This is a genomic window from Bacillus sp. LUNF1 (genome assembly GCF_011008975.1).
Classification (GTDB): domain Bacteria; phylum Bacillota; class Bacilli; order Bacillales; family Bacillaceae; genus Bacillus; species Bacillus velezensis.
Genome location: NZ_CP048876.1, coordinates 863,913 through 921,583 on the forward strand (window position 1 = coordinate 863,913; position 57,671 = coordinate 921,583).

At 47.3% G+C, this 57,671-nt stretch carries 56 protein-coding genes, 1 tRNA gene, 1 pseudogene and 1 riboswitch (2 of these 59 cut by a window edge); of the genes and pseudogenes, 48 read left to right on the top strand and 10 right to left on the bottom strand.

Annotated elements, in window-relative coordinates; translation table 11 throughout:
- The 3 genes from G4O42_RS19920 to thiC all read left to right on the top strand — a co-directional run.
- Window positions 1–767, top strand: partial view of a Na+/H+ antiporter NhaC family protein gene (locus G4O42_RS19920; RefSeq protein WP_074534200.1) — the 3' portion only. It extends 445 nt beyond the left edge of the window; the window shows 767 of its 1,212 coding nt (coding positions 446–1,212); its start codon lies off the left edge, out of view; its stop codon occupies window positions 765–767.
- Between the two features lie 84 nt (window positions 768–851).
- Window positions 852–1,550: a Type 1 glutamine amidotransferase-like domain-containing protein gene (locus G4O42_RS04455; protein WP_032874174.1), complete on the top strand. Its 699-nt coding sequence runs from the start codon at window positions 852–854 to the stop codon at window positions 1,548–1,550.
- 49 nt (window positions 1,551–1,599) lie between these two features.
- Window positions 1,600–1,710: riboswitch (TPP riboswitch) on the top strand.
- Between the two features lie 121 nt (window positions 1,711–1,831).
- Complete coding sequence (gene thiC, locus G4O42_RS04460) at window positions 1,832–3,604, top strand: phosphomethylpyrimidine synthase ThiC (RefSeq protein WP_032874176.1); 1,773 nt, start codon at window positions 1,832–1,834, stop codon at window positions 3,602–3,604.
- A gap of 40 nt (window positions 3,605–3,644) precedes the next feature.
- Here the strand turns inward: thiC and G4O42_RS04465 are convergent, their stop codons facing one another.
- Window positions 3,645–5,000, bottom strand: coding sequence for an FAD-binding oxidoreductase (locus G4O42_RS04465; RefSeq protein WP_032875153.1), 1,356 nt, complete (start codon window positions 4,998–5,000; stop codon window positions 3,645–3,647).
- A gap of 259 nt (window positions 5,001–5,259) precedes the next feature.
- Between G4O42_RS04465 and G4O42_RS04470 the strand changes: the two genes are divergently transcribed.
- From G4O42_RS04470 to G4O42_RS04495, 6 genes are all read left to right on the top strand, one after another.
- On the top strand, window positions 5,260–5,439 hold the full coding sequence (locus G4O42_RS04470; protein WP_032874179.1) for an FbpB family small basic protein: 180 nt from the start codon (window positions 5,260–5,262) through the stop codon (window positions 5,437–5,439).
- A 2-nt stretch (window positions 5,440–5,441) separates the two neighbouring features.
- Window positions 5,442–7,163: an ABC transporter substrate-binding protein gene (locus G4O42_RS04475; protein WP_032874182.1), complete on the top strand. Its 1,722-nt coding sequence runs from the start codon at window positions 5,442–5,444 to the stop codon at window positions 7,161–7,163.
- Between the two features lie 68 nt (window positions 7,164–7,231).
- Window positions 7,232–8,188, top strand: coding sequence for an ABC transporter permease (locus G4O42_RS04480; RefSeq protein WP_032874184.1), 957 nt, complete (start codon window positions 7,232–7,234; stop codon window positions 8,186–8,188).
- 12 nt (window positions 8,189–8,200) lie between these two features.
- Window positions 8,201–9,106 carry an oligopeptide ABC transporter permease gene (opp4C, locus tag G4O42_RS04485; protein WP_032874186.1) on the top strand — a complete coding sequence of 302 codons (906 nt, stop codon included), beginning with the start codon at window positions 8,201–8,203 and terminating at the stop codon, window positions 9,104–9,106.
- A complete protein-coding gene (locus tag G4O42_RS04490; RefSeq protein WP_032874189.1) occupies window positions 9,103–10,089 on the top strand; it encodes an ABC transporter ATP-binding protein in 987 nt (328 codons plus the stop codon). Before opp4C ends, G4O42_RS04490 begins: the two co-directional genes overlap by 4 nt.
- On the top strand, window positions 10,082–11,047 hold the full coding sequence (locus G4O42_RS04495) for an ABC transporter ATP-binding protein (protein WP_015417084.1): 966 nt from the start codon (window positions 10,082–10,084) through the stop codon (window positions 11,045–11,047). The genes G4O42_RS04490 and G4O42_RS04495 overlap by 8 nt, the downstream gene beginning before the upstream one ends.
- A 71-nt stretch (window positions 11,048–11,118) precedes the next feature.
- Here G4O42_RS04495 and katA read toward each other — a convergent pair whose 3' ends face one another.
- The gene (katA, locus tag G4O42_RS04500; RefSeq protein ID WP_032874191.1) at window positions 11,119–12,564 is read right to left on the bottom strand and encodes a catalase KatA; all 1,446 of its coding nucleotides are present in this window, start codon (window positions 12,562–12,564) and stop codon (window positions 11,119–11,121) included.
- Between the two features lie 255 nt (window positions 12,565–12,819).
- Here katA and G4O42_RS04505 point away from each other — a divergent pair, with 255 nt between their 5' ends.
- The 6 genes from G4O42_RS04505 (at window position 12,820) to rpsN (ending at window position 18,188) form a co-directional block, all read left to right on the top strand.
- Window positions 12,820–13,755, top strand: coding sequence for an amidohydrolase family protein (locus G4O42_RS04505; RefSeq protein ID WP_032874194.1), 936 nt, complete (start codon window positions 12,820–12,822; stop codon window positions 13,753–13,755).
- Window positions 13,756–13,977: 222 nt separating this feature from the next.
- Window positions 13,978–14,745, top strand: coding sequence for an ABC transporter ATP-binding protein (locus tag G4O42_RS04510; RefSeq protein WP_032874197.1), 768 nt, complete (start codon window positions 13,978–13,980; stop codon window positions 14,743–14,745).
- Window positions 14,746–14,760: 15 nt separating this feature from the next.
- On the top strand, window positions 14,761–15,750 hold the full coding sequence (locus G4O42_RS04515; RefSeq protein ID WP_032874199.1) for an aliphatic sulfonate ABC transporter substrate-binding protein: 990 nt from the start codon (window positions 14,761–14,763) through the stop codon (window positions 15,748–15,750).
- Entirely contained in the window at window positions 15,750–16,583 is an 834-nt protein-coding gene (locus tag G4O42_RS04520) for an ABC transporter permease (RefSeq protein WP_022552806.1), read from the top strand. Before G4O42_RS04515 ends, G4O42_RS04520 begins: the two co-directional genes overlap by 1 nt.
- 24 nt (window positions 16,584–16,607) lie before the next feature.
- The gene (ssuD, locus tag G4O42_RS04525) at window positions 16,608–17,744 is read left to right on the top strand and encodes an FMNH2-dependent alkanesulfonate monooxygenase (RefSeq protein WP_032874201.1); all 1,137 of its coding nucleotides are present in this window, start codon (window positions 16,608–16,610) and stop codon (window positions 17,742–17,744) included.
- Between the two features lie 174 nt (window positions 17,745–17,918).
- Complete coding sequence (rpsN, locus tag G4O42_RS04530) at window positions 17,919–18,188, top strand: 30S ribosomal protein S14 (RefSeq protein ID WP_014417259.1); 270 nt, start codon at window positions 17,919–17,921, stop codon at window positions 18,186–18,188.
- A 20-nt stretch (window positions 18,189–18,208) separates the two neighbouring features.
- On the opposite strand, the gene G4O42_RS04535 is transcribed toward rpsN, so the two are convergent.
- Window positions 18,209–18,676, bottom strand: a complete 468-nt coding sequence (locus G4O42_RS04535) for a hypothetical protein (protein WP_032874203.1) — start codon at window positions 18,674–18,676, stop codon at window positions 18,209–18,211.
- On the bottom strand, window positions 18,673–18,876 hold the full coding sequence (locus G4O42_RS04540) for a helix-turn-helix transcriptional regulator (RefSeq protein ID WP_003155407.1): 204 nt from the start codon (window positions 18,874–18,876) through the stop codon (window positions 18,673–18,675). The genes G4O42_RS04535 and G4O42_RS04540 overlap by 4 nt, the downstream gene beginning before the upstream one ends.
- Window positions 18,877–19,066: 190 nt before the next feature.
- Here G4O42_RS04540 and G4O42_RS04545 point away from each other — a divergent pair.
- A tRNA-Gly gene (locus G4O42_RS04545) sits at window positions 19,067–19,140 on the top strand.
- Between the two features lie 89 nt (window positions 19,141–19,229).
- Here G4O42_RS04545 and G4O42_RS04550 read toward each other — a convergent pair.
- Window positions 19,230–19,853, bottom strand: a complete 624-nt coding sequence (locus G4O42_RS04550) for a hypothetical protein (protein WP_032874205.1) — start codon at window positions 19,851–19,853, stop codon at window positions 19,230–19,232.
- Between the two features lie 84 nt (window positions 19,854–19,937).
- Here G4O42_RS04550 and queG point away from each other — a divergent pair, with 84 nt between their 5' ends.
- From queG to G4O42_RS04625, 15 genes and pseudogenes are all read left to right on the top strand, one after another.
- Window positions 19,938–21,098 carry a tRNA epoxyqueuosine(34) reductase QueG gene (gene queG / locus G4O42_RS04555; protein ID WP_015239452.1) on the top strand — a complete coding sequence of 387 codons (1,161 nt, stop codon included), beginning with the start codon at window positions 19,938–19,940 and terminating at the stop codon, window positions 21,096–21,098.
- A 76-nt stretch (window positions 21,099–21,174) separates the two neighbouring features.
- Window positions 21,175–22,086, top strand: a complete 912-nt coding sequence (locus G4O42_RS04560; protein ID WP_032875156.1) for an amidase domain-containing protein — start codon at window positions 21,175–21,177, stop codon at window positions 22,084–22,086.
- Between the two features lie 36 nt (window positions 22,087–22,122).
- Entirely contained in the window at window positions 22,123–22,605 is a 483-nt protein-coding gene (trmL, locus tag G4O42_RS04565) for a tRNA (uridine(34)/cytosine(34)/5-carboxymethylaminomethyluridine(34)-2'-O)-methyltransferase TrmL (RefSeq protein ID WP_007610253.1), read from the top strand.
- Window positions 22,606–22,742: 137 nt separating this feature from the next.
- A complete protein-coding gene (locus G4O42_RS04570) occupies window positions 22,743–23,375 on the top strand; it encodes a YhbD family protein (protein ID WP_032874207.1) in 633 nt (210 codons plus the stop codon).
- Window positions 23,366–24,079, top strand: a complete 714-nt coding sequence (locus tag G4O42_RS04575; protein ID WP_032874209.1) for a polymer-forming cytoskeletal protein — start codon at window positions 23,366–23,368, stop codon at window positions 24,077–24,079. Before G4O42_RS04570 ends, G4O42_RS04575 begins: the two co-directional genes overlap by 10 nt.
- Window positions 24,080–24,090: 11 nt before the next feature.
- Window positions 24,091–24,801, top strand: coding sequence for a hypothetical protein (locus tag G4O42_RS04580; RefSeq protein WP_032874211.1), 711 nt, complete (start codon window positions 24,091–24,093; stop codon window positions 24,799–24,801).
- Between the two features lie 358 nt (window positions 24,802–25,159).
- Entirely contained in the window at window positions 25,160–27,055 is a 1,896-nt protein-coding gene (gene prkA / locus G4O42_RS04585; RefSeq protein WP_003155391.1) for a serine/threonine protein kinase PrkA, read from the top strand.
- A 190-nt stretch (window positions 27,056–27,245) separates the two neighbouring features.
- On the top strand, window positions 27,246–28,424 hold the full coding sequence (gene yhbH, locus G4O42_RS04590; protein ID WP_017417325.1) for a sporulation protein YhbH: 1,179 nt from the start codon (window positions 27,246–27,248) through the stop codon (window positions 28,422–28,424).
- Window positions 28,425–28,609: 185 nt separating this feature from the next.
- Window positions 28,610–29,074, top strand: a complete 465-nt coding sequence (locus G4O42_RS04595; RefSeq protein ID WP_003155389.1) for a MarR family transcriptional regulator — start codon at window positions 28,610–28,612, stop codon at window positions 29,072–29,074.
- 36 nt (window positions 29,075–29,110) lie between these two features.
- Entirely contained in the window at window positions 29,111–29,776 is a 666-nt protein-coding gene (locus G4O42_RS04600) for an HlyD family secretion protein (protein WP_007610259.1), read from the top strand.
- 40 nt (window positions 29,777–29,816) lie between these two features.
- On the top strand, window positions 29,817–31,412 hold the full coding sequence (locus G4O42_RS04605) for an MFS transporter (RefSeq protein ID WP_003155387.1): 1,596 nt from the start codon (window positions 29,817–29,819) through the stop codon (window positions 31,410–31,412).
- Window positions 31,413–31,436: 24 nt separating this feature from the next.
- Complete coding sequence (locus tag G4O42_RS04610) at window positions 31,437–31,970, top strand: NAD(P)H-dependent oxidoreductase (protein WP_003155386.1); 534 nt, start codon at window positions 31,437–31,439, stop codon at window positions 31,968–31,970.
- Window positions 31,971–31,982: 12 nt separating this feature from the next.
- On the top strand, window positions 31,983–32,354 hold the full coding sequence (locus G4O42_RS04615; protein ID WP_003155385.1) for a hypothetical protein: 372 nt from the start codon (window positions 31,983–31,985) through the stop codon (window positions 32,352–32,354).
- Window positions 32,355–32,410: 56 nt separating this feature from the next.
- Window positions 32,411–32,836 (top strand): annotated as a pseudogene (locus G4O42_RS04620) (ATP-binding cassette domain-containing protein); the annotation flags it as partial.
- Window positions 32,829–33,776: an ABC transporter permease gene (locus G4O42_RS04625; RefSeq protein ID WP_032874214.1), complete on the top strand. Its 948-nt coding sequence runs from the start codon at window positions 32,829–32,831 to the stop codon at window positions 33,774–33,776. The pseudogene G4O42_RS04620 and the gene G4O42_RS04625, both read left to right, overlap by 8 nt.
- Before the next feature lie 91 nt (window positions 33,777–33,867).
- On the opposite strand, the gene cspB is transcribed toward G4O42_RS04625, so the two are convergent.
- On the bottom strand, window positions 33,868–34,068 hold the full coding sequence (gene cspB, locus G4O42_RS04630; RefSeq protein WP_003155376.1) for a cold shock-like protein CspB: 201 nt from the start codon (window positions 34,066–34,068) through the stop codon (window positions 33,868–33,870).
- A gap of 382 nt (window positions 34,069–34,450) precedes the next feature.
- Between cspB and G4O42_RS04635 the strand changes: the two genes are divergently transcribed.
- Complete coding sequence (locus tag G4O42_RS04635) at window positions 34,451–35,281, top strand: MetQ/NlpA family ABC transporter substrate-binding protein (protein WP_032874216.1); 831 nt, start codon at window positions 34,451–34,453, stop codon at window positions 35,279–35,281.
- A 16-nt stretch (window positions 35,282–35,297) separates the two neighbouring features.
- Here the strand turns inward: G4O42_RS04635 and G4O42_RS04640 are convergent, their stop codons facing one another.
- The gene (locus G4O42_RS04640; RefSeq protein WP_032874219.1) at window positions 35,298–36,377 is read right to left on the bottom strand and encodes a GGDEF domain-containing protein; all 1,080 of its coding nucleotides are present in this window, start codon (window positions 36,375–36,377) and stop codon (window positions 35,298–35,300) included.
- Window positions 36,378–36,528: 151 nt separating this feature from the next.
- Here G4O42_RS04640 and G4O42_RS04645 point away from each other — a divergent pair, with 151 nt between their 5' ends.
- On the top strand, window positions 36,529–37,920 hold the full coding sequence (locus tag G4O42_RS04645; RefSeq protein ID WP_029325984.1) for an L-cystine transporter: 1,392 nt from the start codon (window positions 36,529–36,531) through the stop codon (window positions 37,918–37,920).
- Window positions 37,921–38,024: 104 nt separating this feature from the next.
- Here G4O42_RS04645 and G4O42_RS20220 read toward each other — a convergent pair whose 3' ends face one another.
- Window positions 38,025–38,459 carry a hypothetical protein gene (locus G4O42_RS20220; protein WP_406526095.1) on the bottom strand — a complete coding sequence of 145 codons (435 nt, stop codon included), beginning with the start codon at window positions 38,457–38,459 and terminating at the stop codon, window positions 38,025–38,027.
- Window positions 38,460–38,840: 381 nt separating this feature from the next.
- Between G4O42_RS20220 and G4O42_RS04655 the strand changes: the two genes are divergently transcribed.
- The gene (locus tag G4O42_RS04655; protein ID WP_003155362.1) at window positions 38,841–39,380 is read left to right on the top strand and encodes a YhcN/YlaJ family sporulation lipoprotein; all 540 of its coding nucleotides are present in this window, start codon (window positions 38,841–38,843) and stop codon (window positions 39,378–39,380) included.
- Window positions 39,381–39,500: 120 nt separating this feature from the next.
- A complete protein-coding gene (locus G4O42_RS04660; RefSeq protein WP_032875163.1) occupies window positions 39,501–40,403 on the top strand; it encodes a hypothetical protein in 903 nt (300 codons plus the stop codon).
- On the opposite strand, the gene G4O42_RS04665 is transcribed toward G4O42_RS04660, so the two are convergent.
- On the bottom strand, window positions 40,404–41,069 hold the full coding sequence (locus G4O42_RS04665; RefSeq protein ID WP_007610275.1) for a spore coat protein: 666 nt from the start codon (window positions 41,067–41,069) through the stop codon (window positions 40,404–40,406).
- 193 nt (window positions 41,070–41,262) lie between these two features.
- On the opposite strand from G4O42_RS04665, the gene G4O42_RS04670 reads away from it, so the two are divergent.
- Together G4O42_RS04670 and G4O42_RS04675 are read left to right on the top strand one after the other, a co-directional pair.
- Window positions 41,263–43,317: a 5'-nucleotidase C-terminal domain-containing protein gene (locus G4O42_RS04670; RefSeq protein ID WP_032874228.1), complete on the top strand. Its 2,055-nt coding sequence runs from the start codon at window positions 41,263–41,265 to the stop codon at window positions 43,315–43,317.
- Window positions 43,314–43,910, top strand: a complete 597-nt coding sequence (locus G4O42_RS04675; RefSeq protein ID WP_032874231.1) for a class D sortase — start codon at window positions 43,314–43,316, stop codon at window positions 43,908–43,910. Before G4O42_RS04670 ends, G4O42_RS04675 begins: the two co-directional genes overlap by 4 nt.
- Here G4O42_RS04675 and G4O42_RS04680 read toward each other — a convergent pair.
- A complete protein-coding gene (locus G4O42_RS04680) occupies window positions 43,907–44,815 on the bottom strand; it encodes an RluA family pseudouridine synthase (RefSeq protein ID WP_032874233.1) in 909 nt (302 codons plus the stop codon). The two genes, G4O42_RS04675 and G4O42_RS04680, sit on opposite strands and share 4 nt — an antisense overlap.
- A 109-nt stretch (window positions 44,816–44,924) precedes the next feature.
- On the opposite strand from G4O42_RS04680, the gene G4O42_RS04685 reads away from it, so the two are divergent.
- The 11 genes from G4O42_RS04685 to G4O42_RS04735 form a co-directional block, all read left to right on the top strand.
- Window positions 44,925–45,320 (top strand): DUF5365 family protein, encoded by a 396-nt coding sequence (locus G4O42_RS04685; protein ID WP_032874236.1) that lies wholly within the window; start codon window positions 44,925–44,927, stop codon window positions 45,318–45,320.
- Between the two features lie 130 nt (window positions 45,321–45,450).
- Window positions 45,451–45,873 carry a CBS domain-containing protein gene (locus G4O42_RS04690; protein ID WP_007408449.1) on the top strand — a complete coding sequence of 141 codons (423 nt, stop codon included), beginning with the start codon at window positions 45,451–45,453 and terminating at the stop codon, window positions 45,871–45,873.
- Between the two features lie 127 nt (window positions 45,874–46,000).
- Window positions 46,001–46,690, top strand: coding sequence for an HAD family hydrolase (locus G4O42_RS04695; RefSeq protein WP_003155347.1), 690 nt, complete (start codon window positions 46,001–46,003; stop codon window positions 46,688–46,690).
- The gene (locus tag G4O42_RS04700; protein WP_007408451.1) at window positions 46,683–48,221 is read left to right on the top strand and encodes a bifunctional GNAT family N-acetyltransferase/carbon-nitrogen hydrolase family protein; all 1,539 of its coding nucleotides are present in this window, start codon (window positions 46,683–46,685) and stop codon (window positions 48,219–48,221) included. Before G4O42_RS04695 ends, G4O42_RS04700 begins: the two co-directional genes overlap by 8 nt.
- A gap of 242 nt (window positions 48,222–48,463) precedes the next feature.
- Entirely contained in the window at window positions 48,464–49,816 is a 1,353-nt protein-coding gene (locus G4O42_RS04705; protein WP_087920791.1) for an aspartate aminotransferase family protein, read from the top strand.
- Between the two features lie 16 nt (window positions 49,817–49,832).
- Complete coding sequence (locus G4O42_RS04710; RefSeq protein WP_007610287.1) at window positions 49,833–50,408, top strand: glycerol-3-phosphate responsive antiterminator; 576 nt, start codon at window positions 49,833–49,835, stop codon at window positions 50,406–50,408.
- A gap of 172 nt (window positions 50,409–50,580) precedes the next feature.
- Window positions 50,581–51,408, top strand: coding sequence for an MIP/aquaporin family protein (locus G4O42_RS04715; RefSeq protein WP_032874243.1), 828 nt, complete (start codon window positions 50,581–50,583; stop codon window positions 51,406–51,408).
- A 16-nt stretch (window positions 51,409–51,424) separates the two neighbouring features.
- Window positions 51,425–52,915 carry a glycerol kinase GlpK gene (glpK, locus tag G4O42_RS04720; protein WP_032874246.1) on the top strand — a complete coding sequence of 497 codons (1,491 nt, stop codon included), beginning with the start codon at window positions 51,425–51,427 and terminating at the stop codon, window positions 52,913–52,915.
- Between the two features lie 138 nt (window positions 52,916–53,053).
- Complete coding sequence (gene glpD, locus G4O42_RS04725; RefSeq protein ID WP_032874251.1) at window positions 53,054–54,721, top strand: glycerol-3-phosphate dehydrogenase; 1,668 nt, start codon at window positions 53,054–53,056, stop codon at window positions 54,719–54,721.
- Window positions 54,722–54,860: 139 nt separating this feature from the next.
- Window positions 54,861–56,603 carry a phospho-sugar mutase gene (locus G4O42_RS04730; protein ID WP_032874253.1) on the top strand — a complete coding sequence of 581 codons (1,743 nt, stop codon included), beginning with the start codon at window positions 54,861–54,863 and terminating at the stop codon, window positions 56,601–56,603.
- 145 nt (window positions 56,604–56,748) lie between these two features.
- Window positions 56,749–57,671 carry the 5' portion of a GAF domain-containing sensor histidine kinase gene (locus tag G4O42_RS04735; RefSeq protein WP_032874255.1) on the top strand. 214 nt of this gene lie beyond the right edge of the window, so 923 of the gene's 1,137 nt are visible here — the first part of the coding sequence; it begins with the start codon at window positions 56,749–56,751; its stop codon lies off the right edge, out of view.

A 57,671-nucleotide genomic window follows, 5' to 3' on the forward strand; every position in this document is an offset into this window, starting at 1 on the left:
TTACGGCAAACCCTGTCATTGCCTTGATTCCGATAGCAACGGCATTTGTCGGCTACATGGTTTCCATTATCGGACAGGCCCTCAAAACGTCAGGAATAGATCAGCCGGCTTACACGGTGTATGTGAAAAGTATTCCCTTCAATTTTTTCTCCATTGTGATTATAGTAGTCGGAATTTATTACTGCTTTTTTAAGAAACAAAAAGCGGATGAAAGCTTAGAAAAAACAGAAAAGAGCGGACAAACTTCTGCTCGCAAACATAACAAAAATACGGAACCGATTCCGCGGAACAGCGGTGTGTTGCTTTCAAAAGGCTCAGGTTCATTCAACATGGAAACAGGGACGATCTCAGATATTCACGGTGAACATACCGGAATGTTCGAAAGTGATGAGCATGCTGACCAGCAGGAGGAGCTGGATTCGGCGCACCGTGCTTATATTAAGGAAACACCGATTCGGCCGTGGAATTTAATCATTCCGATCGGGCTGTTTTTGCTATTGACACTCTTTCTCAGCTGGTGGGACGGCCATTCAAAAGCACAAGGGTTTTTGAATGCTTTTATCAAAAGCGATATGCTTGGCGTCATGTTAACCGCATTATTGGCAGCGGTTATTGCAGCATTTGCTCTTTTTATGTTTCAGCGTTTTCATGCAGGCGAGCTTGTTACCCATTTTATTAAGGGCGGAAACGAATTGGTCCTTGTTCCGGCGCTTATCGCCGCGGGGATCTCCGTTGTGTTATACGGTGCGTTTTCATTTTTCAGATAACAAATACTTTTTGAAGGCGTTATCCGAAAATGGGATAACGCCTTTTTATGAGCTGTTATACTAGAGAAAAAAAGAGGTGATGACGTGAAGCAGATTATTGCAATGGGCGGCGGAGGCTTTTCCATGGAGCCGGATCATCTTGTGCTGGATCAGTATATTTTAGAGCAGTCGGCGCGGTCAAAGCCAAAAGTTTGTTTTTTGCCGACGGCAAGCGGAGATTCGGAGAATTATATCGGCAGGTTTTATCAAGCCTTTCAAAAGCTGCGGTGTGAGCCGGATCACTTGTCGTTGTTTAAACCGCCGGGTTCTGACCTCAGATCCTTTCTCATGAAGAAAGATATTATATATGTCGGAGGCGGAAATACGCGCAATATGCTTGTCTTATGGAAAGAGTGGGGGCTTGACCTTATTCTTCGTGAGGCTTGGGAAAACGGCATCATGTTGGCGGGTCTTAGCGCCGGGGCGATTTGCTGGTATGAAGAAGGATTGACGGATTCAGCTGGAGATTTGAGAGAGTTAAGAGCTTTAGGATTTTTGCCGGGCAGCTTCTGTCCGCACTATGACGGAGAAGCGGAGCGCCGGCCGGTGTATCACCGTCTGATTTCAGAAAAGAAACTCAGGGAGGGCTATGCCGCTGATGATGGCGCTGCGCTTCATTATAAAGACGGTCAGCTGTTCCAGGCTGTCTCTTCCCGGGAAACCGCAAAGGGTTATCGGGTTTTTAATACCGAAGAAGGCGTTCGGGAAACAGAGCTTATGACTGTCCCATTATCTGAATTTTGATAATATGCTTTTTTTTGTACACAACTTGTGTTACGATGAGAGCGAAATCAATAGTTACTGGGGGTGCCCGTCTGAGCGGGCTGAGAGAGAAGCGGCGGCTTCTTAACCCTTTGGACCTGATCTGGTTCGTACCAGCGTGGGGAAGTAGAGGTTTTATTATTGTTGAGGACAACAATAATAGTTTCTTTCTGACTGCAAAACCGGGTTCTTCTTTGAACCCGGTTTTTTTGTGCTGGTGCTGAGCTTGGTTCTGTTATTCAAATGAAAAAGGAGAGATTTGTATGCAAAATCAATCAGTACAGCAAGCGAACATTTCCATTATGTCGAGTTTTTCCGGCAGTAAAAAGGTTTATGCAGAAGGTTCTTCGCCCGATATACGAGTGCCGATGCGGGAAATCAGCCTGAGTGCGACTACGGGGGCATTCGGGGAAGAGGAGAATGCGCCGGTCCGTGTTTATGATACGAGCGGGCCGTATACAGATCCGGATGTACAGATTGATATTCATAAAGGGCTGGGGGCGCTCCGCACAAAGTGGATTACCGGGCGCGGAGATGTAGAAGAATATAACGGCCGGACCGTGAGACCTGAAGACAACGGCTATAAAAAAGAGGGCCGTGCCGCCGAATACCCCGGCCTACAGCGGAAACCGCTTCGGGCCAAGCCGGGGAAAAATGTAACACAATTGCATTATGCGAGAAAAGGCATCATTACGCCGGAAATGGAGTTTATCGCAATACGTGAGCATGTGTCTCCCGAATTTGTCAGGGAAGAGGTGGCGAGCGGACGGGCGATTATTCCTTCTAACGTCAACCACCCGGAAAGCGAGCCGATGATTATCGGCCGGAATTTTCATGTGAAAATCAATGCAAATATCGGCAACTCGGCTGTTACATCTTCTATCGAAGAAGAAGTCGAAAAAATGACGTGGGCGATTCGCTGGGGCGCCGATACGATGATGGACTTATCCACGGGAAAAGACATTCATACGACGCGTGAATGGATTATCCGCAACTGCCCCGTGCCTGTGGGGACGGTGCCGATTTATCAGGCGCTTGAAAAAGTTAATGGCATTGCCGAGGATTTAACGTGGGACATTTATCGTGACACATTGATTGAGCAGGCGGAGCAGGGCGTGGATTATTTCACCATCCATGCCGGCGTACTGCTTCGTTACGTCCCGTTAACGGCCAAACGCACGACGGGAATCGTTTCCCGCGGCGGGGCGATTATGGCGCAATGGTGCCTGGCCCATCATCAGGAAAGCTTTCTGTACACGCATTTTGAAGAAATTTGTGAAATCATGAAGGCCTATGATATCGCTTTTTCACTTGGTGACGGGCTTCGCCCCGGTTCGATTGCGGATGCCAATGATGAAGCGCAGTTTGCGGAATTGGAGACTCTCGGAGAATTGACGGAGATTGCGTGGAAGCACGATGTGCAAGTGATGATCGAAGGACCGGGTCATGTGCCGATGCATAAAATTAAGGAAAACATGGACAAGCAGCTGGAAATTTGTAAAGAGGCGCCTTTTTACACGCTCGGGCCATTAACGACGGATATCGCTCCGGGTTATGACCACATTACTTCAGCAATCGGCGCGGCGATGATCGGCTGGTACGGGACGGCGATGCTTTGCTATGTCACGCCGAAGGAGCATTTGGGGCTGCCGAATCGTGATGATGTAAGAGAAGGCGTCATTACGTACAAAATCGCGGCACATGCCGCAGACCTTGCTAAAGGGCATCCGGGTGCACAGATCCGTGACGATGCTCTGTCTAAGGCGCGGTTTGAATTCCGTTGGCGTGATCAATTTCATTTGTCGCTTGATCCTGAAAGAGCAATGGAATATCATGATGAAACGCTGCCGGCTGAAGGCGCAAAAACAGCTCACTTCTGTTCGATGTGCGGTCCGAAGTTCTGCAGCATGAGAATTTCTCAGGATATTCGTGATTATGCGAAGGAAAACGGACTTACTGAAGATGAGGCCGTCAATGAGGGGCTGAAAGAAAAAGCAAAAGAGTTTGCAGAGAAGGGAAGCCGCTTATATCAATAAAAGAAAAGATGAAGATGGAGTTTGCCCATCTTCATCTTTTTTAGAAAAACGGTGAACGGCGAAGCGGCGGAATGCTCTGCTCAAAGCGGAATATATTTTCCGGATCATATTTCGTTTTGACTTGACGGAGGCGGTGAACATTTTCTCCGTAATACGTTTGCGGCCAGTTTCTGATTTCTCTATCAGGCCAATTCACGTAATCTCCCATCGTTTCTCTTGATAGGGACGTTCTCAATCCTTCGATCCAGCGGACATTTTGTCTTTCTTCTTCAGCAGATGTCCAAGTTGTAATATATTCTTGGGCAATGATTGCGTTGCGATAGTAGAATGCCGTTTGGTCCGGAGCGATCCGTCCGGCCGCACCGCCGAGAGATTGCTGCCAGACACTGGCGTTTTCGTTCGGAGCGTGCTCTAAATAGCGCTTTAAAGTGGAAATCGCGCGTGTTGATAATGGTTTTTCAATAAAGGATCCTGACCGCTTCATCTTTTGCGGCTGATTGCCTCCCGGGCTGTTAAAAAAGGCTGCCGCTTTAATAAATGGCAATGTCTTGACCATGCCGCTTGTCGGTTTTCCCGCTTTCATTAACGGAGCCAGCAGTTCTTTCAGCTCATCCTTTGTCCCGGTAAATTGACCGAGCGCTTCTATGCGGTTGACTTCCTTAGGCCAGAACTGAATTGATGAGGTAAGCCGGTTGTCTGTAAATGGAGCCCAGCGCTGCCATGTGTTAAATACTTCCTCAAAATCATCCCAGCCCCAAGTGACAGAAAAAACAGACACGCATGAGATCGGCACGGCTTTAAACATCATGGATGTGACAATGCCGAAGTTGCCTCCCCCTCCTCCCTGAGACGCCCAAAATAGATCAGAGTGCTTTGAACGGTTGACTGTGATCAATTCAGCACCCGCTTTTTCGTCCGCTATGATCATTTCGAGCTGGAGGAGACGATCGCAAGTAAGTCCGGCTGTCCTTGTTAAATATCCGATTCCTCCCCCGAGCGTCAGCCCCGTGATTCCCACATTCGCAATGGTTCCCGCAGGAAGGGTCAAGCCGTACCGCCAGAGTGTCCGGTAGACTTCCCCCAATTCGGCTCCCGCTTCAATCGAGACCAGCCGCTTATCCTCATTTACTCTTATTTTCTTCATTTCACTGAGATCAATGACTAGTCCGTCATTTAACAGGGAAAAATTTTCGTAGCTGTGTCTTCCGCCTCTGATACGGAAAGGCACATTGTTCTCACGTGCCCATCTCAGCGCATTGAGGGCGTCATGTTTATTTTGACAAAACACAATGATGTCTGGATATCTTTGCAGGCTTAAATTGATATTGGTTCTCGCAGCATTATAGTCCGGGTCATCTTTTTTGACGATGCGACCGGTCAATGTTGTCTTTTCCACATTCTCACTCACTTTCACTTGTAATCTGCTATGTTTTCTAGCATATGCGGAAAAATGAGAGAGTGTATGAGGAAAACCCCCGGAAGGAAACGATATTTTAAATTATAGTTGACAGGTAGGGATTATATGAATTAACATAATCATTACATATTTCCAAACGATGGCTGATCGGATCACCGAAGGCTCTTATCTTTTAAACAGATAAGGGCCTTTTTTGCGTGAAAGTCATTGAATGAAATGAAAAGCGGAGGGATGAAAAGTGGCGTTAAAAAAGGTACCACATGTGCGCAAAAAGAGCAAAAAACGAAAAAAGTACAGAAAACACACATTGAATTTCGAACTGCTTGTAGAGAAAAACAAACGGGAGATTATGAGAAATGAGAAACAGATGGAGCAGATTTATATAAAGATAGATGAAAAGCATGCGGGGGTTCGATAAAGATGAAGGAGAGAAAATGGAGGATAAAAACAACGGTACTCGCGCTGTCGGTATCCATCACGTTATCAGGGTGCGCGTTAGGGAGTGCCGGAGAAGAACCGTCATCTGCGGCGGATAAAAAGGAAGAAACACGTATCGCCCATGTCAAGACAAAGGAATTTAAAGCTTCTCATCCGGCGGCGATTCCCGCTAAATCGAAAGCCAGAACTGATACTTTTGTTGCTGGGATTTCCGCGCCGGGCGGCGTGTTTCTGCCGTACTTTTACGAAAACGGCTGGGACGGAAATGCGACAGATCCTATTTTTGAGCCGTTAGTCAAACTGGATAAAACGGGGAAGCCAGCCCCGGCTCTTGCGGAAAGCTGGAAAGTTTCCAAAGATCAGCTTACCTACACGTTCCGTTTAAGAAAAAATCTCGTTTTCAGCGACGGTTCACCGCTGACCGCAAAGGATGCCGCATTCACTTTAACACTGCTGCATGATCCTGCATACGCGGGCTATGAAGATATCACCACGGCTTATATTAAAGGCGGCAAGGCTTACAAAGAAGGAAAGGCAAAGACGATAGAAGGCATTCGCGTCCTTGATGACAGAACCATTCAAATCACGACTGAGAAAGTCAGTGCGAAGTCGCTGCTTCTTTTAGGCGGGCAGGTGCTGTCAGAAGCTTACTACGGGAAGAATTATCGATTCGGCAAACTGGACTATTTAAAAGAGCTTTATGCCAAACCGCTCGGAGCGGGACCTTATCAATTTACAGAATACCTTCCGGGACAGGAAATACGCTATCAGGCTAATGAACACTATTATGCCGGAAAACCGAAAACCGAAAAGCTGATTTATAAAATTATCGATGCGTCAACTTCCCTTCAGCTGTTTGAAACGAGTGACCTTGATTACGCTTCTTTCTCACCTGATGATGATACGGTTCAGCACTTAAAAAGTCTCGGTTTTGCCAATATAAGCGTATCTGTCGTGAATGATTACGGGCTTGTGTACGTCAATCACAAGCGTCTGCCTTTTCAAGATAAGAAAGTGTCCCAGGCGCTTATTTACGGACTTGACCGTCAAAAAATCGTCGATGTACGCTTTAAACGCTACGGAGAGGTCGCGAATGTTCCGGTGTCTCCGGTTTCGTGGGCTTATGATGACAAAGGTGTCAATCGGTACGCGTTTAACCCTGAAAAAGCCAAAAAGCTTCTCGATGAAGCAGGCTGGAAAACGGGCAAAGCCGGTGTACGTGAAAAAAACGGAAAAAAGCTTGAAATCAGCTATTACACGTCTAAAGCGGATGATGATTTCATCCCGATCGCGAAAGAAAATTACGCGGACATCGGAATCGCATTAAAACCGGAAGTGATGGATTTTAATACGGAAGTAGCGAAAATAAATGACAAACAATATGACCTTGCCGCCGTTTCCACCTCGCAGATTCTTGATCCGAATGACACGGTGGAAAAGCTGGCTTCCGGCCATCCCAATAATGTAACGGGATATTCCAATCCGAAAGCGGACCGGCTGATAGAGAAAGGAGCCGGCACGCTTGATATCAGCAAAAGAAAAGAGATTTATCACCAGCTGTACCGGGAGCTCGGGGAAAACCCGCCTTACATTCTGATTCATTACCGTCAGAGCGCAAGGGCGGTCAGCGGAAAAATAAAAGGGCTTGAGCCTGACAATTATTCTGGAATCAGTTCAAGTCTCTCAAATGTCTCAATTCAATAGAACGGTTGGGCAAAATACCCGGTGCATCCTGGGGATTTTGCCCTTTCAGCGGAAAGGAGGGGCTTTTTATGAAACGGTATGCCGCAGAACGATTCATTCAAATGCTTGTGATCTTATTTGGTACGTCCTTTATTATTTTTTTCTTATTCGCCATGCTGCCTGGCGACTATATTGATTCCAATGTCAATCTGACTCCGGAAAGAGCGATGGAGTTAAAAGCGCTTTACGGGCTGGATCAGCCGATTTGGCAGCGCTATGTGACGTGGCTCGGAAATGTGCTCAGCGGAGATTTTGGGTTTTCTTTGAAATATCAGGAGAACGTCCTGTCACTGCTTCGGAAATATGTCTGGAATTCGTTTTTTGTCGCGTTTTTGGCGTTGCTTGTCACATGGTCAGCCGCGATGATTACGGGTGTCATATCCGCTGTCAGGAAATACTCATGGTTTGACGGGATCGTGACGTTTCTTGTTTTTGCTTCCATGGCGTTCCCGTCTTTTTTTATCAGCCTTCTGTTTATTAAGTGGTTTGGGGTGGATTTGAAAATATTGCCCGTCGGCGGGATGATTGATACCGGAAGCACGAGTACAGGTTTTTCGTACGTGCTTGAAGCCGCCAGACATATGATTCTTCCGGTCGTGATTTTATCTATGCTCGGCATCGGCTCGCTGACAAGGTATTTCCGCTCCGGCATGCTGGACGTGATCAGACAGGATTATATCAGAACGGCGAGAGCGAAGGGATTGAAAGAGCGCACCGTCATCTGGAAACATGCGTTGAAAAACGCGCTCATTCCGGCCATCACCCTGCTTGCTTTTGAACTGCCGGGACTGTTTTCCGGAGCCATCATTATTGAACAGATTTTCGGGTGGCCGGGTGTCGGACGTATTCAGCTGGAATCTGTGCATTATCGTGATTATCCGGTTTTGATGGCGTTTACCTTGTTTTTGTCTTGTTTAACGATTGTGGGGAACTTCTTGGCGGATATCGCTTATGCCGCGGTTGATCCGCGGGTCAGGCTTAAATAGGGGGTGTTCGGAATGAAAAAACAAAAAGGGGTGCCGCCTTCTCTTTGGAAGCAGACGTACCGCCGCCTGCTGCAGCATAAGCTGACGGTCATCAGTCTTCTTTTCTTATGTTTTATGTTTTTATTGTGCTTTATCGGGCCGTCTTTTTCTCCGTACATAACAGATCGGACGGATATTTCAAATGCCAATCAGCAGCCGGGAATCCATCATTGGCTGGGAACCGACCAGTACGGGAGAGATGTGCTGACGAGGCTGATGCTGGCGGGGCAGATTTCTCTGACTGTGGGGCTTGCTTCAATGGTGCTGTCGCTTGTCATCGGTTCTTTACTCGGGGCTGCGGCCGGATTTTATCGGGGAGCCGCTGATATGATCATTATGCGCATCGCTGATATGCTCATGTCCATCCCGGGCCTGCCGCTGCTTTTGGTTTTGGCTGCGGTGATGTCGGAGTGGAAAGTGCCTTCTGAATACAGAATGTACCTGATTATGATGATGTTAAGCCTGATCGGATGGCCCGGTTTGGCGCGGCTTGTACGCGGACAGATTTTGTCGCTGAAGGAGCAGCCGTTTATGATGGCCGCGGAAGTTTTGGGGCTTAGTGATAAACGGAAAATCCTCTATCATTTGCTTCCCAATACATTGCCGTTATTACTGGTAGCGGCGACTTTGCATGTGGCGGGAGCGATGCTGAGTGAATCGGCGCTGAGTTTTCTCGGGCTTGGCGTTGCTCCGCCGACACCTTCTTGGGGAAACATGATGGAAGCGGCGAATCATTTTATGGATTTTACACTCCGCCCGTGGCTGTGGATTCCGCCGGGAACGGCCATTTTTCTGACCGTTGTGGCGATTCATCTGCTTGGAGACGGTTTAAGAGACGCTTTTGATCCTAAGGTAAAACGGCAGGTGAAAATGAAATGAAAAAACCGCTTTTAGAAGTAAGGCATTTGGAAACGGCTTTTTATACAGAGGAGGGGGCGGTAAGGGCCGTGGACGATGTCAGCTTTACGATACATGAGGAGGAAACGGTTTGTATTGTAGGGGAGTCCGGCTGCGGGAAAAGCATGGCGTCATTGTCCATTATGCAGCTTCTTCCCGAGACGGGGAGAATCGAACGGGGAGCGGTGCATTTTTCCGGACGGAACCTGTTGGAATTGAAACCAAAAGACATGCAGAAAATCCGCGGCAGCGAAATCGGGATGATATTTCAGGAACCGATGACATCTTTGAATCCGGTGTTTACAATCGGTGAGCAGCTGACCGAACCGATTCGCGAACATTTGTTGTTGAGTAAGAAAGAAGCATGGCGGAAGGCCGTTGAACTGATCACGTTAGTGGAGATCCCGCATGCCGAGCAGGTTATGCACCGATATCCTCATGAGCTGAGCGGCGGCATGCTGCAGCGCATCATGACGGCTGTCGCGCTAAGCTGCGAACCGAAATTGATCATTGCCGACGAGCCGACGACAGCGCTTGACGTAACCATTCAGGCGCAGATATTGGATTTATTGCGGGATATGAAAAAGCAATTTCGCACGTCTATTTTATTCATTACTCATGACCTTGGCGTGGTTGCTGAAATGGCTGATTATGTGATTGTCATGTATGCGGGAAAAATTGTGGAGGAAGGACCGGTTGCAAGGCTGTTTTCTGATCCGAAGCATCCGTATACGAAAGGGCTGCTCGCGGCCAAGCCGGTTATCGGTCAAAGAAGGGAGATGCTGTACACCATTCCGGGGCAGGTCCCCGAGCTTGCGGACCTGTCGGGATCGTCTTGTTATTTTGCGGACCGATGTGAACACAGCACGGAAATATGCTGGAAATCGAGCCCGAATTTTACTGAATTCGGGAAGGGGCATCAGGCGGCGTGCTGGCTTTACAGAGAGGAGAAAGCGGATGAGTGATGTGTTGCTGGAGGTCAAGGGGCTGAAAAAATATTACGAGGAGCATGGGGGGATGAGAAAGACCCGCAAAAATCCCGTAAAAGCAGTTGACGGTGTCAGTTTTACGATAGGAAAGGGAGAAGTGTTCGGCTTAGCGGGAGAATCGGGCAGCGGAAAGTCATCAATCGGCAAGACCATTTTGAGGCTTCATGAAAAAACAGAGGGAGAGGTGTTTTTTCAGGGGCGTGATGTGTTTCGGATGAGCCGGCGCGAGCTCAAAACTTTCAGATCGGAAGCGCAGCTCATTTTTCAAGATCCGTTCAGTTCTTTAAATCCCCGGCGCCGGATCGGAGAAGCCATCGGTGAAGCGATGATCGAGCATCAATTGGCGGTAAAGCGGAACGCGCGTGATAAAGCGGCGGAAGTTCTTGAAGCCTGCGGACTTTCCGCAAACTTTATCGATCGATATCCGCATGAATTTTCCGGAGGGCAGCGGCAGCGGATCGTGATTGCAAGAGCGATGGCGCTCAAGCCGCAATTTATCATTATGGATGAACCCGTGGCGGCGTTAGATGTCTCCATCCAGGCGCAGATGATCAATTTGTTCAGCAGCCTTCAAAAACAGCACGGGCTGTCATATTTGTTCATTTCTCATGATTTAAGCGTGGTGGAGCACTTATGTACGAAGGTCGCCATTATGTATTTAGGGACGATTGTGGAATACGCGTCAAAGGAGGAGCTCTTTTCACGGCCGCTTCACCCTTATACGAAAGCGCTGTTATCAGCCGTGCCTGTTCCTGATCCCGGAGCGAAAAGGGAGCGGATAATTTTAAAGGGTGATATACCGAGCCCCTCTGATCCGCCTTCAGGCTGTAAATTCCGAACGAGATGCCCGGCAGCCAAGAAGATATGTGCTGAGAAAAGTCCGGCGCTGTCAGAAAAAGGGCTTCATCATTTTGCGGCATGCCACTTCGTGTAATTGAGAAAAAAACGGTTTTATTGATAATAAACAGGAAAAACCTGCCGGGCAGACCGGCAGGTTTTTTGATGTTATTTTGGTGATGGCAGTCCGAGTCCTTCGGCAACGCGTCTGCCGTACTCAGGATCAGCCTTGTAGAAGTGGCCGATCTGGCGCAGCTTAATTTCTTCTTTTTCCACAGGTTTCATCGCACTGACGATATTGGCGACAAGGCGCGCGCGCTCTTCCTCGCTCATCAGGCGGTACAGGTCGCCGGCTTGTGTGTAATGATCATGATGATTATAGCTTACACTGTCAGCGAAACCTGATACAGGATATGCCGCCTGTTTATCTTCAGGTGACTCTTTCGGGCCGCCGAAGCTGTTAGGCTCGTAATAGACGGAGCGGCCGCCGTTTTCATCAAAACGCATTTGTCCGTCACGCTGATAGTTTTTCACTTCATTGCGGGAACGGTTGATCGGCAGCGCCTGATGGTTCGCGCCGACACGGTAGCGATGCGCGTCATGGTATGCGAACAACCGGCCTTGAAGCATTTTGTCAGGTGAGACGTCGACGCCGGGGACTAATGTGCCGGGAGAGAACGTCGCCTGTTCTACTTCCGCAAAGTAATTTTCCGGATTGCGGTTCAGAACCATGCGGCCGACTTCAATGAGCGGATAGTCTTTTTGAGACCATACTTTTGTGACGTCAAACGGATCAAAGCGATATGTGTTTGCGTCTTCTAACGGCATGATTTGAACATATAATTTCCATGCGGGGAAATCGCCGTTTTCAATCGCATTGAACAAATCTTCCGTATGGTAATCGGGATTTTCGCCCGCGATTTTTGCGGCTGTATTTACATCAAGGTTTTTCACGCCTTGCTCTGTTTTAAAGTGATATTTAATCCAGACGCCTTCGCCATTATCATTTGTCCATTTAAATGTATGGCTTCCGAATCCGTGCATATGGCGAAGAGTCGCCGGAATGCCCCGGTCTGACATCAGAATGGTTACCTGGTGCAGGGATTCCGGCGACAGAGACCAGAAATCCCAAACGGCCGTCGGATTTTTCAGATGTGTTCTCGGATCTCTTTTTTGTGTATGGATAAAGTCAGGGAACTTGATGGCATCGCGGATGAAGAACACGGGTGTATTGTTTCCGACGATGTCGTAGTTTCCTTCTTCTGTATAAAACTTAACGGCAAATCCGCGCGGGTCGCGCACTGTGTCACTAGAGCCCAGTTCGCCCGCAACGGTTGAGAAACGGATGAAGAGCGGCGTGCGTTTACCGACTTCTGACAGAAATGCGGCTTTCGTATATTTTGTAACGTCATTTGTGACTTCAAAATAACCGTGTGCGCCCGCGCCTTTTGCGTGAACGACACGCTCGGGAACGCGTTCTCTGTTAAAGTGCGCCAATTTCTCAAGCAGATGGACGTCTTGTATTAAAGCAGGACCGCGATCGCCGGCCGTCATTGAGTTTTGGTTATCTCCGACAGGAGCGCCCCAGCTGGTTGTCAATTTATTTGAACTCATGTGATCACCTCTTTAGATTTATAAAAACATAATATCACCTATCAGTAAAAAGTCAATATTATTTTATAATGATTATAAAATAATTATTTTTATTATCGAAAAAAGAGTTTGGTTTTGAAAGCCTACTTGACTGACGGGAATAATGGGTTTAAGATGAGGAAAAATAGAAACCGCTGACTTGGACACAAGAGGCTCTTATTCTTCACTGGATAAGGGCCTTTTTTATTGTCAGGCGGTAAGGGAGGCGGCGATTGTATGCTTTTCCGACAGCATTTTAAACCTGTCGATATTCACGGTCATCTGCCGTACAGCCTTTATTTCGGCAAAAACGATAAGACATTTTCCGATTATAACCGGGAGCGGTCAGAAAGAATGAATCTGACTTGGGACTTTCCTGATCCGCATGATGTTGATGGCGATGAGGGCGAAATCGCTTTGATGACAAGATGGGAGAATGAATTAGATAAGTACGGCATTGACGTGCTGAATTTTTTAACAGCAGAGAGCAATGACCGGATGGCGGCGTTTATTCAAGCCAATCCCGCGAGATTTACCGGATTTGCATATCATCCTTTGGAGCGGGAGGATGCGTATGAAGAGCTGAAAAGAGCGGTAGAAGAGCTCGGTCTGAAAGGATATAAACTGTTCGGGCCGCTGACAGACATCGATTTTCATGATCCGTCGCTGAAAAAGCTGTGGACTTATTTAGCTGACAAAAGGCTGCCTGTATTAATTCACTTTGGGCTTTTAGGAAGAGCGGGGGGCATTGTCAGCCATCGCAACATCAACCCGCTCTCCATCTATCGCGTTGCGAGAGAGTATGCTGATATACCGTTCATCATTCCGCATTTCGGCGCCGGATATTATCAGGAACTGCTGCAGCTGTGCTGGAGCTGCCCGAATGTGTATATTGACACGTCCGGCTCAAATCAGTGGATGAGGTGGATGCCGTACCCGCTTGATTTGGAAATTCTGTTTCGAAAGACATCTGAATTAATCGGTGCTGAACGGATCATCTTCGGGACGGATTCGAACGGATTTCCGAGAGGATATGTATACAGATATCTTCAGGAGCAGGTGAGGACCTGCCGGGAAATCAATATGCGGGAAGAAGATATAGAAAACATTTTCGGCAACAACGCGCGGACATTATTGAAAATCGCCCGCCAAGAAAAGGAAGTGAATACGTGATACAGCCGATGCGCTCTCTGGCAGGGTTATGCCGGAGGGCGTATTTTAATTCTTATAAAAAACAGTTGACAAGTCGGAATAATTTGAATTAACATGATATTCAAATTTAAAAACAAACGGGTTGCCGATCGGACCGCCGAAGGCTCCCATCTCTGCAAGCAATCGGAGATGGGGGCCTTTTTGTTTTTCGATCGCACGCGGCAGAAAGAGAGGGGAAGACAGATGGCTGTAACCATCAGCATACAAGAAAAAGCTTTTGAGCATGAAGGCCGGAAAACGCCGGTGCTGAATGATATTGAGCTGTCAATTGCATCGGGAGAATTTTTGACTGTCATCGGGCCGAGCGGATGCGGCAAAAGCACGCTTTTAAAATTGATTGCCGGTCTTGATACCGATTATAAAGGCTCTGTCACAATAAACGGCCGCAATGTGTCGGGACCGGGCATCCGGCAGGGATTTATCTTTCAGGAGCACCGGCTGTTTCCCTGGCTGACGGTAAAACAAAACATCGCTGCCGATCTCAATATGAACGACCCGGCCGTTCGGAAAAAAGTGGATGATCTGATTGAGGTTGTCAGGCTGCAGGGAGCGGAGAACGCTTATCTGCGCGAATTATCCGGCGGCATGTCGCAGCGGGTTGCCATCGCCAGAGCTCTTTTACGTGAGCCGGAGGTGCTGCTTTTAGATGAACCGTTCGGGGCGCTTGACGCTTTTACGAGAAAACATTTGCAGGATGTGCTGCTTGATATATGGCGCGAGAAAAAAACGACGATGATTCTGGTCACGCATGATATTGATGAATCCGTCTATTTAGGCGATAAGCTGGCGATCCTCAGGGCAAAGCCCGGCCGGCTGCACAGCCTGATGCCGATTCAGCTTCCGCATCCGCGCAATCGGACGTCAGCGGATTTTCAGGCCGTCCGGCAGAAGGTGCTTTCTGAGTTTGAGAAAACGGAAGACCTCCGGTTTGCGGATGGGTCCGGGATATAGAAGGGACGAAGCGAAGTGAAAAAAATCATCATTCTTTTAGCCGCAGCAGTCATGATGTCTTCCGGATGCAGTGCAAACGGGACAGGAGGGAGCGGGAAAACGGTGAAAGAAATCCGGATCGGCATCCAGCAGAGTTTAAGCCCGCTTCTCATTGCCAAGGAAAAAGGCTGGTTTGAAGAGGCCTTCAAAAAAGACGGAATAAAAGTAAAATGGGTCGAATTCCAAAGCGGTCCTCCGCAATTTGAAGGTCTTGCCGCCGATAAGCTTGATTTTTCCCAGGTCGGCAATTCACCGGTCATTTCCGGTCAGGCGGCAGGAATTGATTTTAAAGAGATCGGGCTGTCTCAGGACGGGTTAAAGGCAAACGGCATTCTCGTAAACAAGGGCAGCGGGATTCAGAGCCTGAAAGAATTGAAAGGTAAAAAAATCGCCGTAGCCAAAGGCAGCAGCGGCTTTGATTTTCTCTATAAAGCTTTAGATAAAGCGGGTCTTTCCGCCGATGACGTCACCATCATCCAGCTTCAGCCTGATGAGGCGGTTTCCGCTTTTGAAAACAAATCAGTTGACGCATGGTCCATTTGGGAGCCGTATTTGTCGATTGAAACGCTGCAGCACGGGGCGGAAATATTGGCGAACGGAGAAAGCACAGATTTATATTCTCCCGGTTTCACGTTAGTCAGAACGGGATTTTCCAAAGAACACCCGGATGAGGTGGTCCGTTTTCTGAAAGTGTTCAATAAAGCAGTTACATGGCAAAAGGAACACAAAGATGAAGCTGTCTCCTTATATGCGAAAATCAAACATCTTGATCCGAAAGTCGTCAGAAACGTGCTTAACAATACTGAGCCTCTCAATGAACCGATCAATGATGATATTGTCAAAGCCCAGCAGGAAACCGCTGATTTTCAATATCAAACAAAAGCGATTCATAAGAAAATTCATGTAAAAGACGTTGTTGACAATTCATTTATTAAAAAAGCGCTTGAAACGGGGGATGGCAAGTAATGAAAGCAGAAGCATCAACGGCTGCCGGCGCAATAAGCCAATCAGAAAAGAAAGCTCTGGCAAGATCCCGGAAGTATTCATACCAATGGATGAAGGGGGTTGTACTCCCGGCTGCGGTCATCGCAGTATGGCAGTTTATCGCAAGTCTGGGCATCGTCTCGGCCACGGTGCTCCCGTCGCCTGTCGTCATCTTGCAGACGTTTCAGGAACTTCTTCTTTCAGGTGAACTTTGGGGTCATTTAGAGATCAGCTTATACCGGGCGGCTGCAGGATTTCTGCTTGGCGCTGGCCTCGGGCTTGTTTTCGGGCTGCTGGTCGGTTTTTCAAAGCGGACGGAAGCATATCTTGATCCGTCTCTGCAAATGCTCAGAACGGTTCCGCACTTGGCCGTGACTCCTCTGTTCATTTTGTGGTTCGGATTTGATGAGACATCAAAAATTCTGCTGATCGCATTGGGGGCTTTTTTCCCCGTGTACATTAATACGTTTCTCGGAATCCGCAGTGTGGACGCGAAGCTGTTTGACGTCGCGCGGGTGCTGGAATTTAACTGGTATCAGCAGATGACAAAATTAATTCTTCCGGCATCTCTGCCGAATATCCTGCTCGGCATCAGGCTCTCTCTGGGCATTGCGTGGCTCGGTCTCGTGGTGGCGGAACTGATGGGATCGAGCGAGGGCGTCGGTTATATGATTATGGATGCCAGACAATTTTCACAGACAAATAAGGTGTTTGTCGGCATTATCATTTTTGCGGCTGTCGGCAAGCTGACAGATGCATTGGTCAGAATGCTCGAACGGAAACTATTAAAATGGCGGAACAGTTATGAAGGGTAACCTATTAAAAAAGGAGAGATTCATATGGAGATTCTTTGGTTTATTCCGACGCATGGTGACGGCCGGTATTTAGGGACGCAAACGGGAGGGAGAACGGCGGATCATCTTTATTTTAAGCAAGTGGCACAGGCGGCAGACAGACTCGGGTATACGGGGGTTCTGCTGCCGACGGGGAGATCATGTGAAGACCCGTGGCTGACGGCTGCCGCTTTAGCGGGGGAAACGAGTGACTTGAAATTTTTAGTGGCGGTCCGTCCGGGACTGATGCAGCCGTCTGTCGCCGCGAGAATGGCGTCGACAATGGATCGGCTGTCAGACGGCCGTTTGCTCGTAAATGTCGTAGCGGGCGGAGATCCTTATGAACTGGCGGGAGACGGCATGTTTATCAGCCACGATGAACGTTATAAGGCGACTGAAGAATTTTTAACCGTCTGGCGCGGACTCATGCGGGGCGAAACGGTGACATATGAAGGGGAGCATATCAAGGTGGAAAACAGCAGTCTGCTGTTTCCGCCAAAACAGTCTCCGCATCCGCAATTATATTTCGGCGGTTCATCACAGGCGGGAATTGAGGCTGCGGCGAAACATACAGATGTCTATTTAACATGGGGAGAGCCGCCGGAGCAGGTAAAAGAAAAGATTGAAACCGTTAAAAAACAGGCTGCCAAGGAAGGAAGGACGATGCGTTTTGGCATCAGACTTCACGTGATTGTACGGGAGACTGAAGAAGAGGCATGGGAAGCGGCTGAACGATTAATCAGCCACTTAGACGAAGAGACGATTGCGAAAGCGCAGGCTGCGCTCCGGCGCGCTGATTCTTCGGGACAAAAACGGATGGCCGATCTCCATAACGGTGACCGCTCGAAGCTTGAGATCAGCCCGAATCTCTGGACTGGCATCGGACTGGTCAGAGGCGGAGCGGGCACGGCGCTTGTCGGTGATCCGCAGACCGTCGCTACTCGAATTTTAGAGTATCAGGCACTCGGTATTGAGTCGTTTATCTTTTCAGGCTACCCGCATCTGGAAGAAGCTTATTATCTGGCTGAACTCGTGTTTCCGCTTCTGCCGTTTCAGAATGAACGGACTAAAAAGCTTGAGCACAGACTGGGTGAAGCAATGGGCAACGACCATTTTGCAAGAGGAAATAAAGCGACAGTCTGATGACGTCGCAAGGCGGATAATTGACGGCGGGCGCTTTCTGCGGTTTCATTTCCGGGGAAATTCCGGCAGTGAAGGCGGGTATTCACCCGCCTTTTTAAGCGCTTAGCTTGCACGATACTCATATGGATGATATGATACAAAACGTAATTATTACGATTTGTTAGGAGTGCTGAAATGGCAAAAAAATCAAAAGTGATCAAAGAGCTCAAGCGGCAGAAGCTTGTTGAACAATATGCGGACATCCGAAGAGAATTAAAGGCAAAAGGAGACTGGGAAGCGTTGAGCAAACTGCCGCGTGATTCTGCTCCGGCCAGGCTTCATAACCGCTGTACGGTGACGGGGCGGCCCCGCGGATATATGAGAAAATTTAAACTGTCCAGAATCGCATTCAGGGAACTGGCCCATAAAGGCCGGGTTCCCGGGGTGAAAAAAGCGAGCTGGTAATGTAAAAAACTCCGGATCTGTCATGAACCGGAGTTTTTGCCGTGCTTATGAAAAGTGAAAACATAAGCCAAATGCTGAATCATCATCAGAATGAAAATCAAAAGAATAGGAAAAAAGGGTAGATGCGGCTGAATCAGCGGATAAAACAAAAGCAAAACGGCTGCGGCCGGCAATGAGAAGTAAACGGCGATATACGAGGAACGGCAAGCTTTAGCCGTCATCATTCGTTCTCTTTCATCCTGTTCCTCAAATTCATCGGGTACAAGCCTGTGCTTTTTGCCGTTTCGTTTTTTCTTTTCGGCATAGATATACAATGAGGCACAAACGGTAAACAGCAGAAACGGAGTGATATTCAGCTCAAATGAACCGCTCCCCTCCGTTTGGAAAAACTGAGCGATCCGCGGCGCCGCTTCCATAAAGGAAATAAGCGTCCAGCAGGCTAATCCGTAGAGTGCAAGGTGAAAACACGCTTTTCTTTTCAAACTCATTTTTTCTCCTCCTCCAGCCAGAAAACTTCCTCCATCGGCAGGGAGAAAGCCCGGCAGATGTTAAGCGCCAATAAAAGTGAAGGCACATAATCTCCTTTTTCAATCGCTGCAATCGTCTGTCTGGTGGCTCCGGCTTCTTTTCCAAGCGTTTCCTGAGAATAGCCGAATCTGGCTCTCAGCTCTTTTACTTTATTTTTCATCATCAGGCGTACCTCAAATTTTCTTCTTTTTCATATTGTATGAGATATTTAACAAAATGTAAACCTAACTTAACATATGGACAAAAAAAGAATTTTTTTCGACAAATTTTTTAACATTCCCTTGACGAAAAAAAAATATACATGTAATATTAGAAACATCAAATCGCTACTGACAAAATAGAACTTTGATGCGGGTGTAGTTTAGTGGTAAAACCTCAGCCTTCCAAGCTGATGTCGTGAGTTCGATTCTCATCACCCGCTCCATACATACGTTATTAACGCAGTGTTTCGTTTCTCTGATAAACGAAGTATTGCGTTTTTTTATGTGAAAAAAGACACGAAGGCGTGTCTTTTTATGAAAGCCAAGAGACGGTATGCGTGCCTCCGTGAATTTGTTCAAACATTTTTGTTAAGGATGATAGCAGCTCATCCGCCGCGTCGGCATGAAATGAAGGCGGGAAAAAGATCAGCTGCAGCATTTTCTTTGTGCCGGGCGTGACAGGGCGTGTATTGATATGTCCGGTGAAGTCGCCGAAAACGCCGTCCGGGCCGGAGAAGGACAGTACGCTTTCTTTTTCTCCGATCGTAATTGAAATTGGTTCATCTATTTCTGCGGCATCATACGCCATGATAGGCAATGAATATTTCAAGGAGAAAAAAAGTATGGTATCATGGGCTGAATTCACACTTTCAATGAATCGTTCCCGGGAAATATCGCCGAGCATAAGCTCCATCGGCGTTTTTTGTCCTGAAAAGGCGGGACTGAGCTGTTCCATCAAACGCGCCCACTCTCTTACAAAAGGCTGCTCATCTATACCGCCGTCAGCATAATCAAAGTAAAGAGATTCTTGAAATAAACGGAGGCGGCCTTTCAGCATTTGCGGAGCAGGCCCGACTTCGATCTGTTCATATAAGACGGCTGCCGCTTTGATCCCCGGCACCCGTTCAGCAATAAGTGGATCTAAACTGATGTTCAAGTGTGTTCACTCCATTTCGGGATGATAAAACTCTATTATACCTGTGCGGGAGCCTGATCACAAAGAAAGGAGGCTGTGCAAAAAATGAATATTCATAAACTGAAAGAGGAATTAATCGAATACGCCAAAAGCATCGGAGTCGACAAAATCGGATTTACGACGGCTGATACGTTCGACAGTCTGCGGGACCGGCTGATTCTTCAGGAATCACTCGGCTATTTATCCGGTTTTGAAGAGCCGGATATTGAAAAACGGGTCACTCCGTCTTTGCTTCTCCCGAAAGCCAAATCGATTGTCGCCATCGCCCTTGCTTATCCTTCCAAAATGAAAGATGCGCCGAGGAGCACGAGGGACGGGCGGCGCGGCATTTTTTGCAGAGCTTCCTGGGGGAAGGATTATCATGACGTGCTGCGGGAAAAGCTTGATCTGCTGGAGAATTTTCTCCAGAGCAAACATGAGGATATCCGCACAAAGTCAATGGTGGATACAGGAGAATTGTCCGACAGGGCCGTGGCTGAACGGGCGGGAATCGGCTTCAGCGCCAAAAACTGCATGATCACCACGCCTGAATACGGTTCTTACGTCTATCTGGCTGAAATGATCACCAATCTGCCCTTTGAACCGGATGTGCCGATTGAAGATATGTGCGGTACGTGCACAAAATGTTTAGACGCGTGTCCGACCGGCGCACTCGTCAATCCCGGACAGCTTAACGCCCAGCGCTGTATTTCGTTCCTGACCCAGACAAAGGGATTTTTGCCGGATGAGTTCCGCACGAAAATCGGAAACCGTCTGTATGGCTGTGACACGTGCCAGACGGTCTGTCCGATTAATAAGGGGAAAGATTTTCATCTTCATCCGCAGATGGAGCCTGATCCGGAAATCGCAAAGCCGCTGTTAAAGCCGCTTTTGACCATAAGCAATCGCGAATTCAAAGAAAAATTCGGACATGTATCGGGGTCATGGCGCGGCAAGAAGCCGATACAGCGGAATGCGATTTTAGCTTTGGCTCATTTTAAAGATGCCTCGTCTCTTCCGGAATTAACGGCCTTGATGCACCAAGATCCGCGTCCCGTCATCAGGGGGACGGCCGCCTGGGCCATCGGGAAAATCGGTGACCCAGATTATGCGGGGGAATTAGAAAAAGCGCTTCAAAAGGAGCAGGATGAGGAAGCCATACGGGAAATTGAAAAGGGACTGGAGCTGTTATCGGTTTCTGATAAGACTAAAACCGGCCGGTCCTGACATATGTATAGAGAAAAAGCACTTGGCCGGAGTTCAAGTGTTTTTTCTTTATAAAACAGTATGGTGGGTGGAGCGCTTGAAGCATATTATTGAAGATTTAGCGGAGGCCCGGCTTCATTATTTAATCAACGGAACCGAGATGAGGCACAATGGGCAGCCCGGCGATCTTGAGGTCCTGACGAGAAAAAAAGAGCTGTTTGAAAAACGGAAAGTTGACATCGTGAAAGCGAAGGCAAAAGCCGTCATTGTCAAAAGCAGCCTTGAGGACGACGGCACGTTATGCGTCATGTACACGATTCATTTCGAATATTTGTGCAAGGAGCATGACGGACACCTTTACTTAGAAGAGCAGATTGAGGAACGGACTGCATTTCTCTATGATCAGCTGTTGATTAAAGACCGGGAAGTAAAGAAAAAACCGGCGGGATTTTCTGACGGAAACAGCGTAATTGAATATGAGCGGAGTGAACGGGAAGATTTCGGGCGGGCGTTTCAATACGACCGTCTGGCTGCCGTGCAGTACGCGGAGAAGTTTTGGAATAAACGAAATCCCGCTTATAAAAATTTCAGCGATAATTGCACCAATTTTATTTCCCAATGTTTACATGCCGGAAAAGCACCGATGCGGGGGCATCCGAACAGAGGCTCAGGCTGGTGGATGAAGGCAAGCTCGTGGAGCTACAGCTGGACGGTCGCGCATTCGATGAAGATGTATCTGGCCCAATCCAAGGCAGGGCTTCGCGCGGTGCAAGTATCGAGAGCTGAAGAACTGATGCCCGGAGATATCATTTGCTATGATTTTGAAGGAGACGGGCGTTTTAATCATACGACGATCGTTGTCGCAAAAGATAAAAGCAATATGCCGCTTGTCAATGCCCAAACGTATGACAGCAGAATGAGATATTGGTCATATGAGGATTCAACGGCGTATACTCCTTCCATCAGATATGCGTTTTTTCATATTACGGATGATACGACAAAAGAGTAATTAATGATATAATGGTGGGCGGAATAAAAAACAGAGGTGAACATCGTGGCATTACATGTCGTTTTATATCAACCCGAAATCCCGGCCAATACGGGAAATATCGCACGTACTTGTGCGGCAACAGACACAACGCTTCATTTGATCCGCCCGCTCGGATTCTCAACCGATGATAAAATGCTGAAGCGCGCCGGACTCGATTATTGGGAGTTTGTCAACGTCGTATATCATGATTCATTGGAAGAGTTATTTGAGGCATATGAGAACGGAAAGTTTTTCTTCATTACAAAATTCGGTCAAAAGCCGCACACATCATTTGATTACTCAAATACGGAGGAAGACTTTTTCTTCGTATTCGGCAGAGAAACGAGCGGACTTCCGAAAGAATTGATCGAAAACAATATGGACCGCTGCCTGCGTCTGCCGATGACCGAGCATGTGAGATCATTAAACCTGTCCAACACGGCCGCGATTCTTGTATATGAAGCGCTGCGCCAGCAAAATTACAGAGATTTGACGTGAGAAAAAACGCCCGCATCCGGGCGTTTTTTTATTGAATAAAAAAGACGGACAGCAGCTGTTCACGGCATTTTTATATTTCCAGGCTTAACAACGTAACAGTGTTATGTTACAATACATTCATCGAAGGAGCTGGATTCATGGAGGAACAACTGATTTCTAAAAAAGAATTGCTGGAAGAAACATCAATTTCATACGGACAGCTGTACCGCTGGAAACGGAAAAATTTAATTCCTGAAGAATGGTTTATCCGAAAATCAACATTTACAGGCCAGGAAACATTTTTTCCGAGAGCGGAAATATTAAAACGCATCTCAAAAATACAGAAAATGAAAGAAAATCTGTCTTTGGATGAAATGAGAGAAATGCTGTCTCCGCAAATGACTGATGTCAATATAACGTCTGCGGAGCTGCTTCAAAAAGGACTGATTTCAAAGGCTGCGCTGCAAGTTTATGGCGAAGACGGCGTGACATTCACGTCCCGCGCGCTGCTGTCTTTATATGTGCTTGAAGGACTTTTGCGATCGGGCAATATCAGCCTTGAGGAAGGAAAATTGGCGGCAGGGGTGCTGAAAACGTATGAGGCTTCCGAACTGAAAGCAAATACGGAGCTTGTCATGCTCCGAAAGCTTGGCGTAACGACGTGCTTCATCGCTGACGCGGAACAGATTTTATTTGAACCGACTGTCAAAGTGGTTGAACGGGTGGCGCTTGCTTCGGCATCGGAAGAATTAAAAACGAAATGGATGCAGGAGGACCATCAATGGAAGTAACAGATAAATTAATCATCAACGGTTCAGGAAGTTCAAAAGGAGGCCGTTTTCATACAGTGGAGATCAACGGAAGCGGCACGGTGTCAGGTGATGTGGAGTGCGCGAGCTTTTTGTTTAACGGCAGCGGAAAAACAGACGGACATGTCAAGACGCAAACGCTGACGATCAGCGGTTCGGGGAAAATTTCCGGCAGTGCCGAAGCTGAATCCATCCGTATCAACGGAACGGGTGTCATTAAAGGTGATGTCAAAACGGAGCGGCTGAACGTCGCGGGATTTTCATCTTTCGGCGGCGATGTGAAAGCTGATGATATTTTCATATCCGGGAAAGCCGGGATTGAAGGCGATTGCGAGACAGAGACGTTCCGTTCGGAAGGTAAATGCAAGATCGGCGGCCTGCTGAATGCCGATGAAGTCAGTATTAAGCTGACGGCGGGAGAAAGCCATGTGAAAGAAATCGGCTGCCGCCATTTGAAAGTGATGAGCAGAAAGAGCGTGCTTACGCGTTTTAAGCTGATGCCGGCCCCGGTGCTGACAGCGGAGCTGATTGAAGGTGACATCATTGAATTGGCGGACACGAACGCGAAGACAGTCCGCGGAAATCATGTGCAGATCGGCGCAGGCTGCACCATTGGGACTGTGGAATACAGCGGCGATTTTACATGTGATTCTTCCGCTTTGGTTAACGAAGTCGTGAAACGATAGGAGGAGCTGCGATGGAAACGACAAAAAAATTGAGTCATTTAAAAATGTACGGAGCCGGACACGCCTCCGGCGGGTCCTACCAAAATGTAAGCATTAAAGGGGAAGGAACTGTCGGCGAAGGACTTCAAAGCGAACGCTGCCGGATATTCGGTACGGGACTTTTTCTCGGAGATGCCGAGATCAACAGGCTGAAAATTTTCGGAGAGCATGAAGTTGCAGGAGATTTATCAGCACGTTCAGCAAATGTGATGGGCACATTGAAAGTCGGCGGCTCCATGCGTTTCGCCACGATGAGGCTGAAAGGACTTGCTGAAATTGGCGGCGGGGCCGCGGGAGAGCGGTGTCATTTAAAAGGAAGTCTCACCGTCGGCGGCGATTGCGAGACGGAGCTGCTTCATGTAACAGGATGTATCAATGTGGCGGGATTGTTAAACGCGGGGGACGTAAACATCCATTTGCGTTATGACCGAAGCCGCGTGAAAGAAATCGGCGGCACATCGATCACCGTCAGACGGAAACCCGGTTTTCTTAAACGGAAAGCCGGCACGCTTTCTGCTGAATTGATCGAAGGAGACGCAATTTACCTCGAATACACGGAAGCAGACATCGTCAGAGGAAAGCATGTGGAAATCGGCCCGGGCTGCAAAATCGGAAAAATCGAGTATCAAACAAGCTGCAAATCTCATGAAAAATCAACTGTCCAAGAACATATTCAAATATGAAACATTGTTATGTTGTGCAGGAAAGGGTGCTCTTTATGAAGAGCACCCTTTTGCCGTTATTTGTTTTCAGGTTTGCTGTCGTAACCCGCCGTAAAAATGGATACTAAAAAAGTGAGAATGACCCCAAGTAAAATGATCGTTTTCATCATTTCTCCTCCTCTTTGCTTTTCCATTTGATGTCCGAGTCTGGATGAAACTGTATTTCTTTCATTATGAACGGTGCACCGGACCCTTGTCAATGACGGCCTTATAACGTCTTTATTTTTAAGAAACGAAAAGCATGTATTATCACGTTACCGCATAGATTGTAACAAAGTACCTTATTTCTAGTGCATCAAACATGATAGAGGAGGTTCTTATGGATATATTAAAGAAAATTGAAAAGTACAGAGAGGAAGAGCAGCGGCTCAAATGGGAAGGGACGTTCGCTGATTATTTGGAGATCATAAAAGAAAATCCATTGGTCGCGCAGTCTGCTCATTCTCGCGTTTTTAATATGATAAAAGACAGCGGAATCGAGGAGGATGACGGTAAAAAGACATACAGCTTTTTCTCGCGGGAGCTGTTCGGCCTTGAGGAATCTCTGGAACGGCTCGTGGAGGAATACTTTCACCCGGCTGCCAAGCGGCTCGATGTAAGAAAACGGATTTTACTATTGATGGGACCCGTCAGCGGCGGAAAGTCAACTCTTGTCACCATGCTGAAAAAAGGGCTTGAAGCCTACTCATTGACAGACAACGGCGCTGTTTACGCCATTAAAGGCTGCCCGATGCATGAAGATCCTCTCCATCTCATTCCCCATCATCTGCGCGACGACTTCTACAGAGAATACGGCATCAGAATTGAGGGCAGCCTTTCTCCGCTTAATGTCATGCGGCTTGAAGAAGAATACGGCGGCAGAATTGAGGATGTAAAGGTTGAACGTATATTCTTCTCGGAGGATAAACGTACCGGAATCGGAACCTTCAGCCCGTCTGACCCGAAATCACAGGATATCGCCGACTTGACGGGAAGCATTGATTTTTCAACGATTGCCGAATACGGCTCAGAATCAGATCCGCGCGCTTATCGGTTTGACGGTGAATTAAATAAAGCGAACCGCGGAATGATGGAGTTTCAGGAAATGCTGAAATGCGATGAAAAATTTCTGTGGCACCTTCTGTCACTCACGCAGGAAGGGAATTTTAAAGCCGGACGGTTTGCGCTCATCTCAGCCGACGAGTTGGTTGTTGCGCATACGAACGAAACGGAGTACCGCTCGTTTATTGCCAATAAGAAAAATGAAGCCCTTCACTCCAGGATCATCGTGATGCCTGTTCCTTATAATTTAAAGGTGTCAGAGGAAGAACGGATTTATGAGAAAATGATTTCTGAAAGTGATGTTTCTGACGTACACATCGCCCCCCATACATTAAAAGTGGCCGCGATGTTTTCTATTTTGACCCGGCTGAAGGAACCGAACCGCTCTGATATTGATCTCGTCAAAAAAATGAGGCTCTATGACGGAGAAAGCGTTGAAGGTTACAATTCCGTTGATCTGGAGGATATGAAGAAGGAATTCCACGATGAAGGAATGAGCGGAATTGACCCGCGCTATGTCATCAACCGCATTTCCTCAACGATTATCCGAAAAAATATGGAATCGATCAATTCGCTTGACGTGCTGCGCTCCTTAAAAGAAGGACTCGACCAGCATCCGTCCATCTCCGCCGAGGACAAAGAGCGGTATATGAATTTTATTTCCGCCGCCAGGAAAGAGTACGATGATATCGCCAAAAAGGAAGTGCAGAAGGCGTTCGTCTATTCATATGAAGAATCCGCGAAAACTCTCATGGACAATTATTTAGATAATGTGGAAGCGTACTGCAATAAAAATAAGCTCCGCGATCCGCTGACGGGTGAAGAAATGAATCCTGACGAAAAACTGATGAGATCCATTGAAGAGCAGATCGGCATTTCAGAAAACGCGAAAAAAGCGTTCCGCGAAGAAATTTTAATCCGCATATCCGCCTATGCAAGAAAAGGAAAACGCTTTGACTATAATTCGCACGAAAGACTCCGCGAAGCGATTCAGAAAAAGCTGTTCGCAGACTTAAAAGATGTGGTGAAAATTACGACCTCAACCAAAACGCCGGATGAGCAGCAGCTTAAAAAGGTCAATGAGGTAGTGGCAAGGTTAATAGATGAACACGGCTATAATTCGACTAGTGCTAATGAACTACTGAAGTATGTCGGAAGCTTGTTAAACCGCTGATGTTTGATTTCATTGAGAGGCCCGTCTGTAAAAGGACGGGTTCTTTTGGCTGTTTTTCGCAATTGTTTGTCAATTGGAGAGTCCGTCCGGCATAAGATGAAAATAAATCTTTTCGCCGGACTTGTTTCATAAACAGGACCAAGCCGGAATACACATGTAAAACGACCATAACGGTTAAGGAGGGGAATTCATGTCCCGTAATGACAGCGGAAATTTTTTGATTTCAGAGGAAGACTGGTCCCTCCATCGCAAAGGCTTTGATGACCAGCAGCGCCACCAAAAGAAAGTACAGGAAGCGATAAAAAACAACCTTCCGGATCTTGTCACTGAGGAAAGCATTATTATGTCCAACGGAAAAGATGTCGTGAAAATCCCGATTCGTTCGCTTGATGAATATAAAATCCGTTATAACTATGATAAAAATAAACATGTCGGCCAAGGCGACGGCGACAGCGAAGTCGGCGATGTCGTCGCAAGAGACGGCGCAGATAAAAAGCAGGGTGCCGGAAAAGGCCAGGGAGCAGGCGATCAGGCAGGCGAGGATTATTATGAAGCGGAAGTTTCATTGATGGATCTGGAAGAAGCGCTGTTTCAGGAATTAGAACTGCCGAATCTGCAGCAAAAGGAAAGGGACAATATCGTCCATACCGATATCGAGTTCAATGATATCCGGAAAACCGGGCTGACAGGGAATATCGATAAGAAAAGGACGATGCTGTCGGCCTATAAACGAAACGCTATGACAGGCAAGCCGTCGTTTTACCCTATTTATCCGGAAGATCTGAAATACAAAACATGGAATGATGTGACGAAGCCGGAATCGAAAGCTGTCGTTTTAGCCATGATGGATACAAGCGGTTCGATGGGCGTATGGGAAAAGTATATGGCGAGGAGCTTCTTTTTTTGGATGACACGATTTTTACGGACAAAGTATGAAACGGTTGATATCGAATTTATCGCCCACCATACGGAAGCGAAGGTCGTGTCCGAAGAAGATTTTTTCTCGAAAGGCGAGAGCGGGGGCACCATCTGTTCCTCCGTTTACCGGAAGTCTCTTGAATTAATTGATGAAAAATATGACCCCGCCCGCTACAACATCTATCCGTTTCATTTTTCAGACGGAGATAACCTGACTTCGGATAACGCCCGGTGCGTAAAGCTCGTCAATGACATCATGAAAAAATCGAATCTGTTCTGTTACGGTGAGGTCAATCAATATAACAGGCATTCCACCCTCATGTCCGCCTATAAAAATGTCAAAGATGATAAATTTAAATACTACATCCTGAAACAGAAATCAGACGTATTTCAAGCGCTGAAAAGCTTTTTTAAAAATGAGGAAGCCGGTGTAAGCAAAGCATCGTATTAAATATAAAGCCGAGTGAAGAATCGTGGGCCGCGGTTCTTCGCCCGGCTTTTTTAAATTAAAAATAAAGAGAAAAAACGGCATAAAAAAAATCCTTAAAAAATGAAACTTTTCTCTTTACAAACCTTCTTTCATTTATTAATATTTTATCTTGTGAACTATTATTAAGGGAATGAGGTGAAAATACGGTGATTGAATCAGAGCTCGCTTTGCTCAGTTTTGAACAACTGTTTGATACTTCCAGATCGATTTACAAAAAGCAGAAAATGATTCTGGAGACAGTGCTTGAACCTTTTGATATTACAGTGCTGCAGTATCTGCTGATGTTCAAAATACATAAGAGCAAAAGCACGCAGCTTTCAAGGCTGGCTTTGTCGCTTGATCTGAAACCGGCGTCTGTCACGAGAATGACCGATATTCTGTATAAGCGCCGCCTAATGGTTCGGAGCGACTATCACGACGACCGGCGTGTTGTTATGATTCAGTTAACCGAAGAGGGGGAAGAACTTCTAAAGAAAGCTGCTGTTCAATATGCCGAAAAAGCGGCGGTCTTATACCGGCAGCTCAATACCGCTGAACTGCAGTACCTGCGCAAGCTTGCGGAAAGTTTAACGAAGCTTGCAAACGGCTGTGCAGTGAAAAACGGAAAATAAAAAAATCCCCACATATTTTTATCATCATTCCACAAAATGATAGAGGAAGAAACGAAAGGAGAAAACAAAATGAACAGAGGACGTTTAATTCTGACCAACATTATCGGTTTGATTGTTGTTCTTGCAATTATAGGCGGAGGTGCTTACTACTATTATCAAAGCACACACTATGTAAAAACCGATGAAGCAAAAGTTGCCGGCGACATGGCTGCTATCACAGCTCCTGCTGCGGGTAAAGTAACTGACTGGAACCTTGATGAGGGGAAAGAAGTAAGCAAAAACGACGTTGTTGCAAAAATCAAAGGACAGCAAAATGCTGACGTAAAAGCCATCATGGATGGAACAATCGTGAAAAACGAAGTGAAAAACGGCCAAATGGTGCAAGCCGGTACGACAATTGCCCAAGAAATTGACATGAAACACCTTTACATCACTGCAAACATTAAAGAAACAGACATTAGAGACATTGAAGTAGGAAACAAAGTAGACGTAATTGTTGACGGCGACCCTAATACAACATTTGACGGAACAGTAGAAGAAATCGGTTATGCGACAAATTCAACATTTGATATGCTGCCTTCTTCAAACTCAAGCGGCAACTACACAAAAGTAACGCAAAAAGTTCCTGTTAAAATTTCACTCAGCAACCCATCTGACAAGGTGCTTCCTGGTATGAACGCATCTGTAAAAATCTCTGAATAATACAGATCAGTCATCAAACCATGAAGGGAGGTTGTCTTAGGTGGCTAAATCAGATAATCAAGTAAAAAGTCCTAAAACATTGCTTATTGTGCTTATGGCCGGGTTATTCCTGGCGATCTTGAACCAAACGCTTCTTAACGTGGCGATGCCGCACTTAATGACCGAGTTCGGTGTGAGTGCGACGACGATTCAGTGGCTTACGACCGGATACATGCTGGTCAACGGTGTTTTGATTCCGTTATCTGCGTTCTTAATTACCCGGTTCGGACAGAGAAGCCTCTTTCTCGTAGCCATGTTCTGTTTTACAGCGGGAACGTTAGTCTGCGGAATCGCGCCTAACTTCTCAACCATGCTGATCGGCCGGTTAATTCAGGCGGTCGGCGGCGGTATCCTGCAGCCGCTGGTCATGACAACTATTCTGCTTATCTTCCCGCCTGAAAGCAGGGGGAAAGGAATGGGGATTTTCGGTCTTGCGATGATGTTTGCTCCGGCGGTCGGACCGACTCTTTCCGGCTGGATCATCGAGCATTACACATGGCGCATTATGTTCTACGGCCTTGTTCCGATCGGGGCAATCGTTATTATCATAGCGTTTTTCCTCTTTAAGAACTTGGTGGAACCGCAAAAAATCAAACTCGACAGCTTGGGTGCGATTCTATCCATTGTCGGATTTGCCTCATTGCTTTACGGAGTCAGTGAAGCGGGCAGCGACGGCTGGGGAGATCCGATCGTGCTGTCTACCGTCATCGTCGGTGTCATCGCGATTGCCGCGTTTGTCATTCAGCAATTGCGCTCTGAAAAACCGATGCTCGACTTCCGGGTATTTAAATATGATATTTTCTCACTTTCCAGTGTAATTAATATCATTATTACCGTTGCGCTTTACACAGGAATGTTCCTGCTTCCGATTTACCTGCAGAACTTAGTCGGCTTTACGGCGCTGCAATCGGGTCTCTTGCTATTGCCGGGCGCGATTGTCATGCTGATCATGTCGCCGATTTCCGGTATTCTGTTTGACAAAATCGGTCCGAGACCGCTTGCGATTATCGGGCTGGTCATCACGGTCGCAACGACATTCCAGTATACAAAATTGACAATTGACACACCTTACACGCACATTATGCTTGTCTATGCCATCCGCGCATTCGGTATGTCACTGTTAATGATGCCTGTTATGACAGCCGGAATGAACCAGCTTCCGGCGCGGTTGAACAGCCACGGCACGGCGATGAGCAACACGCTCCGCCAGATCAGCGGTTCAATCGGAACAAGTTTGATCACAACGATTTATACGAACCGTACGACAATGCACTATTCGCAGATTGCGGATAAAACGAGCACGGCTGATCCAAGCTTCATGCAGTCGTTCCAAAGCGCGGTTTCGAATTTAATGGTCAACATGAACATGTCGCTTGATGCGGCGAAACAAACCGTTTATTCATATCTCTACAAAACAGCTTCACTTAATTCCAACGTTATGGGGATTAATGACGCGTTTATGTGGGCGACGATCTTTGCGGTTATCGGCGTAGTCCTGAGCCTGTTCTTGCGTGACGTACGGAAAGACAAACAGCGGGCGAAGAAAAAAGAGGAGCTGTCATTGCTTCCTGCCCCTAAAGAAGTGAAGGAATCTTAATCATCTGAATGGGAGGTTTCCTGAATGAAAATTTACGTAGTGTACGATAGTGAAGGCGAACATACAAAACACCTTGCTGAAGCCATTGCCGAAGGAGCACGAGAAAACGCTGAGGCTGAAGTCCTGATCGACCATGTCGATCAAGCAGACATCCGCAAGCTGAAAGACATGGATGCCATTATCTGGGGATGCCCGGGACACTTTGGCACCATCAGTTCAGGCTTAAAAGCGTGGATCGACAGACTCGGCTATCTGTGGGCTGAAGGCGAGCTGATTGATAAAGTCGGCGCCGTATTCTGTACGACGGCGACAACACATGGCGGATTAGAAATGACAATGCACAATCTGATCACTCCTATGTTTCACCAAGGCATGATTGTTGTCGGACTTCCCGGCAACGTTCCTGAAAACGCGCTGTACGGCTCTTACTACGGCGCGGGCGTCACATGCCCGGTTGACAGCGATGTGCTGATGACGGAAGAAGGCCTTCAATTAGGCCGAGCGCTTGGCAGACGTGTCAGCCAAGTCACAGGTAATCTAACTGCCGGACGACAGTAAGGAGAGGGTTATATGGCCATTATTATAGCGGTTATTGCTGCTGTCATTGTGATTGCACTTCTTATCACATTCAATGTCCGCAGCACTTCTGCAGGACAGGATGTCAAAGAAGAAAAGAGAGAAGCGATCGGCACTACAGCCGAACAGCCGGAAAAGCATGATCCGGCCGAGGAGCGCTCAGCCGAGCATGCTCCCGTCGTTGTGAAATCTGAATCTCCCCGTGAGAAAAAGAATACAATGGGCGATGATGTGTACCGTCAGGCGCTTCAGAAGTTTAAGACTTCTGAGACGGATCAGGAACCAAACGATCCTGATAGCGGCGGCAAAATGCAGGATAGCAGCTATCGTGATGCGCTGCTCTCCTTAAAAAACAAAAAGAAGTAATTGAAAAGGCAAATCTGCGTAATAGCGGATTTGCCTTTTTTTTATTGAAGATATTGCCCGTGGGCATCAGGGAAATCAGGGACCATCTGAAAAAGCTGACACGTGAAAAAGGAATGGCTGTCATCGTCTCAAGCCATCTGCTGTCAGAAATGGAGTTAATGTGCGACCGAATCGGCATTCTGCAAAAAGGGGAGCTTGTCGATATTCAAAAAGTAAGGGATGAAGGAAAAGAGGATAAAGATACATACTTCTTCCATATTGAACAAAGAGAAGAGGCTCTTGCTGTTCTGAGTCAGTTTGACTGTGTGAAGAAGACAGACGGCATTGAAATCAGGCTGTCAAAACAGGAGGTGCCTGATGTGATATCACTGCTCGTCCGTGAAAATATCCGCTTATATGAAGTGAAAATCATGACAAAATCTTTGGAAGACCGTTTCTTGGAGATTACCGGCGGGACGAAAGAGGAGGTTCAATATGTTTAAGCTGATCTATAATGAATGGATAAAAATTTTCAGCCGCGTCGGCACGTGGGCTATGATTGTGATTTTAGGCGTTTCGATGATCGGTTTTGCGCTTCTGTCAAACCATTTCACCTCCAGCGAAGCCAATCCGAATTGGAAACAGGAGCTCCAGGCTGAAAACAAAGAAATGAAACAGCAGATGAAGGAAACCGGAAATCAGACGCTCATTGATAACCTGAAACAGAATGTCGCGATAAATCAATACCGTATGGATCATAACATCCCCGAGGATACAGGGTACACAGTGTGGTCATACGTAGCTGATTCTTCGATGATGACTGTTTTGACCGGGCTGTTTACGATTATCATTGCCGCAGGCATCGTGGCGAATGAGTTCAACTGGGGGACGATCAAGCTGCTGGCTATCCGTCCGCTCAGCCGTTTTCAGATTTTGTTATCTAAATATATGACGGTGCTGCTGTTCGGACTGCTGATGCTTGTGATTTTATTTGCCGGCTCCGCTCTGTTGGGATTGGTCTTTTTCGGTACAGGCGGAGATACTGCGGCTGATGTTCATCTCGTATACAAAGACGGCCATGTTTTTGAGCAAAATATCATCGCTTTCCTCGCTAAAACATATGTCTATGAATCTGTCTCCGCTTTTATGCTTGCGACGATGGCGTTTATGCTGTCTGCGGTATTCCGGAACAGCTCATTAGCGGTCGGATTTTCTATTTTTCTATTGGTTATGGGGAACACGGCGACGGTATTTCTTGCTGCGAAATTTGAATGGACCAAATATATTTTATTTGCGAACACGGATTTGTCGCAATATATGAACGGGACTCCTTTAGTAGAGGGGATGACGATGACATTTTCGGTTGTGCTGCTTGTGATTTACTTCGTTATTTTTCTGGCGCTCGCATTCGGCGTCTTCTTAAAACGCGATATTGCCACCTGATATAAAAAAGCTGTTTTGCCTTTGCAAAACAGCTTTTCGTTTTAGATGAAAAAAAACCTGCCGGCGTACACCGGCAGGTTTTTTAAACAATTTATGCTTTTGTTACGTTAGCAGCTTGTGGTCCGCGGTTTCCTTCAACGATTTCGAAAGAAACAGATTGGCCTTCTTCTAAAGTTTTGAAGCCTTCGCCTTGAATAGCAGAGAAGTGAACGAATACATCGTCTTGACCTTCTACTTCGATGAATCCGAATCCTTTTTCAGAGTTGAACCATTTTACTTTACCTTCTAACATGAAATTTCCTCCTAAAGCGACATAACGCTTAAATTCACTATTCTTGCTCTAAAACAAACTTCCAAGACGAAAACTCTTACAAAACTTTCTTCTTAAAGATAGTTCGAACAAAAATAATTACCTTTACTCTACCAGTAATTCGAAGAAAAAACAACTGCTAAATGTAACTTTTTTCGAAATAACATGTTTTAAGAGGAGAACGCTCTGATACGGAAATCTGATTTGAGACTAGAACAGCCCATTTACAGCTGATAAAAACCGCTTTACAGCCTCTTAAGGAAGCAATTGACAACCCTTTTTTAAATCGGTATTGTATGTAATCATGAGCCCGAATATCATGGTGCAGCCTCTGTACATAAAAATAGATAGGGAGTAGGTCAACTTGAACCTGCGGCTTATAAACAGTCTGTTTCTTTTCATTTTGATCATATCACTTACTTCATGCCATTATCCTGACGGGAACCGGACAATTACTATCGGGATCAATGAATCTGATCAATCGATCTGGGAGTTTGTCGCGAAAAAAGCCGGTGAGGAAGGATTGCAGCTTTCTTTGGTAACGTTTTCGGATTATGCCGAGGCCGATTTGGCGCTTGCCGGCGGGGATCTCGACGCCAATGCGTTTCAATCCGTTTCTTATTTTCAATCTTTGCCGCCTCATGTGAAAAAGAAGCTGGCTCCTTTAGGAACGACATATGCGGCATCGCTGGGGGTGTATTCCAAGCAACATAAACGGCTGAAGGATATACCGGACGGAGCGGTCATTGCCGTGCCTGGTGAAGCGGCGGACTTCGGAAGGGCGCTTTTTCTCATGCAGGAGGCCGGACTGATGACATTGAAAAAGGGATTCACCGGTACGGGTTCAACTGATATGATCAAGGACAACCCGAAGCATCTGACCTTAAAAACGGAAACAAAAAAGAACGCATATCAGGCGGCGGAACATGCTGACGCAGCAGTTCTCAGTCAAAGCGAGGCGAAAAGAGCAGGATTTCATGCGGAGAAGGACGCGCTGATCCGATCGGCGCAAATGAAGGAAGCGTATATTCATCTGATCGCCGTCAGGGCTGAGGATAAAGATGATGAACGGATGCAAAAACTCCTGTCTTTGTATCAATCAGATGATACCGCGGCGTTTATTGAAAAAGAATATGAGGGCAGCCTGATTCCTGTTTTCCTGAAAGGCGGCTTTCTCACTGAAAAGAAAGAATGATTTCCTCTTCGGGCGATCATTCTTTTTTTTCAGTGCTGCACACTTGATTGCGCCCTGATGTTTTCGCTTTGTACAGCATCCGGTCCGCGATCAGGGGCAATGTCTGAGGATCCGATGTATTTGTCGGATAATGCGCGATGCCGAGGGAAACGGTCACGGGAATTGTATCTCCGCTCGTCAGCAGAATCGGGTTCGCGTCAATCGTGTGCCTGATTTCTTCTGCGAGGTGAAGCCCTTTTGTATACGTGCAATTGGGCATAAGCACGGCAAATTCTTCGCCGCCGATGCGGGCTGACGGGTCAGAACTGCTGAGTAAGAACCTCAGACGCGTCCCCAGTTCTTTCAGTACTCGATCCCCTTCATAATGGCCGTATTGATCATTGATCTGCTTAAAGTGATCAATATCCAAATAAATAAGCGCGAGCTGAGACGAGGGGGATTGAGACGCCCGATCGAACAGAACGCGCGAGACTTCCTCGAATTTTCTCTTATTAAAAATCCCCGTCAGAAAATCATAATTCGCTTGAAACTTGTATTGCTTGAACAAAAGGCGGGCATCGGCTTCGTGTTTGATGATATACAGCGACAGCATTCCGCCCAAGGTGGAAATAAGCCAATAATAAACGAGGGCCCCGGCAGGCTGTTCAGGCATAAGAAACAGCAGCGTCAGGGTGAAAATAACATTTGAAAAAAGCAGCATAACGAACGCCATTTTGTGATCCGGCTTTTTTCCTCTGAGGACGGCCGCAGAAAGTATCGCAATAACCCCGACGGCGGCGATGGAAAAAATGGCGCTTGTATTGAAATTGATCAAGATACGGCCTGCGACGATAATCGCAAAGGCGGCTGCCGTAGACACCCAGCCTCCGTAAAGAGCGGCGATGATAATGGGGATATTTCTGAGATCAATGATGGAATCGGAGTAAGAAAAGCCGAAAGCAATCAGAAAAACCCCTAAAAGCCCGCAGACCGTCCCCTTCAGTAATTGAAAGATCAGACGGTCTTCTTTATACGAAAGCGACTCTTTAAAAAGAAGGGTGAAGAGATAATTAAATGTAATTAAAATCGTTAAATTAAGAAACAGTTCCTTCAGCATAACAATCACCCTTATATAAGTTACTAGAGAAAGGGTGGAAAGAAAAGAGAAAAGTCTATAAAAATACATATTTTGTCAATTCTTACTTGACCGATCGGAATTCATATAATATAGTGTTAAAGGATAATGAGCAAGGGAGTGTTTACCTGTTTTGGAGAATTTATTTATAGTCTTACATGTTTTCATTATGCTTTTGCTTATAGCAGGTCTGTTTGTCATGCAAAAGAAACACGTTTCCTTTTCTAAACGTGTCTTTACCGCGCTCGGACTAGGCATTGTATTCGGTTTTGCACTGCAATTGATTTACGGGCCGGCTTCACATATCGTGACACAAACGGCCGATTGGTTTAATATTGCCGGCGGCGGTTATGTCAAATTGCTTCAGATGATCGTCATGCCGCTAGTCTTTATTTCTATTCTCGGCGCATTTACGAAGCTGAAACTGACCCATAACATCGGGAAAATCAGCGGACTGATCATCGGAATTTTGATCGCTACGACAGCAATTGCTGCGGCAGTCGGAATTGCTTCGGCGCTATCCTTTGATCTGAAAGCCGTTCATATCGACCAGGGAAGCACCGAGTTATCAAGAGGCCAGGAGCTGCAGCAAAAATCTGAGGATATGACGGCCAAAACGCTGCCTCAGCAAATCGTTGAGCTTCTGCCGGGAAATCCGTTTCTTGATTTCACGGGGGCCAGACCGACTTCCACCATCGGAGTCGTTATTTTCGCCGCTTTCCTCGGCATCGCTTTTCTGGGCGTGAAACGGAAACAGCCGGAGCACGCTGCGACTTTCAGCGGAATTGTCGATGCGGTATACGCGATTATTATGCGCGTCGTGACACTAATTTTAAGACTGACGCCTTACGGGGTATTGGCGATTATGACAAAGACGATCGCGACAAGCGACATCGACAGCATTACGAAACTGGGGATGTTTGTGATCGCTTCATACGCCGCGCTTATTGTCATGTTTATCATTCACTTGCTGCTGATTACGTTCAGCGGTTTAAATCCGATCACATACGTGAAAAAAGCATTTCCTGTCATGGTGTTTGCGTTTACGTCCCGTTCAAGCGCAGGGGCTTTGCCGCTCAATATTAAAACACAAAAAAGCATGGGCGTCCCGGAAGGAATTGCGAACTTCGCCGGTTCATTCGGCTTATCGATCGGTCAAAACGGCTGTGCCGGCATTTACCCGGCGATGCTCGCGATGATGATTGCGCCGACAGTAGGGCAAAACCCGTTTGAACCGGGATTTATCATCTCCGTCATTGCCATCGTGGCAATCAGTTCATTCGGTGTAGCAGGCGTGGGAGGCGGCGCGACATTTGCGGCTCTGCTCGTCCTATCCGCTTTGAACATGCCTGTCGCGCTTGCCGGGCTGCTCATTTCAATTGAGCCGTTAATTGACATGGGGCGCACCGCCTTAAATGTCAGCGGCAGTATGACCGCAGGGCTGTTAACGAGTAAAATGACGAAGGAAACCGATACCGCGGTGTACAATGATTCCTCAATCGTCATTGAAGCTGAAGAAGCTTAACAAAAAAGCAGATCAATGGTTCATTCTCTTATAGAAAAATATGAGATAGAGCGCTAAAACGAAAAAATCCTTCATCGTTGAACGAATGAAGGATTTTTTCGTTTCTAATGATTTCCGGGTTCAATTTCTTCCAGCATATTCATCACGGTGCTGTCATTTAAAACATTTACCGCGCTTTCTTCGAAGTGAATCGGCTCGGTATAGTGAGGCTTCGGCGAAGTTTCTTTACTGCGGCTGCGGTCTACCTGGCCGTCCGTATGGGATGAGCCGGAGTGATTGCGGGAAGTCTGCTCATGCTGCTGTCCGCCGGATTCCCCGCCGAAAGCCTGTTTGATCAGCTCGGCAGGCTGCGTAGAGCCGGTTTGTGAATGCCGGGCTTTGTCCGTGTGCTGCTGTCCGCCGGATTCCCCGCCGAAAGCCTGTTTGATCAGCTCGGCAGGCTGCGTAGAGCCGGTTTGTGAATGCCGGGCTTTGTCCGTGTGCTGCTGTCCGCCGGATTCCCCGCTGAACGCCTGTTGAATCAGGTCAGCAGGCTGCATGGAGCCGGTTTGTGAATGCCGGGCTTTGTCTGTGTGCTGCTGTCCGCCGGATTCCCCGCCGAACGCCTGTTGAATCAGGTCAGCAGGCTGCATGGAGTGTGTACCATCTTTATGCTGCATTCGGCCTGAAACCATTCCGGAGATTTTCCGGCGGATTTCGGGTGATAAAGCTGCAATCAGAATCGATGATCCGATCAGCAGCGCTGTCGGGCTGACGCCGCTTTTTTTTCTGAACAAGTTAAATCCCTCCTCATTCAATTGATTACGTTTACCTTTCCCTTTCCTTCTGATATTTATCCAAACCGCTCAGAATGCAAACGGCGTGCATAAATCCCGCCGAATAGAAAAACCTATACGTAAAGTGAGAAAGGAGGAATTCACATGATAAAAAAGCAAGCAGTTATCTCTGCCCTTCTTCTGCCGATGCTGATTACCGCAGGGTGCAGTATGGGGAACCAGGGAGAAGGAAAACGAAATGACAACCGCACCCAGAATGTAAATTACCGCAACACGCCTAACGACGGTGCGACAAATATGAATACAGTGAACCGTCATAACCAAAACACCGATCACAATGACAATCGTAACCTGAGAGTGGCTGATAAAGCCGCCGACAAGGTGACTGATTTAAAAGAGGTTAAAAATGCGACTGTGATCGTTGCCGGAAACAGCGCTTATGTAGCCGTTGTTTTGACAAACGGACAAAAAGGCGCCATCGCCAACCATTTGAAAAATAAGATTACCGATAAGGTGAAATCGGCCGATAAACATGTCCGGACTGTATATGTATCAGCGAACCCGGACTTCGTTGAACGCATGCAAGGCTACGGAAAACGAATCCAAAACGGACATCCTGTATCCGGTCTGTTTGATGAATTCGGTCAAATGGTGCAGCGTGTATTCCCAAACCCCAATAAATAAATGAATGGAAAAGCCGCATTTGATGCGGCTTTTTTATTTTATCTGCCGTCACGACCCAGCGCTCCTGAGCATAAAGTAAAGAATGAGATGAAAATTGAAGGATCGGGGAGGGGAGCTTGTTTGCGTGACGGCATGGGGAAACGGGCGGCATTCACTCTGATCCTGTGCGGTGTCCTTGTCATATTGGCTGTCAGTTCAGCAGTTTCAGTAAGTATGATGTACGTCCTGTCAGGCCAAAACAGCCGCTCTGTTCCGACGATGGAACAAGTGACTGAACACATGAATAAAGAAATTTACAAACATACAGCGATTTACTATACGGCGGATGAAAAGCCGCTCTTGGATCTGACCAAGCTTACGCTGGACCACGCAAAGCGTATCAATCAAATCATTGTCGGCTATAAAGGTGCAGCGCCACTTGAACTCATTTTCTTTTCGGATGAAGCTGAAATGGAGCAATATTCAGGATTGAAAAATGTAGTCGGTTTTTATTCAGAACAGGAGCAGATGATGGGGCTTTTGCCTGAAGAGAAAAAACAGCTTTTGAAAAAAGATGAGCTGGCCGTTTTCATGTATAAGCAATTGATTATACATGAATATACACACTACGCGTTTCATCAAAAAACGCGGCAATTGGGGACGGATACGTTTGTATTTCCGCTTTGGTTTCATGAGGGGCTGAGCGAGTGGGTCGCGCATTATGATGTAGTCATTGATCCGATTGCATTTTCCGTCGTGCCGTTTGATCAATTAACGACCGACCGAAAATGGCAGAAATCGCGTATGGAATATGAAACAGATGTCTATTTACAAAGCTTCTATATGATAAAGGACTTAACCGAAACATTCGGAGAAGGCATTATCTTAACCATTATCAACAAAACCGCCGAAACACAGGATTTTGAAAAAGGCTTTGAAGCGGCTACGAAAGAAAGCCTGAAACAATTTGAACATGATTTCACAAAAGCATATGAAAAAAAGAAAACGGCATTGGAGAGTCAGGTTTCCAACGCCGTTTTTTAATCAATGGAGGTTTTGCTGCTGCTGTCCCATTTGTCCTTTAATCGGAGGCATTTGCGGCTGTCCCTGGGCCGGTGCAAATGAATTCAGCATGGTCTGCATATCTTGTGCATTGAGCTGAGGAACCTGATAATAACCGTGTTTATTTTGGTATAAGAAGATTTCAAACGCCATTTCGACATATTGCTGAATTTGGGCGGAGAGCACTCTTCTTGTGACGGGATTGGTCATTTCAAGCGAGCTCATCGTCAAGAGAGAAGCTTGAGCTTTAATCAGGCCGAGCATATGGCCGCTGATCCCGAGATCTTTGACATCATTTAATGATTGATTTGGTTTTTTCGGCTGAGTCGGTTTTATACCGTAGACGGCCTGGTTCTGTTCCTTCATCATATATGTTGACGTTTCCTGAGAAGGCTTTTGGCCGGTCTTAAAGCATTCTGCCGTCAGATTATAGAGTCCCAGAATGAATTGATACTGGCGGTCAAGGATGTCGGCCAGCTGCTGATCCTGTATAAACTGTCTGAGCATCATAAATTGATCCAAAACGCCGACTGTTCCGGCCAGCACTTCATGCATATCGAAAAGCTCATGTCCTCCGTGATTCACTTGCGGTGAACCCGGGATCCCCTGATTTACTGGCGGCTGCTGCTGATTCTGCTGCTGTTCCACTGGTTGTTTTCCTCCTTCATGTCAAATCATCATTAAGATGTGAAAAAAGCCGATCCGTTATACATCAAGACCTGTTTCGTTACGTGGGGATTATTTACTATTTTGCGCCAGTGAAGACAATCTTTACAAAAAAGTGATGTGATTTTTAAGAAAATAAGCTAACGTATTTCTTAGAAGACAGGGGGGGAAATGAATGAAGAAAATAAGGGGTATTCGTCTTTCGTGCTGTCTGCTGACGGTTTGTTTTATGATGTTCAGCGTGAAAGATGCGGAAGCAATCGGACAAGCAGGATCACTGAATGAAGCTGGAACGGATAAAGCGTATAAAGAACGGCAGACTGAAGACTCCGGCCGTGTCCCGCTCAGAATCATCAGCATGAATGATCTGCACGGAAAAATTGATCAGCAATATGAGCTTGACCTTAACGGAGACGGTAAACCGGATGGCACTTTCGGGCGAATGGACTACGCCGCAGCGTACATTAAAAAGGCGAAAGCCGAGAAAGAACACGCCTTTGTCGTGCATGCGGGCGATATGATCGGAGGCAGCTCTCCCGTGTCAGCCCTTTTTCAGGATGAACCGACAGTAGAATTGATGGAAGACATCGGTTTTGATGTCGGAACTGTCGGCAATCACGAATTCGATGAAGGAACGAATGAGCTTAAACGGATCATCAATGGAGGAGATCATCCGGACGGTAAGGGGACAAGCGGTTATGACGGCCAAAATTTCCCGCTCGTCTGCGCCAACTGTAAACTGAAGTCAGGGGAGTCCTTTCTGCCGCCGTATGAAATTAAATACATTTCCGGAATTCCGGTCGCATTTATCGGGGTTGTAACCAGATCGGCGGCAGGCATGGTCATCCCGGACGGAATTAAAAATATTACGTTTACGGATGAGGTAAAGGCTGTCAATGACGCCGCCGCTGACCTGAAGAAAAAAGGAATTAAAGCAATCGCCGTGCTCGCCCATATGTCTGCTGAACAAAATGGCTCAGCCATCACGGGAGAATCCGCAAAGCTTGCAAGCGGAACAGACTCAGAGATTGATGTGATTTTCGCCGCGCACAATCATAAAGTCGTAAACGGAGAAATCGACGGCAAGCTGATCGTGCAGGCATTTGAATACGGAAAAGCAATCGGAATCGCCGATCTTGAACTAGATAAAGAGTCGAAGGATATCGTGAAAAAATCAGCGGAAATCCAATATATCGATCAAAGTAAAATCAAGCCTGACCCGGCTGCGGCAGGCATATTAAGCAAATATGAAGAGAAAGTGAAACCGATTATCAGCGAAACGGTCGGGGAAGCGGCCCATGATATAACGGGCGGATATTCAAATGACGGCGACACGGCGCTCGGAAATCTGATTGCCGACGGTATGAAAGCGAAGATGAAATCCGATTTTGCGCTTATGAATGGAGGAGGCATCCGGGACGGCTTAAAAAAAGGGCCGATCACATGGGGAGACCTTTATAATGTACAGCCGTTCGGCAATGTGCTGACGAAGCTTGAAATCAAAGGAAAAGATTTGGGGGAGATCATTAACGCGCAAATTTCTCCGGTGTACGGTCCGGATTACAGCATCAGCGGATTTACCTATACATGGAACCCGGAAACCGGACAAGCGGTGGATATGAAAATGGCGGACGGGACAGACATACAGCCCGAAAAAGGATATACAGTAACAGTCAATCAATTTATGGCGACGGCAGCGGGGGCAAAATACGGTCCGATCGGGAAACTCGGCAAGAATCCGGTGACGGGGCCTGAGGATTTGGAAGCGACTGCAGACTATGTCAAAAGCTTTTCCGCACCGATTTCTTATCAGACCGACGGCCGCATCCGCACGGCATCAGCAGGCGAAACACCTGATGACACCGGCAATCAGCCGGGAAGCGGGGAAACACCGGGCGGCACCAGGCCTGATAAAGGAGAAAAACCTCAGGCGGAAAAACCCGCTAAAAAACCGGATGCAGCAGAACAGCCTGATCAAACCAAAAAACCTAAACGTCCTGTCGCAGAAGAAACAGCATCTGATACAGTGCAGTCAATTCCGGAATCCCGTGCGGCGTCTGCCGCAAATTCGGAACAAAGCACAAAACAGACTGAAAGCGGCACACAAAAAGGCCGCCCATTGCCTGATACTTCAGCGGGCAGCCATCAGACGGCATTGGCCGGACTGGTGATCACGGGTGCCGGCGTATATTGGCTTTTCAGAAAGAAAAGGGGAACCCGCACACGATGAACAAACTGAAACATATTCCGCTTCTCGTCATCATCGTCGGTATCATCATCACATGTTACGGAAGCTGGAAGATCATTGATTCACATATGAAAACGAACCAATCGCTTGAAGAAGCAAAAAAAGCAACAGAACCTGTCTTGGAAAAGAAAAAAACAAAAAGCGCTGTGCTGACACAGCGCAAAAAAGAATTCCACCCCGAAACGGGTGAGGCAAGCGGCATTTTAGAAATCCCTGAAATCGACGCTGAGCTCCCGATCGTCGAAGGGACTGACGCAGATGATTTGGCAAAAGGCGTCGGACATTATAAGGACAGCTATTATCCGGGCGATCACGGCCAAATTGTGTTATCCGGCCACAGAGACACGGTGTTCCGCCGGACCGGCGAACTGAAAAAAGGAGACAGACTGAACGTGATTCTGTCTTACGGCACGTTTTCTTATAAAATCAGCCGTACAAAAATCGTCAGCCGGGATGATACATCTGTCATCACCCTTCAGCACAAGCGGGAGGAATTGATCCTGACCACTTGCTATCCGTTTTCTTACATTGGAAATGCGCCGAAACGATATATTATATATGCCGACCCGGTTTAAGAAAAATACGTTTCCGTAAAATGAGCCAGATCAGCCGGCATCGGCGCCTCGGCAACGATTTCTTCTCCTGAGATCGGATGGACGACACTGACTTTTTTGGCGTGAAGCGCCTGCCTGTGAAACAGCGTCCTGCTTCCGCCGTACAGGTCATCGCCCGCCAACGGATGGCCGATGCTTGCCATATGCACCCTGATTTGATGTGTTCTCCCGGTTTCCAGTTCAAGCTCTGCCAATGTAAGCTGCGCACCGGGATGATAGCCTTTCACTTTGTAATGGGTGACGGCGGCTTGTCCGCCGGGTGAGACGCGCCGTCTGACGGAATGTGACCTGTCGCGGCCGATCGGCGAGTCAACTGTGCCTTTTTTAGGCGTCACTTTTCCTTCCGCCGCGGCGATATAGGTGCGTTTTAATGTTTTGGTTTCGAGCTGACGGTCAAGGATTGCATGGGCCAGGCGGTGTTTCGCGAAAACGACCGCGCCTGAAGTGTCACGGTCAAGACGGTGAACGTGGCGCACTTTCGCCTGCTCGCCGTTGATTTGAAAATGGTAAGCGATCAGGTTGCTGAGGGTGCCGGTCTGACCCTCTTCATTTGGATGAGTCGGCATTCCCGCCGGCTTATTCGCAATCAGCATATGATTGTCCTCAAATAAAATGTCCGGCTCTCCGTATTCCGGAATCACCGAGGAACCCGTTTTTTCCTGAAGATCAATGAATAAGCGATCTCCGGTTTTCAGTATGATGTTGTTTTTCGGTGATGTTCGATTCACCTGGATGCTTTCTTGGTTCATCCATTCCGTAATTACGGGTTTTGACGCCTGGAATTCAGATTTCAGGACTGAAAACAGCCATTGTCCGGCGTGCTTTTCCGTAATTAGGAGTTCCAGACCGCGGTCATTTTGTTTCATTTCATAAAGCTCCTTTTCAAGCGGAAAGCGGCTGTTTCAATAGGAAACACTTACCTTAGCTTTCGCGTTTTTTTCTATGCTATTCTTGATAAAGATTAAGGATATTCACATGGCAAGAAAGGTGATTGATGTGAGAATTGTGAACGCAGCGACTGATGGACAAGAAAGCGCGATACAAGAGCTTTCCTCTGAATTGTTTCAAAATGTCTTTCCTCTTTATTTCTCCGAACTGGAAATTCAGCGCTTTAAAAAAAGGGGCGTATTATCATTACAAAACCAAAGTTACCAAGGAACTTTAAAAGAAGCGTTTCAAATTATGGCTTGTCTGCAAACGGTACATATCATGCTGTCAAAGCCGCACCCGGTATATGACGTCAAAGAGCGGGCGCTGTTTGATAAAAATTGCACTTTGCTGAACGAATGCGGAATGAATTTTCCGTTTACCTATGATGATTTCGAGACAGGTGCCGGATCAGAAGCCTGCGGTCGCAGAAGGCTGATCTGACGGGTGTAAAGAGCCTTTTTACAGGCTCTTTTTTGCTTCTTTGACATGATACCACAATTTCTTTCCTCTAACTCCCTTTATAATGAGACAAATCCCCGAGCATAATAAATGTCGAAAGGGGTGCTTTACAATGAGTTCAATCAAACAATCAATGACTACCCACGTGGCTACCGTTTCTCCCAATCAAACGATCCAGGAAGCGGCTGCGCTGATGCACCAGCATAATGTCGGAGCGATTCCCGTCGTTGACGGAGGGGAATTAAAAGGAATGCTGACAGACCGTGATATCGCATTGAGAACAACGGCTCAAGGCCGCGACGGCCAAACACCTGTTTCACACGTGATGTCTTCTGCAGTTGTATCCGGAAACCCGGAAATGAGTCTTGAAGAGGCGTCACATCTGATGGCCCAACACCAAATCCGCCGCCTTCCCATTGTCGATCAAAATCATCTGGTCGGGATCGTTGCGCTTGGAGACTTAGCGGTCGATCAGCGTTCAAATGAGTCTGCGGGAGCAGCTCTTTCCAATATTTCCAGTCAAAACACACAGTAACGGATGAAGAGAGCTTGCACTCATGCAGGCTCTTCTTTCCGTCAGAATGTTACATTTTGAACGCGAAAGAAATTCACGGTATAGTGTATACATAGGTCAGTACGTTTAGCTAAAGGAGCTGTAACCATTGATAAAAGCATTAATCTTTGATTTTGACGGGTTAATTTTAGATACAGAAACCCATGAATATGAAGTGCTGCAGGAAATGTTTGAAGAACACGGTTCAACATTGCCTTTATCCGTCTGGGGAAAGGTGATCGGAACGGCCGCGGGGTTTAAGCCGTTCGCATATTTAGAGGAGCAGCTGGGAAGAAAGCTCGATCATGATGAACTGACGGCGATCAGGCGCGGGCGCTTCGAACAGCGGATGAAGACGGAAACGGCGCGTCCCGGGGTGGAGGCTTATTTAGCCGCGGCAAAAGAATTAGGATTGAAGGTGGGGCTCGCTTCCAGCTCAGATTTTAAATGGGTGTCGGGCCATCTGAAGGAATTAGGCCTGTTTGATGAATTTGAAGTGATTCAGACGGCTGACGACGTAGAAGAAGTGAAGCCGAATCCGGAGCTCTATCTGAAAGCTGCGGAACATTTAGGCGTTGAACCATCTGAATGTCTGGCCTTTGAGGATTCGGTCAACGGCTCAATCGCAGCTAAACGGGCCGGCATGAAATGTGTCATCGTCCCGAATAAGGTAACAAGCGCCCTGTTATTTGAAGAATACGATCACAGACTGGAATCGATGGCGGAAATGGAACTTGAATTACTCTTACAGCGATTGAACGATCAAAACGAACCGGCAGGGGGAAGCAGCATTGTCTGAGAAACTTGATCTGACCCGTTTTGAAAAGAAAATGGTCATACGGAATATGGAAGAGAAAGATATTAACAAAATTATTGAGCTGCAAAAGGATTGTTTCCCGGGGATGGAGCCGTGGGAGCCTGAGCATTTAATCAGCCATCTCGCGCACTTTCCGGAAGGTCAGTTTTGCGCGGAGTATGAAGGGGAAATTATCGGTTCATGCTCAAGCCTGATCATCAATTTCGATGAATATGATGACCGCCACACGTGGCAGGACATTACAGACGACGGTTATATCACGAACCACAACCCCGACGGATTGAATCTGTACGGGATTGAGGTAATGGTTCACCCGGAATACAGACGGATGAAAATCGGACACCGGCTGTATGAGGCGAGAAAAGACTTGGCGAGACGATTGAATCTGAAAAGCATCATTATCGGCGGGCGGATCCCGAATTATCATAAGTATGCGGAAGAAATGACGGCGAGAGCCTATGTCGAACAGGTGACGCGCCATCAGATTTATGATCCGGTGCTTTCTTTCCAGCTGATGAACGGATTTACGCTCATGCGGATCAATCCGAATTATCTCCCGGATGACACCGCGTCCATTAAATATGCGACATTAATGCAATGGAACAATGTCGATTACCTGCCGCAGTCAAAGCGTTATTACAAATCGGCATTTCCGGTGCGCATCTGTGTCATTCAATATGAAATGAAAAAGATTTACTCCTTCGAGGAATTTGCCAATCAGGTTGAATATTATGTCGATGTGGCTTCCGATGCGAGATCTGATTTCGCGGTATTTCCGGAGATTTTCACAACGCAGCTGATGTCATTTCTCGAGGAGCGTTCTCCTAGTCTGGCCATTCAGAGGATTACCGAATATACCGAGGACTATATCAGCCTCTTTACAGATCTCGCGGTGAAATATAATGTCAACATCATCGGCGGCTCCCACTTCGTTGAAGAAGAGGGGAAAATTTATAACATCGCCTACTTATTCAGACGTGACGGCACGATTGAAAAACAATATAAGCTTCACATTACGCCGAATGAGCGGAAATGGTGGGGCATCAGCGCCGGAGACAGGGTGCGCGTATTTGATACGGACTGCGGAAAGATCGCCATTCAGATCTGTTACGATATCGAATTTCCGGAGCTTGCGAGAATTGCCGCCGATCAAGGGGCGAAAATTATCTTTACGCCGTTCTGCACTGAAGACCGCCAAGGCTACTTGCGCGTAAGGTACTGCTCTCAGGCGCGAGCGGTTGAAAACCAAATTTACACCGTCATCTCAGGTACGGTCGGAAACCTGCCGCAAACAGAAAATATGGATATTCAATACGCGCAGTCAGCCATTTTTGCTCCGTCTGATTTTGAATTTGCCAGAGACGGAATCGTCGGTGAAACGAATCCGAATATCGAAATGGTCGTGATCGGGGACGTGGACCTTGAAATCTTAAGAAGGCAGCGTGAGAACGGAACCGTGCGCCAGCTGAAAGACCGGCGCAAAGATATTTACCGGATTACGCATCTGAAATAAAAAACGCCCGCTCCGCTTAAGGGGCGGGTTTTTTTATAAAAACACTTGCACCGGCCCCGGTTTCGGGATATGCTCTTGTAGCCCTTTCGCTTTCTGGGAGAAAGCGTTTTTTTAATTGCCGCCGCTTTATTGACTCGCCCATGCCGCGCCTTTATATTCTTATTAAGAGAAAAACTTCACCAAGAGAATCGGCGTCAGAAGCCGGGCAGCTTTCGATACAGTGCAATGATATTGAAAGGGAGATGAGCGGTGTGGAACATGTACAAAAAAATCAGTCACTCAAACAAAAGGATAAAGAGCTGATTTGGCACGCGATGAAAGGGGCGGAGCCGGATGACAGCATAATCGTCCAAAAAGGGGAAGGCGCCTGGGTTACGGATATTGACGGCAGACGGTATTTGGACGGCATGTCAGGCCTGTGGTGCGTCAATATCGGATACGGGAGAAAGGAGCTTGCCGATGCGGCTTACAGCCAATTGAAGGAGCTTCCTTATTATCCGCTGACCCAAAGCCATCAACCTGCGATTGAGCTTGCGGAAAAACTGAATGAATGGCTCGGCGGCGATTATGTGATCTTCTTTTCCAACAGCGGATCGGAAGCAAATGAAACCGCGTTCAAAATTGCCCGCCAATACCACATTGAAAACGGCGATCACAGCCGCTTCAAATTCATCTCCCGGTACAGAGGCTATCACGGCAATACGATGGGGGCGCTCGCCGCTACGGGCCAGGCGCAGAGAAAATATAAATATGAGCCGCTCTCACAAGGTTTTTTGCACGCGGCGCCGCCTGATCTCTATCGGAATCCCGGCGATGCCGTCACATTGGAAAGCGCGCATGAAATCGACCGGATCATGACGTGGGAATTAAGCGAAACGATTGCCGGCGTGATTATGGAACCGATTATTACAGGCGGAGGGATACTGATGCCCCCGGACGGGTATATGGCAAAGGTAGAGGACATTTGCCGCCGCCACGGCGCGCTTCTGATCAGTGATGAAGTCATTTGCGGTTTCGGCCGCACGGGAGAGCCGTTCGGATTTCAGCATTACGGCGTTTCACCGGACATCGTCACAATGGCAAAAGGCATTACGAGCGCTTATCTGCCGCTGTCGGCAACGGCGGTAAAACGGGAGATTTTTGAGGCGTATTCGGGCGGTGAGCCGTACGGCCGCTTCCGGCACGTGAATACATTCGGAGGCAATCCGGCAGCCTGCGCCCTGGCTTTGAAAAACCTGCAATTGATGGAGGACGAACATCTGATCGCCCGCTCCCGGGAGCTTGGAGAAAGGCTGCTCCGTGAGCTTGAGCCGCTCAGAGAACATCCGGCGGTCGGAGATGTACGAGGCAAGGGCCTTCTTACCGGCATTGAGCTCGTCAAGGACAAAATCACGAAGGAACCCGCTGATGCCGCCCTTGTGCAGCACGTCATCACCGCGTGCAGAGAAAAAGGCCTGCTTGTCGGGAAAAATGGTGATACTGTAGCGGGATATAATAATGTCATTCAGCTGTCTCCGCCTTTTTGCCTGTCGGACGAGGAGCTCTCTTTCATCATTTCGACCGTCAAGGAAAGCGTGCTGAGCATTGATTTTTAATGTAAAGGAGTAAAACATGAGTTTTCACAACCAGCAGATTCTACCGGCTATCCGGAACATGAAGCAATTCGATGCATTTTTAGAGAGTCCGTTCTTATACGGCGTCATTTTAGATATCCACCTTGGTCAATTAAAAGGTGTCGTGAATGAAGCAAAAAAACACGGAAAACTTCTGATGGTTCACGTCGATTTAATTCACGGCATTAAGCATGACGAATACGGTGCGGAGTTCATTTGTCAGGACATCAGACCCGCGGGCATCATTTCGACGAGATCATCAGTCATCGTCAAAGCGAAACAAAAGAAAATATACGCGATCCAGCGTCTATTTCTCTTGGATACGAGCGCCATGGAGAAAAGCATGGAATTCGTCGGAAAGCATAAACCTGACTTTATCGAGGTTCTCCCGGGCATTGTTCCGACTTTAATCAGAGAAATTAAAGAAATGACGGGGATTCCTATTTTTGCCGGCGGCTTCATCCGCACGGAGCAGGACGTTGAAAACGCCTTGCAGGCAGGAGCCACGGCCGTGACGACTTCAGACACCGAACTATGGGCTAAATATGAACATTCTATGACAAAAAAAGATTGACACCGCTTACACCCATTGTTACAATAGACCTAGGTTAATACTATGTGATGGAGATCCGGAGACCCACAACAGCTCTTTACGGAAGCAATAAAGCGTAAAGCGGTTTGTTGTGGGTTTTTTATTCTCTATAACTCTGTCAAACCTGCTATTTTGTCATTTAGGAGGAATGATGATGACAGCATTTTGGGGAGAAGTAATCGGTACAATGCTGCTTGTTATTTTCGGCGGCGGCGTTTGTGCGGGAGTCAATTTAAAGAAATCGCTTTCATACCAATCCGGATGGATTGTTATTGTATTCGGCTGGGGATTGGGAGTAGCCATGGCGGCATATGCCGTCGGCAGCATCAGCGGCGCCCACTTGAATCCGGCTTTAACGATAGGCCTTGCGCTTGAAGGCAGCTTTCCTTGGAAAGAGGTCCCTGTTTATATTGCAGGACAGATGATCGGAGCAATGATCGGTGCGGTTGTTGTGTTCCTTCATTATCTGCCGCATTGGAAGGCGACGGATGATCCGGCCGCCAAACTGGGCGTTTTCTCGACCGGCCCGAGTATTCCTCATACATTTGGGAATATGATAAGTGAAGTCATTGGTACGTTTGTGCTTGTGCTCGGCATTTTGGCAATCGGAGCGAATGAATTTACAAAAGGGCTGAACCCGCTGATTGTCGGATTCCTCATCGTTGCCATCGGGATTTCTCTTGGAGGGACGACCGGATATGCGATCAACCCTGCGCGGGATTTGGGGCCGAGAATCGCTCACGCCTTTCTGCCGATTCCGAAAAAAGGGCCGTCAAATTGGAAATATGCCTGGATTCCCGTAGTCGGTCCGATCATGGGCGGTGCGTTCGGCGGCGTATTTTACAATGCCGCGTTTAAAGGAAATGTGACACCTAGCTTTTGGTTTGTAAGCGTTATAATGGTTGTAGTGCTTTTCATACTCTATATTTATACCAAGAAATCTCAATCACAGAAAACATTATCAAATTCTGAATATATTTAAAAAGGAGAGCGGCATCATGGAGACCTATATTTTATCAATTGACCAAGGCACAACAAGTTCAAGAGCGATTCTTTTTAATAAAGAAGGAAAAATCGTGCATTCCGCTCAAAAGGAATTCACACAGCATTTCCCTCAGCCGGGCTGGGTGGAGCACAATGCGAACGAAATCTGGGGATCGGTGCTCGCCGTTATCGCGACTGTGATCTCCGAGTCCGGAATCAGCGCTGATCAAATTGCCGGCATCGGCATCACGAACCAAAGGGAAACGACGGTCGTATGGGATAAAGATACCGGAAAGCCGGTATACAATGCAATTGTGTGGCAATCGAGACAAACATCCAGCATTTGCGAAGAGCTTCGTGAAAAAGGATATAATGATACATTCAGAGAAAAAACGGGACTTTTGATCGACCCTTATTTCTCAGGAACGAAAGTCAAATGGATTCTTGACAATGTAGAAGGCGCGCGGGAAAAAGCGGAAAACGGAAATCTTCTGTTCGGAACGATTGATTCATGGCTCATCTGGAAAATGTCCGGAGGGGCGGCGCACGTAACGGATTATTCCAACGCTTCAAGAACGCTGATGTTTAATATACATGAATTAAAATGGGATGACGAGCTGCTTGATATTTTAGGCGTACCGAAATCAATGCTGCCGGAAGTGAAACCGTCTTCTCATGTGTACGCGAAAACGGTTGATTATCATTTCTTTGGTAAAAATATTCCGATTGCGGGAGCGGCCGGAGACCAGCAGTCTGCGCTGTTCGGTCAGGCGTGCTTTGAAGAAGGCATGGGGAAAAACACATACGGCACAGGCTGCTTTATGCTGATGAATACCGGAGAAAAAGCCATCACTTCTGATCACGGCCTTCTGACGACAATCGCCTGGGGATTAGACGGAAAAGTCGAGTATGCATTGGAAGGAAGCATCTTTGTCGCAGGTTCTGCCATCCAATGGCTGAGAGACGGCATGCGGATGTTCCAGGATTCGAAAGAAAGCGAGACATACGCAGAGCGTGTGGATTCCGCTGACGGTGTTTATGTCGTGCCCGCTTTCGTCGGATTGGGCACACCGTACTGGGACAGTGACGTGCGCGGCTCAGTTTTCGGCCTGACACGCGGAACGACGAAGGAGCATTTTATCCGTGCCACGCTTGAATCTCTCGCATATCAGGCGAAAGATGTGCTTGATGCCATGGAGGCTGATTCAGGCATCTCTTTAAAAACATTGCGTGTAGACGGCGGAGCGGTAAAAAATAACTTCCTCATGCAGTTCCAGAGCGACTTGCTTGATGTGCCGGTCGAACGTCCGGAAATTAATGAAACGACGGCGCTCGGTGCCGCGTATTTAGCCGGAATCGCTGTCGGCTACTGGAAGGACAGCACTGAAATCGCCGATCAGTGGAACCTTGATAAGCAATTCAAACCGGAAATGGAAGATGAAAAACGCGATGAATTGTACGGCGGATGGAAAAAAGCAGTAAATGCAGCTATGGCTTTTAAATAAGATAAAATTATGGTATACTGAAAACAAGTTAATAGGAACGGTCCTGAGATGAGGAGAGACCACAGCACCAAAGTGACGACATGCGCTTTGGCTGTTGTGGTCTCTTTTTCTATACCGTGACAACAAGGAGGAAGCGTAATGATGAATCACCAATTTTCAAGTTTGGAACGGGATCATATGCTGGAAGACATGACTAAAAAAACATACGATCTGTTTATTATAGGCGGAGGTATTACGGGTGCCGGTACGGCGCTTGACGCTGCTTCAAGGGGAATGAAAGTCGCTTTGAGCGAAATGCAGGATTTCGCGGCCGGCACATCAAGCCGATCCACAAAGCTTGTTCACGGCGGTTTGCGTTATCTGAAGCAATTTGAAGTCAAAATGGTGGCTGAAGTCGGTAAGGAACGCGCCATCGTGTACGAAAACGGCCCGCACGTCACGACGCCGGAATGGATGCTGCTGCCGTTTCATAAAGGCGGCACGTTCGGTTCATTCTCTACTTCAATCGGCCTGCGTGTGTATGACTATTTAGCGGGAGTAAAAAAATCAGAGCGCAGAAGCATGCTGTCTGCTAAAGAAACACTGCAAAAAGAGCCGCTCGTCAAAAAAGACGGCTTAAAAGGCGGAGGCTATTATGTAGAGTACCGGACGGACGATGCGAGACTGACGATTGAAGTCATGAAAGAAGCCGTTAAATTCGGTGCTGAGCCTGTCAACTATTCTAAAGTGAAAGAACTGCTTTATGAAAAAGGAAAAGTTGTCGGCGTTTTAATTGAAGATCTGCTGTCAGGCAAGGAATACAAAGTGTACGCCAAAAAAATCGTCAATGCGACAGGTCCGTGGGTCGACGAGCTGAGAGAAAAAGACCACAGCAAAAGCGGAAAACATCTCCAGCACACAAAAGGGGTCCATCTCGTATTCGACCAATCCGTATTCCCGCTTAAACAGGCGGTGTACTTTGATACGCCGGACGGCCGGATGGTGTTCGCCATTCCGCGTGAAGGAAAAACATATGTGGGTACGACCGATACGGTTTACAAACAAAAACTTGAGCACCCGCGCATGACGGTGCAGGATCGCGATTATATCGTCAGCTCCATCAATTATATGTTCCCGGAACTGAACATTACGGCGGACGATATTGAATCTAGCTGGGCCGGCCTCAGACCGCTTATTCACGAAGAAGGGAAAGACCCGTCTGAGATCTCCCGTAAAGATGAAATCTGGACATCTCAATCAGGCCTGATTACGATCGCCGGAGGAAAACTGACGGGCTACCGTAAAATGGCTGAGCACATTGTCGATCTTGTCCGCGACCGCTTGAAAGAAGAGGGCGGCCAGGACTTCGGCGGCTGCAAGACGAAGACGATGCCGATTTCCGGCGGACATGTCGGCGGCTCTAAAAACTTCGAGTCATTTGTGGAAGCAAAGACAAAAGACGGCTTGAAAATCGGTTTATCACAGGAAACCGCTAAGCAGTTAGCCATCAGATACGGCTCTAACGTTGAAAATGTATTCAGCCGGATTGAAGGCCTGAAAGATGAAGCGGAAAAACGCCAGATTCCGGTTCACATTCTGGCGGAAGCGGCTTACAGCATCGAAGAAGAAATGGCTGCGACACCTGCCGATTTCTTCGTCCGCAGAACGGGAAGACTGTTCTTCGACATCAAATGGGTGCAAACGTATAAAACGGCCGTGATTGATTACATGAGCGACCGATTCCAATGGAATGACGAAACGAAAGAAAAACACACTGAGTGGTTAAATATGCTGCTGCACGACGCGGTTGTTCCGCTCGAACAATAATAACCGGAGGGCTGTGCCGAAAAGGCATGAGCCCTTCTTTTATCTTTTTACATAAAGCATTTGGTTAAGTTATCAAGTGACACGGGCAGCCGCTTCATATTAAAATATGGTCATAAGCTGAAATTATAGGAGGACGAACATGAGTTGGAGTAAGAGTTACGAACGCTGGAATCAGGCCGAACAATTAGATTCAGAATTGAAAAAATTATTGGCGGACGCAGAAGGAAACGAGCAGTTGCTGGAAGATTTTTTCTACAAAAATCTTGAGTTCGGAACAGGAGGCATGAGAGGAGAAATCGGGCCGGGTACGAACAGAATGAACATTTACACGGTCCGCAAAGCATCCGCCGGACTTGCGGCGTATATCGCGAAACAGGGGGAAGACGCGAAAAAAAGAGGGGTTGCGATCGCATACGACTCCCGTCATAAATCTCCTGAGTTTGCGATGGAAGCTGCAAAAACCCTTGCTTCCCAAGGCATTCAAACATACGTATTTGATGAGCTCCGCCCGACGCCTGAGCTGTCTTTTGCGGTGAGAAAGCTGAACGCTTATGCCGGCATCGTCGTGACGGCCAGCCATAACCCGCCTGAATATAACGGATATAAAGTGTATGGCGATGACGGCGCACAGCTGCCGCCGAAAGAAGCGGACATCGTCATTGCGGAAGTGAATGCCATAGAAAATGAATTAACGATTCAAGTTGAAGATGAACAGTCGCTGAAAGAAAAAGGTTTGATTAAAATAATCGGTGAAGAAATTGATAAACCGTATACTGAAAAACTGACTTCCATCTCCGTACATCCCGAGCTTTCGGATGAAGTGGATGTCAGCGTCGTGTTCACTCCCCTTCACGGCACGGCAAATAAACCGGTGCGCCGCGGTCTTGAAGCACTCGGTTACAAAAACGTCACCGTCGTAAAGGAGCAAGAGCTGCCGGACCCGGATTTTTCAACCGTCAAATCGCCGAATCCGGAAGAGCACGCGGCATTCGAATATGCCATTAAGCTCGGAGAAGAACAAAATGCCGATATTCTTGTCGCTACGGACCCGGATGCCGACCGTCTCGGCATTGCCGTAAAAAACAGCGAAGGCAAGTACACAGTGCTGACGGGAAACCAGACAGGCGCGCTTTTATTGCATTACCTGCTTTCCGAGAAGAAAAAACAGGGCACCCTTCCTAAAAACGGTGTCGTCATGAAAACGATTGTCACGAGCGAATTGGGCCGCGCCGTCGCTTCATCTTTCGGATTAGATACGGTTGACACGCTGACAGGCTTCAAATTTATCGGTGAAAAGATCAAAGAATATGAAAAATCAGGCCAATACACGTTCCAGTTCGGGTATGAAGAAAGCTACGGCTACTTAATCGGCGATTTCGCGCGTGACAAAGACGCGATCCAGGCTGCGCTGTTAGCCGTCGAGGTATGCGCCTTTTATAAAAAGCAGGGCATGTCGCTTTATGACGCGCTGCTGTCCATTTTTAAAGAATACGGATATTACCGTGAAGGCTTGAAGTCATTGACGTTAAAAGGAAAACAGGGAGCAGAGCAGATTTCCGCTATCCTGACTTCATTCCGAAACGATCCGCCGAAGCAGATGGCCGGAAAACAAATCACTCAGGCTGAAGACTATTCAACGGGAAAACGGACTGTATTTGCCGATCATCATGAAGAAGATATTGATCTGCCGAAGTCAAATGTCCTGAAATATTTCCTTGAAGACGGCTCTTGGTTCTGCCTTCGTCCATCAGGAACGGAGCCGAAAGTGAAGTTCTATTTCGCCGTGAAGGGAACTTCTTTACAAGACAGCGAACAGCGTCTTGCCGCATTATCTGAAGCCGTCATGAAAACGGTGGATGGCATAGTGGAAAAAACGAAATAAACAACAAACCGCCGGAAGCGACATCCGGCGGTTTTTTTATACGCCTCATCCGAAAGTATGAGGAAAATTCATGCTGAAAACAAAGGAATATACAGAAAAGAATTGATATAATATGGATAATTCTGATTGGCCGGAGTGAGGGAAATTGACGAAAACGACGGTAGAAACGTTAAAAACGTTAAAAGCGATTGCGGAAACCTTAAACCAAAACCACGATTTAAAGGAAGCGCTTGATAAAGTGCTCCGCGAACTGCTCAGCCTGACCGGGCTGCAGACAGGGTGGATTTTTCTGATTGAGCCGGACGGGTCTTATACGCTCGCCGCATCCGCTTATTTACCGCCGGCTCTCGGTCAGCGGGAAAATGCACTCATGTGCAGCGGGGAATGCTATTGTCTGACCAAATTCAGCAATGGGGGTTTGACAAAGGCCGTAAACATAATGAATTGTAAACGGATTGAATTTGCGGAACAGACGACGAACTGCCGCGATACGGAGGGCATTACCCATCATGCGACCGTACCGCTTGAGGACGGCGGCCGGAAGTTCGGTTTATTAAACGTCGCCGCAAACGAAAAGACATTTTTCAACGAAGAAGAACTGCATCTTCTTGAAGCTGTTGCATTTCAAATCGGAACGGCGATTCAGCGGATGAAATTGGCCGAATTTGAGCAGCAGAACGCCCTGTTGATGGAACGAAGCAGACTTGCGCAAGAGCTACATGATTCCGTCAATCAGATGCTGTTTTCTGTCAGCTTAACGGCAAAAGCCGCAAAGAGTTTTACAAATGATGATCGGCTCCGGCAGATGATTACATTTATTCAAGAGCTGTCTCAGGATGCGCTAACAGAAATGAGGGCGCTTATTTGGCAGCTGAAGCCGGAAAGTTTGACGAAAGGGCTGTATGCGTCGATCAAAAGCTATACCGCTCTTATCGGTCTGGAAGCCGTTTGTGAAATGGAGGATGAGCTGGAGCTTACGGATGAACAGGAACACGCGCTTTGGCGGATCGCCCAGGAAGCCTTGAATAACTGTAAAAAGCATGCGGGAACGGACCGGGTTATCATTTC

Coding starts and splice junctions, on each gene's coding strand:
- thiC (WP_032874176.1), top strand. CDS start 1,832: ATGCAAAATCAATCAGTACAGCAAGCGAACATTTCCATTATGTCGAGT.
- G4O42_RS04475 (WP_032874182.1), top strand. CDS start 5,442: ATGAAGGAGAGAAAATGGAGGATAAAAACAACGGTACTCGCGCTGTCG.
- G4O42_RS04480 (WP_032874184.1), top strand. CDS start 7,232: ATGAAACGGTATGCCGCAGAACGATTCATTCAAATGCTTGTGATCTTA.
- opp4C (WP_032874186.1), top strand. CDS start 8,201: ATGAAAAAACAAAAAGGGGTGCCGCCTTCTCTTTGGAAGCAGACGTAC.
- G4O42_RS04490 (WP_032874189.1), top strand. CDS start 9,103: ATGAAAAAACCGCTTTTAGAAGTAAGGCATTTGGAAACGGCTTTTTAT.
- G4O42_RS04495 (WP_015417084.1), top strand. CDS start 10,082: ATGAGTGATGTGTTGCTGGAGGTCAAGGGGCTGAAAAAATATTACGAG.
- katA (WP_032874191.1), bottom strand. CDS start 12,564: ATGAGTTCAAATAAATTGACAACCAGCTGGGGCGCTCCTGTCGGAGAT.
- G4O42_RS04505 (WP_032874194.1), top strand. CDS start 12,820: ATGCTTTTCCGACAGCATTTTAAACCTGTCGATATTCACGGTCATCTG.
- G4O42_RS04510 (WP_032874197.1), top strand. CDS start 13,978: ATGGCTGTAACCATCAGCATACAAGAAAAAGCTTTTGAGCATGAAGGC.
- G4O42_RS04520 (WP_022552806.1), top strand. CDS start 15,750: ATGAAAGCAGAAGCATCAACGGCTGCCGGCGCAATAAGCCAATCAGAA.
- ssuD (WP_032874201.1), top strand. CDS start 16,608: ATGGAGATTCTTTGGTTTATTCCGACGCATGGTGACGGCCGGTATTTA.
- rpsN (WP_014417259.1), top strand. CDS start 17,919: ATGGCAAAAAAATCAAAAGTGATCAAAGAGCTCAAGCGGCAGAAGCTT.
- G4O42_RS04535 (WP_032874203.1), bottom strand. CDS start 18,676: ATGAGTTTGAAAAGAAAAGCGTGTTTTCACCTTGCACTCTACGGATTA.
- G4O42_RS04540 (WP_003155407.1), bottom strand. CDS start 18,876: ATGAAAAATAAAGTAAAAGAGCTGAGAGCCAGATTCGGCTATTCTCAG.
- queG (WP_015239452.1), top strand. CDS start 19,938: ATGAATATTCATAAACTGAAAGAGGAATTAATCGAATACGCCAAAAGC.
- G4O42_RS04570 (WP_032874207.1), top strand. CDS start 22,743: ATGGAGGAACAACTGATTTCTAAAAAAGAATTGCTGGAAGAAACATCA.
- G4O42_RS04575 (WP_032874209.1), top strand. CDS start 23,366: ATGGAAGTAACAGATAAATTAATCATCAACGGTTCAGGAAGTTCAAAA.
- G4O42_RS04580 (WP_032874211.1), top strand. CDS start 24,091: ATGGAAACGACAAAAAAATTGAGTCATTTAAAAATGTACGGAGCCGGA.
- prkA (WP_003155391.1), top strand. CDS start 25,160: ATGGATATATTAAAGAAAATTGAAAAGTACAGAGAGGAAGAGCAGCGG.
- yhbH (WP_017417325.1), top strand. CDS start 27,246: ATGTCCCGTAATGACAGCGGAAATTTTTTGATTTCAGAGGAAGACTGG.
- G4O42_RS04600 (WP_007610259.1), top strand. CDS start 29,111: ATGATAGAGGAAGAAACGAAAGGAGAAAACAAAATGAACAGAGGACGT.
- G4O42_RS04610 (WP_003155386.1), top strand. CDS start 31,437: ATGAAAATTTACGTAGTGTACGATAGTGAAGGCGAACATACAAAACAC.
- G4O42_RS04615 (WP_003155385.1), top strand. CDS start 31,983: ATGGCCATTATTATAGCGGTTATTGCTGCTGTCATTGTGATTGCACTT.
- G4O42_RS04625 (WP_032874214.1), top strand. CDS start 32,829: ATGTTTAAGCTGATCTATAATGAATGGATAAAAATTTTCAGCCGCGTC.
- cspB (WP_003155376.1), bottom strand. CDS start 34,068: ATGTTAGAAGGTAAAGTAAAATGGTTCAACTCTGAAAAAGGATTCGGA.
- G4O42_RS04640 (WP_032874219.1), bottom strand. CDS start 36,377: ATGCTGAAGGAACTGTTTCTTAATTTAACGATTTTAATTACATTTAAT.
- G4O42_RS20220 (WP_406526095.1), bottom strand. CDS start 38,459: ATGCAGCCTGCTGACCTGATTCAACAGGCGTTCAGCGGGGAATCCGGC.
- G4O42_RS04655 (WP_003155362.1), top strand. CDS start 38,841: ATGATAAAAAAGCAAGCAGTTATCTCTGCCCTTCTTCTGCCGATGCTG.
- G4O42_RS04670 (WP_032874228.1), top strand. CDS start 41,263: ATGAAGAAAATAAGGGGTATTCGTCTTTCGTGCTGTCTGCTGACGGTT.
- G4O42_RS04675 (WP_032874231.1), top strand. CDS start 43,314: ATGAACAAACTGAAACATATTCCGCTTCTCGTCATCATCGTCGGTATC.
- G4O42_RS04680 (WP_032874233.1), bottom strand. CDS start 44,815: ATGAAACAAAATGACCGCGGTCTGGAACTCCTAATTACGGAAAAGCAC.
- G4O42_RS04685 (WP_032874236.1), top strand. CDS start 44,925: ATGGCAAGAAAGGTGATTGATGTGAGAATTGTGAACGCAGCGACTGAT.
- G4O42_RS04690 (WP_007408449.1), top strand. CDS start 45,451: ATGAGTTCAATCAAACAATCAATGACTACCCACGTGGCTACCGTTTCT.
- G4O42_RS04705 (WP_087920791.1), top strand. CDS start 48,464: ATGAGCGGTGTGGAACATGTACAAAAAAATCAGTCACTCAAACAAAAG.
- G4O42_RS04710 (WP_007610287.1), top strand. CDS start 49,833: ATGAGTTTTCACAACCAGCAGATTCTACCGGCTATCCGGAACATGAAG.
- G4O42_RS04715 (WP_032874243.1), top strand. CDS start 50,581: ATGACAGCATTTTGGGGAGAAGTAATCGGTACAATGCTGCTTGTTATT.
- glpK (WP_032874246.1), top strand. CDS start 51,425: ATGGAGACCTATATTTTATCAATTGACCAAGGCACAACAAGTTCAAGA.
- glpD (WP_032874251.1), top strand. CDS start 53,054: ATGATGAATCACCAATTTTCAAGTTTGGAACGGGATCATATGCTGGAA.
- G4O42_RS04730 (WP_032874253.1), top strand. CDS start 54,861: ATGAGTTGGAGTAAGAGTTACGAACGCTGGAATCAGGCCGAACAATTA.